The 57,671-nt window shown below is 63.1% G+C and carries 51 protein-coding genes and 2 pseudogenes (2 of these 53 only partly in view); 18 read left to right on the top strand and 35 right to left on the bottom strand.

Annotation, left to right across the window (positions count from 1 at the left end):
- Positions 1-661: the 3' portion of a helix-turn-helix domain-containing protein gene (locus CH266_RS02040; protein ID WP_094714651.1), read on the top strand. The gene continues 62 nt to the left of window position 1, outside the view; the window shows 661 of its 723 coding nt (coding positions 63-723); its start codon lies beyond the left edge, outside the window; it ends in the stop codon at positions 659-661.
- Positions 662-668: 7 nt separating this feature from the next.
- Here CH266_RS02040 and CH266_RS02035 read toward each other — a convergent pair whose 3' ends face one another.
- The 5 genes from CH266_RS02035 to CH266_RS02015 form a co-directional block, all read right to left on the bottom strand.
- A complete protein-coding gene (locus CH266_RS02035; protein ID WP_094714555.1) occupies positions 669-1,439 on the bottom strand; it encodes an SDR family NAD(P)-dependent oxidoreductase in 771 nt (256 codons plus the stop codon).
- 34 nt (positions 1,440-1,473) lie between these two features.
- Positions 1,474-2,448, bottom strand: a complete 975-nt coding sequence (locus CH266_RS02030) for a zinc-dependent alcohol dehydrogenase (protein WP_094714554.1) — start codon at positions 2,446-2,448, stop codon at positions 1,474-1,476.
- Positions 2,449-2,484: 36 nt separating this feature from the next.
- On the bottom strand, positions 2,485-4,995 hold the full coding sequence (locus CH266_RS02025) for an ATP-binding cassette domain-containing protein (protein WP_094714650.1): 2,511 nt from the start codon (positions 4,993-4,995) through the stop codon (positions 2,485-2,487).
- Positions 4,996-5,036: 41 nt separating this feature from the next.
- On the bottom strand, positions 5,037-6,122 hold the full coding sequence (locus tag CH266_RS02020; protein WP_032383751.1) for an ABC transporter substrate-binding protein: 1,086 nt from the start codon (positions 6,120-6,122) through the stop codon (positions 5,037-5,039).
- Between the two features lie 67 nt (positions 6,123-6,189).
- Complete coding sequence (locus CH266_RS02015; protein WP_032383752.1) at positions 6,190-7,275, bottom strand: ABC transporter permease; 1,086 nt, start codon at positions 7,273-7,275, stop codon at positions 6,190-6,192.
- Positions 7,276-7,657: 382 nt separating this feature from the next.
- Between CH266_RS02015 and CH266_RS02010 the strand changes: the two genes are divergently transcribed.
- The 3 genes from CH266_RS02010 to CH266_RS02000 are packed head-to-tail and all read left to right on the top strand — an operon-like array spanning position 7,658 to position 10,066.
- A complete protein-coding gene (locus tag CH266_RS02010; RefSeq protein WP_094714553.1) occupies positions 7,658-8,059 on the top strand; it encodes a nuclear transport factor 2 family protein in 402 nt (133 codons plus the stop codon).
- Between the two features lie 35 nt (positions 8,060-8,094).
- On the top strand, positions 8,095-9,165 hold the full coding sequence (locus CH266_RS02005; RefSeq protein ID WP_094714649.1) for a maleylacetate reductase: 1,071 nt from the start codon (positions 8,095-8,097) through the stop codon (positions 9,163-9,165).
- Between the two features lies 1 nt (position 9,166).
- A complete protein-coding gene (locus CH266_RS02000; RefSeq protein ID WP_094714552.1) occupies positions 9,167-10,066 on the top strand; it encodes an intradiol ring-cleavage dioxygenase in 900 nt (299 codons plus the stop codon).
- Positions 10,067-10,102: 36 nt separating this feature from the next.
- Here CH266_RS02000 and CH266_RS25725 read toward each other — a convergent pair whose 3' ends face one another.
- From CH266_RS25725 to CH266_RS01975, 6 genes and pseudogenes are all read right to left on the bottom strand, one after another.
- A complete protein-coding gene (locus CH266_RS25725) occupies positions 10,103-10,909 on the bottom strand; it encodes an ATP-binding protein (protein ID WP_255175820.1) in 807 nt (268 codons plus the stop codon).
- A gap of 66 nt (positions 10,910-10,975) precedes the next feature.
- Positions 10,976-11,347: pseudogene (locus CH266_RS25720) on the bottom strand (AAA family ATPase); the annotation flags it as partial.
- Positions 11,348-11,463: 116 nt separating this feature from the next.
- On the bottom strand, positions 11,464-12,567 hold the full coding sequence (locus CH266_RS01990) for an LLM class flavin-dependent oxidoreductase (protein ID WP_176456981.1): 1,104 nt from the start codon (positions 12,565-12,567) through the stop codon (positions 11,464-11,466).
- Positions 12,568-12,595: 28 nt separating this feature from the next.
- A complete protein-coding gene (locus CH266_RS01985) occupies positions 12,596-13,642 on the bottom strand; it encodes an ABC transporter substrate-binding protein (protein ID WP_094694247.1) in 1,047 nt (348 codons plus the stop codon).
- Positions 13,643-13,678: 36 nt separating this feature from the next.
- The gene (locus CH266_RS01980; protein ID WP_032406964.1) at positions 13,679-14,398 is read right to left on the bottom strand and encodes an ABC transporter ATP-binding protein; all 720 of its coding nucleotides are present in this window, start codon (positions 14,396-14,398) and stop codon (positions 13,679-13,681) included.
- 3 nt (positions 14,399-14,401) lie between these two features.
- Positions 14,402-15,136: an ABC transporter permease gene (locus CH266_RS01975; RefSeq protein ID WP_441347034.1), complete on the bottom strand. Its 735-nt coding sequence runs from the start codon at positions 15,134-15,136 to the stop codon at positions 14,402-14,404.
- Between the two features lie 241 nt (positions 15,137-15,377).
- Between CH266_RS01975 and CH266_RS01970 the strand changes: the two genes are divergently transcribed.
- Both CH266_RS01970 and CH266_RS01965 read left to right on the top strand, forming a co-directional pair.
- On the top strand, positions 15,378-15,908 hold the full coding sequence (locus CH266_RS01970; protein WP_094714549.1) for a GNAT family N-acetyltransferase: 531 nt from the start codon (positions 15,378-15,380) through the stop codon (positions 15,906-15,908).
- Positions 15,909-16,016: 108 nt separating this feature from the next.
- Positions 16,017-17,084 carry a ParB/Srx family N-terminal domain-containing protein gene (locus tag CH266_RS01965; RefSeq protein WP_094714548.1) on the top strand — a complete coding sequence of 356 codons (1,068 nt, stop codon included), beginning with the start codon at positions 16,017-16,019 and terminating at the stop codon, positions 17,082-17,084.
- 29 nt (positions 17,085-17,113) lie between these two features.
- Here CH266_RS01965 and CH266_RS01960 read toward each other — a convergent pair whose 3' ends face one another.
- The gene (locus tag CH266_RS01960) at positions 17,114-17,770 is read right to left on the bottom strand and encodes a DedA family protein (protein ID WP_027497825.1); all 657 of its coding nucleotides are present in this window, start codon (positions 17,768-17,770) and stop codon (positions 17,114-17,116) included.
- Between the two features lie 170 nt (positions 17,771-17,940).
- Here CH266_RS01960 and CH266_RS01955 point away from each other — a divergent pair, with 170 nt between their 5' ends.
- Both CH266_RS01955 and CH266_RS01950 read left to right on the top strand, forming a co-directional pair.
- Positions 17,941-19,161 (top strand): sensor histidine kinase, encoded by a 1,221-nt coding sequence (locus CH266_RS01955; protein WP_255175812.1) that lies wholly within the window; start codon positions 17,941-17,943, stop codon positions 19,159-19,161.
- Positions 19,152-19,796 (top strand): LuxR C-terminal-related transcriptional regulator, encoded by a 645-nt coding sequence (locus CH266_RS01950; protein WP_094714546.1) that lies wholly within the window; start codon positions 19,152-19,154, stop codon positions 19,794-19,796. Before CH266_RS01955 ends, CH266_RS01950 begins: the two co-directional genes overlap by 10 nt.
- Positions 19,797-19,805: 9 nt before the next feature.
- Here the strand turns inward: CH266_RS01950 and CH266_RS01945 are convergent, their stop codons facing one another.
- Genes CH266_RS01945 through CH266_RS01935 form a run of 3 tightly spaced genes read right to left on the bottom strand, consistent with a single transcriptional unit; the run spans position 19,806 to position 21,888 of the window.
- A complete protein-coding gene (locus tag CH266_RS01945; protein WP_094714545.1) occupies positions 19,806-20,462 on the bottom strand; it encodes a nitroreductase family protein in 657 nt (218 codons plus the stop codon).
- Positions 20,463-20,469: 7 nt separating this feature from the next.
- A complete protein-coding gene (locus CH266_RS01940; protein ID WP_094714544.1) occupies positions 20,470-21,456 on the bottom strand; it encodes an alpha/beta fold hydrolase in 987 nt (328 codons plus the stop codon).
- Positions 21,457-21,468: 12 nt separating this feature from the next.
- Complete coding sequence (locus CH266_RS01935) at positions 21,469-21,888, bottom strand: EVE domain-containing protein (protein WP_255175811.1); 420 nt, start codon at positions 21,886-21,888, stop codon at positions 21,469-21,471.
- A gap of 219 nt (positions 21,889-22,107) precedes the next feature.
- Between CH266_RS01935 and CH266_RS01930 the strand changes: the two genes are divergently transcribed.
- Positions 22,108-23,310, top strand: coding sequence for a vWA domain-containing protein (locus CH266_RS01930; RefSeq protein WP_094714543.1), 1,203 nt, complete (start codon positions 22,108-22,110; stop codon positions 23,308-23,310).
- 45 nt (positions 23,311-23,355) lie between these two features.
- On the opposite strand, the gene CH266_RS01925 is transcribed toward CH266_RS01930, so the two are convergent.
- A complete protein-coding gene (locus CH266_RS01925) occupies positions 23,356-23,994 on the bottom strand; it encodes an isochorismatase family protein (protein WP_094714542.1) in 639 nt (212 codons plus the stop codon).
- A gap of 122 nt (positions 23,995-24,116) precedes the next feature.
- On the opposite strand from CH266_RS01925, the gene CH266_RS01920 reads away from it, so the two are divergent.
- Positions 24,117-25,097, top strand: a complete 981-nt coding sequence (locus tag CH266_RS01920; RefSeq protein ID WP_027497833.1) for a GlxA family transcriptional regulator — start codon at positions 24,117-24,119, stop codon at positions 25,095-25,097.
- Positions 25,094-25,933, top strand: a complete 840-nt coding sequence (locus CH266_RS01915) for an adenylate/guanylate cyclase domain-containing protein (protein ID WP_176456979.1) — start codon at positions 25,094-25,096, stop codon at positions 25,931-25,933. Before CH266_RS01920 ends, CH266_RS01915 begins: the two co-directional genes overlap by 4 nt.
- Before the next feature lie 21 nt (positions 25,934-25,954).
- Here the strand turns inward: CH266_RS01915 and CH266_RS01910 are convergent, their stop codons facing one another.
- From CH266_RS01910 to CH266_RS01870, 10 genes and pseudogenes are all read right to left on the bottom strand, one after another.
- A complete protein-coding gene (locus tag CH266_RS01910) occupies positions 25,955-26,449 on the bottom strand; it encodes a hypothetical protein (protein ID WP_032384365.1) in 495 nt (164 codons plus the stop codon).
- On the bottom strand, positions 26,446-27,300 hold the full coding sequence (locus tag CH266_RS01905) for a ParA family protein (RefSeq protein ID WP_032383769.1): 855 nt from the start codon (positions 27,298-27,300) through the stop codon (positions 26,446-26,448). The genes CH266_RS01910 and CH266_RS01905 overlap by 4 nt, the downstream gene beginning before the upstream one ends.
- Positions 27,301-27,306: 6 nt before the next feature.
- A complete protein-coding gene (locus tag CH266_RS01900) occupies positions 27,307-30,261 on the bottom strand; it encodes a Z1 domain-containing protein (RefSeq protein WP_094714541.1) in 2,955 nt (984 codons plus the stop codon).
- Entirely contained in the window at positions 30,258-31,334 is a 1,077-nt protein-coding gene (locus tag CH266_RS01895; RefSeq protein ID WP_230591505.1) for an ATP-binding protein, read from the bottom strand. Before CH266_RS01895 ends, CH266_RS01900 begins: the two co-directional genes overlap by 4 nt.
- Positions 31,335-31,394: 60 nt before the next feature.
- Positions 31,395-31,775: pseudogene (locus tag CH266_RS25715) on the bottom strand (ATP-binding protein); the annotation flags it as partial.
- Positions 31,733-33,736 carry a hypothetical protein gene (locus CH266_RS01890; RefSeq protein ID WP_255175810.1) on the bottom strand — a complete coding sequence of 668 codons (2,004 nt, stop codon included), beginning with the start codon at positions 33,734-33,736 and terminating at the stop codon, positions 31,733-31,735. The pseudogene CH266_RS25715 and the gene CH266_RS01890, both read right to left, overlap by 43 nt.
- A gap of 224 nt (positions 33,737-33,960) precedes the next feature.
- Positions 33,961-35,559, bottom strand: a complete 1,599-nt coding sequence (locus tag CH266_RS01885) for a CocE/NonD family hydrolase (RefSeq protein WP_141214466.1) — start codon at positions 35,557-35,559, stop codon at positions 33,961-33,963.
- The gene (locus CH266_RS01880; RefSeq protein WP_032383772.1) at positions 35,556-35,870 is read right to left on the bottom strand and encodes an AtuA-related protein; all 315 of its coding nucleotides are present in this window, start codon (positions 35,868-35,870) and stop codon (positions 35,556-35,558) included. The genes CH266_RS01885 and CH266_RS01880 overlap by 4 nt, the downstream gene beginning before the upstream one ends.
- On the bottom strand, positions 35,867-37,219 hold the full coding sequence (locus CH266_RS01875; RefSeq protein WP_094714645.1) for an acyclic terpene utilization AtuA family protein: 1,353 nt from the start codon (positions 37,217-37,219) through the stop codon (positions 35,867-35,869). Before CH266_RS01875 ends, CH266_RS01880 begins: the two co-directional genes overlap by 4 nt.
- Complete coding sequence (locus tag CH266_RS01870; RefSeq protein WP_094714539.1) at positions 37,216-38,628, bottom strand: CitMHS family transporter; 1,413 nt, start codon at positions 38,626-38,628, stop codon at positions 37,216-37,218. The genes CH266_RS01875 and CH266_RS01870 overlap by 4 nt, the downstream gene beginning before the upstream one ends.
- 82 nt (positions 38,629-38,710) lie before the next feature.
- Here CH266_RS01870 and CH266_RS01865 point away from each other — a divergent pair, with 82 nt between their 5' ends.
- Positions 38,711-39,604: a LysR family transcriptional regulator gene (locus CH266_RS01865; protein WP_255175809.1), complete on the top strand. Its 894-nt coding sequence runs from the start codon at positions 38,711-38,713 to the stop codon at positions 39,602-39,604.
- A 213-nt stretch (positions 39,605-39,817) separates the two neighbouring features.
- Here CH266_RS01865 and CH266_RS01860 read toward each other — a convergent pair whose 3' ends face one another.
- Positions 39,818-42,055, bottom strand: a complete 2,238-nt coding sequence (locus CH266_RS01860; protein WP_032384796.1) for an NADP-dependent isocitrate dehydrogenase — start codon at positions 42,053-42,055, stop codon at positions 39,818-39,820.
- Between the two features lie 240 nt (positions 42,056-42,295).
- Here CH266_RS01860 and CH266_RS01855 point away from each other — a divergent pair, with 240 nt between their 5' ends.
- From CH266_RS01855 to CH266_RS01845, 3 genes are all read left to right on the top strand, one after another.
- Positions 42,296-43,672 carry an NAD-dependent succinate-semialdehyde dehydrogenase gene (locus tag CH266_RS01855; RefSeq protein ID WP_094714537.1) on the top strand — a complete coding sequence of 459 codons (1,377 nt, stop codon included), beginning with the start codon at positions 42,296-42,298 and terminating at the stop codon, positions 43,670-43,672.
- Between the two features lie 68 nt (positions 43,673-43,740).
- Positions 43,741-44,037 (top strand): antibiotic biosynthesis monooxygenase family protein, encoded by a 297-nt coding sequence (locus CH266_RS01850; RefSeq protein ID WP_027497837.1) that lies wholly within the window; start codon positions 43,741-43,743, stop codon positions 44,035-44,037.
- Between the two features lie 47 nt (positions 44,038-44,084).
- A complete protein-coding gene (locus CH266_RS01845) occupies positions 44,085-44,954 on the top strand; it encodes an alpha/beta fold hydrolase (RefSeq protein WP_094714536.1) in 870 nt (289 codons plus the stop codon).
- Here the strand turns inward: CH266_RS01845 and CH266_RS01840 are convergent.
- Positions 44,951-46,303: a cytochrome P450 gene (locus tag CH266_RS01840; RefSeq protein WP_094714535.1), complete on the bottom strand. Its 1,353-nt coding sequence runs from the start codon at positions 46,301-46,303 to the stop codon at positions 44,951-44,953. The genes CH266_RS01845 and CH266_RS01840 overlap by 4 nt on opposite strands.
- 85 nt (positions 46,304-46,388) lie before the next feature.
- On the opposite strand from CH266_RS01840, the gene CH266_RS01835 reads away from it, so the two are divergent.
- Positions 46,389-47,006: a TetR/AcrR family transcriptional regulator gene (locus CH266_RS01835; RefSeq protein ID WP_176456978.1), complete on the top strand. Its 618-nt coding sequence runs from the start codon at positions 46,389-46,391 to the stop codon at positions 47,004-47,006.
- Between the two features lie 75 nt (positions 47,007-47,081).
- On the opposite strand, the gene CH266_RS01830 is transcribed toward CH266_RS01835, so the two are convergent.
- The 6 genes from CH266_RS01830 to CH266_RS01805 all read right to left on the bottom strand — a co-directional run bounded on the left by CH266_RS01830 (position 47,082) and on the right by CH266_RS01805 (position 54,739).
- Positions 47,082-48,446: an acetamidase/formamidase family protein gene (locus CH266_RS01830; RefSeq protein WP_094714534.1), complete on the bottom strand. Its 1,365-nt coding sequence runs from the start codon at positions 48,444-48,446 to the stop codon at positions 47,082-47,084.
- 89 nt (positions 48,447-48,535) lie between these two features.
- Entirely contained in the window at positions 48,536-48,976 is a 441-nt protein-coding gene (locus CH266_RS01825; protein ID WP_094735460.1) for a hypothetical protein, read from the bottom strand.
- Positions 48,977-49,185: 209 nt separating this feature from the next.
- Complete coding sequence (locus tag CH266_RS01820) at positions 49,186-50,874, bottom strand: ABC transporter family substrate-binding protein (RefSeq protein ID WP_141214465.1); 1,689 nt, start codon at positions 50,872-50,874, stop codon at positions 49,186-49,188.
- Positions 50,875-50,911: 37 nt separating this feature from the next.
- Positions 50,912-52,813 carry a dipeptide ABC transporter ATP-binding protein gene (locus tag CH266_RS01815; RefSeq protein ID WP_094714531.1) on the bottom strand — a complete coding sequence of 634 codons (1,902 nt, stop codon included), beginning with the start codon at positions 52,811-52,813 and terminating at the stop codon, positions 50,912-50,914.
- Positions 52,806-53,726: an ABC transporter permease gene (locus CH266_RS01810; RefSeq protein WP_027497844.1), complete on the bottom strand. Its 921-nt coding sequence runs from the start codon at positions 53,724-53,726 to the stop codon at positions 52,806-52,808. The genes CH266_RS01815 and CH266_RS01810 overlap by 8 nt, the downstream gene beginning before the upstream one ends.
- A 32-nt stretch (positions 53,727-53,758) precedes the next feature.
- On the bottom strand, positions 53,759-54,739 hold the full coding sequence (locus CH266_RS01805) for an ABC transporter permease (protein WP_032407015.1): 981 nt from the start codon (positions 54,737-54,739) through the stop codon (positions 53,759-53,761).
- Between the two features lie 319 nt (positions 54,740-55,058).
- Here CH266_RS01805 and CH266_RS01800 point away from each other — a divergent pair, with 319 nt between their 5' ends.
- The gene (locus CH266_RS01800; protein WP_255175808.1) at positions 55,059-56,015 is read left to right on the top strand and encodes a hypothetical protein; all 957 of its coding nucleotides are present in this window, start codon (positions 55,059-55,061) and stop codon (positions 56,013-56,015) included.
- Positions 56,012-56,635 carry a hypothetical protein gene (locus CH266_RS01795; RefSeq protein ID WP_032369036.1) on the top strand — a complete coding sequence of 208 codons (624 nt, stop codon included), beginning with the start codon at positions 56,012-56,014 and terminating at the stop codon, positions 56,633-56,635. Before CH266_RS01800 ends, CH266_RS01795 begins: the two co-directional genes overlap by 4 nt.
- Here CH266_RS01795 and CH266_RS01790 read toward each other — a convergent pair.
- Positions 56,598-57,671, bottom strand: partial view of a DUF4185 domain-containing protein gene (locus CH266_RS01790; protein ID WP_176456977.1) — the 3' portion only. Its footprint extends 195 nt past the window's final position; only the last 1,074 of its 1,269 coding nucleotides appear in the window; the start codon falls outside the window, past its right edge; it ends in the stop codon at positions 56,598-56,600. The genes CH266_RS01795 and CH266_RS01790 overlap by 38 nt on opposite strands.

The raw sequence follows: 57,671 nt of genomic DNA, 5'->3' as shown, positions 1-57,671 counted from the left end.
GGGCTTGCGACTGCGCGGAGCGCGCGAGAAGGCGAACATGTCGTTGCGGGAGATGGCACGTCGAGTTCATCTGTCCCCCAGCTTCATCTCTCAGGTCGAGCTCGGACGGACGGCACCCTCGGTGGGCACGCTGTACGCCATGGTCACCGAGTTGGGTCTTTCGCTCGACTCTCTGATGGCCGAGGACGTAGCACCGCATGACCTCGAATCCCCGCGGCCTACACCGTCGACTCGGCCGAAGCTCGCGGACCGAACCGAGGTAGCCCACGCGAACGGCACTGCGCGAGCGTCCTCGGTTCAGCCGCTCCCGGAGGTGGGAGCGCTTCCCGGCCTGCAGCGGGCCGACGAACGACCCGAGTTGTATCTCGGGGGTGTGCGTTGGGAACGCCTGACGCCGGACGACGACCCGGACGTGGAGTTCCTCCGCGTCACCTACCCGGCTGGAACCGAATCCTGCCCCGCAGACAATCTGATGAACCACGGAGGCAAGGAGTACATCCACATCCTGTCCGGACGATTGGAGATTCAGGTGGCCTTCGCCCGGCAGGTGCTCGGCCCGGGTGACAGTCTCCATTTCGACTCGTCCATTCCGCATCGACTGAGCAATCCGCACGACGAGACCTGTGTCGCAATCTGGTTCGTGGTCGGTCGGCAGAAATGATGCGGTCTCACACCGCCGTGTAACCGCCGTCGACCACCAGCGCGGCACCGTGCACGAAGCGGGCCTCGTCACTGGCCAGGAACAGCACGGCGTTGGCGACGTCCTCCGGCTCACCGACGTGACCGATCGGATGCTTGGGTTCCATGATGTCGAGGTAGCCGCGCAGCCCGCCTTCGCTGCGTTCGGCCAGTTCACGCACGAACGGAGTCAGGATGGTGCCCGGGTGGACGGAGTTCACCCTGATGCCGTCGCGTCCGTACGTCACCGCGTCCTTCTTCGTCATGATCGTGACCGCGCCTTTGGCGGCGTGATACGGGGCCATCTCGTGCGATCCGACGAGTCCGTAGATCGACGAGATGTTGACGATGCTGCCGCCGCCGTTGGCCCGTAGGTGCCCGATCGCGTGCTTGGTGCAGAAGAAGACGCCCTTCACATCCACCGCGAAGACTGCATCCCATTCCGCTTCGGTGACCTCGTGGGTGGGCTTGTCGACACCCGAGATACCTGCGTTGTTGACGAGGATGTCGAGCTTCCCGAACTCCGCGGACACCTGCTCGAACACCGAGGACACCTCGGCTTCGTCACTGACATCCAATCGCCAGAACGCCGCCCGGCCGCCCTGTTCCTCGATCAGTCGGACGGTCTCCACTCCGTCCTTCTCGGAGACGTCGGTGACGGCGACAGCGGCTCCTTGCGCAGCGAACAGCGTTGCCATGGCACGGCCCATCCCCTTGCCGGATCCGGTGACGATGGCGACTTTGTCGGTCAGACGAGACATGAAAGGTCCTCGGTGTCGTATGGGTTTCGGGATTTCAGAGAGTTGCGTCGAAGGTGATGTGCACCTTGATGTTCTCGGCCGGCTTCTGTGCCTCGTCGAGAGCGGTCACGGCGTCGTCGGCCGCGATTTCACGGGTCACCAGTCCACCGAGATCGAGCCCGCTCCTGGCGATGAAACGCAGCGTCGCCGGCCACACGCCCGGCGAGCCGATCGCGCCACGGATGTCGAGTTCCTTGGATTGGATGAGCCCCAGTTTCGCCGGTGCCGATCGTCCGACGTCGATACCGATGTACACCACCCGGGCGCGATGTCCGGCGAGTTCGAGTGCACTGGCCATCACCTCGGGACGGCCCGTTGCCTCGACGACGACATCGGCACCTCGGCCGTTGCTCACCTTGCCGAGCAGCTCGTCCACCTCGTCCGGAGTGACCGCGTGTGCAGCACCGAGTTTCAGCGCCGCCTGCCGGCGGCCCTCGGAAGGTTCGACCACGATGGTCGTCGCCCCGAGCGCGGCGCCACCGGCAACCACCCCGAGCCCGATCGGTCCGGCTCCGAGCACGACGAGTACGTCGCTCGCGTTGACGTTTCCGGCGCGCATCAACCCGTAGTAACCGCAGCTGAACGGTTCGACGAGTGCGCCGCTGGTGAACGAGACCTCGTCGGGAAGCTTGTGCAGCCAGGCGGGTTTGACGACGAAGAACTCCGCCGCTGCGCCGCTGATGGAGAACCCGAAATGGTCCTCGCCGATGACGCATTCTCCGACGACACGGTCGCCCACCTGGAAGCCGTCGACGTCGGCACCCACCTTCGCCACCTCACCGGACCACTCGTGGCCGGGGATGATCGGGTACTCGAACGGGATGATGTAGCGGCCCTCGAGCAGTTCGATATCGGAATGGCAGACGCCGACCGACCGTGCGGCGATCAGAACCTCGTCTGCCGCTATCGCCGGGATATCGAGGTCGGCAACCTCGGCCTTGTTCTCTGCGACGAATCTGAGTGCTTTCACTGCTGTCTCCTCTGTGTGACGTGCTTGTGCGGACGGTCAGTGCGTGCGGGCCGAATTGCGCTGCTGCAGAGCGATGTACAGGACGGCGGCCACGATGACGATGGCGCCCTGCAGCCAGTACTGCCAGGCCGTATCGAGGCGCAGGAAGTTGGCCAGGGCCAGAATCACCTGCAGCAGAAGCGCTCCGAGCAGTACTGCGATCGGCGAACCGCTACCGCCGCGCAGCAGCGTTCCGGCCACGACGACCGCGGTGATGGCCGACAAGGTGAAACCGATCCCCTGGTTCGGGTCACCGACGCCGACCTGACCGACCAGCATGATGCCGCCCAGCATCGTCATCAACGAGCAGCCGATGTAGGCCGCGGTGACGGTGAGGCCGGTGCGGACGCCCATCTTTTCGGCGATGACGCTGTCCGATCCCGAAGCGCGAAGCGCTATTCCGGGCCGAGCGAAGCGCAGAACGGCACCGAGCGCGACGGCTGCGAGTACCGCGACCACGAAGGCCACGGGAACCGGGCCGACGCTGTAATTGATGACATCGAGAATGGCGAAGTCGACGTATCCGTCGATCTCGGGTCGGAGCAGCAGCGAGATTCCCTGAATACCGATGTAGGTCACCAGTGTCGCTGCCACAGCAGTGAAGCCCAGGCCGCGGATCAATCCGCCGTTGATTGCGCCGACGATGATCGCGGCGGCGACGGCCACCGCAACACCGGCCACCAGACTCCCCACCGACGCCCCGTCGAACCAGAAGAACGACATGATCACCAGCACCAGCCCGGTGAGAGGACCCACCGACAGATCGATGCCGCCGGTCATCACCACCAGCATCTGACCGAGCGCGATGAAACCGAGCGCCGTGGTGGTGAGCAGTACCGATACGAGGTTGGCTTCACCGAGGAATCGTGCGTTCTGCGTCGTGGCGATCAGGGACAGCAGCACGATGGCGCCGAGCAATGTGTACGCAGGCAATGATCGAGCGATTTTGCTCGGAGGCTTGTCCACCGCCCCGACTCCCGTTGCCGCCGCAGCACTTCGGTGTCCGGTGGCCGACACCATGGCCTGCATCATGTTGTGCTCGGTCACCGCGTCACCACTGAGGGACTCGACGACGGCACCGCGGGAGACGACCAGAACCCGGTCGCACAATCCCTCGAGTTCGACGGCGTCGGAGGACAGCACGACAATCGCCATACCGTCGTCCGCGGCCGCTCGTAGCTGCGAATAGATCTCGGCGCGGGCCCCGGCGTCGACGCCCTGCGTCGGCTCCTCGGCCAGAATGAGCGTGGGCTCGGACAGCAACGCTCGGGCCAGGACCACCTTCTGCTGGTTGCCTCCGGAGAGGTTCCCCACCGAGGTCTCGACGCTCGGTGCCTTGACGGTCAGGGCCTTGGCCATCGCCGTCGTGAGTCGACTTTCGCGGCTCTTGTCGATGATGCCGTTGGACACGAATCGCCCGAACGCGCCGAGGGCGGAATTCTCCCGGATCGAGAATTCCGGCAATACGCCTTCTCCTGCGCGATCGGCAGGCATGAACGCGATTCCGGCTCGGTGTGCGTCGGCGGACGACTTCAGCGTCAATCGATCACCGCCCAGCCGGACGGTTCCGGTGGATTCGGAGAGACCGGCCAGGGCACGGAGCAACGCGACCTGGCCGTTGCCCGCGACACCGGCGAGACCGACGATCTCGCCCGCACCGACCGTGAACGACATGTCCTCGAAATCGGAGCTCGACAGATTCTCGACGACGAGGCCTTCCGCACTCGGGCCGCTGCCCTTCGGCGGGAACACGGCCTCGACGTCGCGGCCTGCGATGAGCGTGATGATCTCGTCGTCGGTGAGGGACTGTGGATCGTAGGAGCCGCGCACCCGGCCGTCGCGAAGAATGGTCATCGTGTCCGCCAGTTCCCGGACCTCGGGAATGCGGTGGGTGATGTAGACGACCGCTACCCCGGCTGCAGCAAACCGACGAACCTGCTCGAAGAGCAGATCCACCTTGTCCTGCACCAACGGTGCCGTCGGCTCGTCGAGAATGAGCACCTTGGTGTCGATCGCGAGTGCCTTGGCGATCTCGATCAGTTGACGCTCGGCAATGGGGAGGTCGGCGCACCTGGTGTCCGGGTGGACCGTGCACCCCACCACCGCCAGCTTCTCGGTGACCCACGGCCCCATCTCGAACACCGAGGGGCGCAGATGGCGAGGAATGGCCAGAACGAGATTCTCGGCGACCGTCAGGTCCGGCAACAACGCGGGAGTCTGATGGACGATGGAGATGCCGAGTTCGAGAGCGTCGGCGGGTGTCAAGCCGGTCCGCTCGTCGCCCGCGACGACCACCGACCCCGACGTCGGACTCAGCGTTCCGGAGATGATCGACATCAGCGTCGACTTGCCCGCGCCGTTCTCACCCAGCAGCGCGTGCACCTGCCCCGGCCTGATGTCGATGTCGACACCGGCCAGTGCGGTCACCGGGCCGAACGTCATGCCGATTCCGCGGACCTGAAGGTACGGCTCGGCGAGAGTGACTGTGGACGTGGATCTCTCGTTCATCGAAGCTCCTGACAGCACTGGCTGCGGTGTGATCGGACGTGTCATTGCAGTACCTCTCCGATGCGCTGCGGATCGAGCGTGCTCGACAGGAGCGCGTCCTCGGGCAGATTCGGCTCACAGATCGGTGCGCTCGGTGCACCACTGATCGAGTCCTCGAAGGCAACCGGCACATCGACTTTCGACTCGGGTGCTACGCCTCCGGTGGCCTCGGCCACGACATGCTGGACGGCCAACCGGACCATGTAGGTCTGCGAGGTGACCGTGAACAGCTCGAACCCCGGATTGGCGTCCTTCAATTGCTCGTACTGGCAGGACAATCCGTTGGAATCCGCCGACGCGATCAGCGGAAGCGGCCGGCCGGCCTGCTGAAATGCCGTCATGATGCTGGTCGCGGCGAAGTCCGTCATGACCGCATCGATCTGCGGGAAGCGCGACAGCATCGTCGAGGTGGCCTGCTGGGTTTCCGCGGGCGTCCAGTTGGTGACGGTGAACGGCTGGTCGCCGATCAACTTGATACCCGGATGATCGGCCAGGACTGCCTGCATGCCTTCGTATTCCGCGAGATCCTGAGAGTTCGCGGGCGGTCCGCCGAGGAACAGAACGTTGCCCTCACCGTTGGGCAGCGACTTCACCAGCCACTCGGCATACAGGCGGCCGATCGCGCCGAAGTCCGCGGCCACGAAGGTGGTGTACTCCGACCCCTCGGAGCCACCGGGAGAAATTCGGTACGGAACGACGGCGACGCCGGCCTTGTACTCGTAGCGCAGGGCCGGAAGGACGGCCTTGCCCGAGTCGGGGAACACGAGCATTCCGTCGACGCCCTGAGCGCCGAGGCTCTTGATGTCGGCGATCGCCTTCTGCGTGTCACCCTGGGCATCGGTGGTGATGAAGTCCGTGACGGACGAGCACTTGGCGAGTTCGTCCTGCAGTTCGGCGAAGTTGGTTCGCTTCCAACTGTTTCCACCGCTGCCGTCAGCGAATCCGATGACGGCAGAGTTGGGGCCGCACCAGTCCGGCCGCGGCTCGCTGCTGGACACGGTCTCGAAGCCGCCCACCGAGCAGCCCGCGATCAGGGCGGCGACAGGCAACAGCGTCATCATCCGCAGGGTGTAGGTCTTGAGCTTCATCGATGGTGTCCTCGAGTCAAGGGAGAAGAACGAATGTCGTAGCGGGGCAAGTCCCGTGTGCCGGCGGTCATGACACCTCGACCGGCTTCCTGGGTTCCTCGACGGCAGCCGTGCGACGGGTGCGTCCGGGCCGGAAACCGCTGTGGAAGGCCACACCGAGGCCGAGCGCGAGAGCCTGGATGAGGATCTGCCAGCCGTACGCGAGTCCCAGAGTCGACGCCAAACGGTCGACCTGGGTGAAGAAGACTGCGGCGATCAACGAGGCGAGCACACTGCCCTTACCGCCGAGCAGCGATGTGCCACCGAGAACCACTGCGGCCACCGACGGCAGAAGGTAGGTGTTGCCCTCGCTGATTCCAGGAGTGTTGACGATGCCGGTCAACAACACGCCGGCGACGGCGTAGAGCACGGCGGCCACGGAATACGCGCTCAACGTGTAGCGCAGCGGTGCGATGCCTGCCGCCACGGCCACCCGCGGATTGGCACCGACGGCCTCGAAGATGCGTCCGGTCGGGGTGAGGCGTACGACGACCCCGACGATGATCGTCAGGACGACCGCGACGACGACGGTCACCGGGACTCCGAACACCGTCGATCCGATGACATCGGACAGTCCGGTCGGGGTACGACGTGCGGCGCCCTCGGAGACCGCCCAGGTCGCGCCGATGAGCAGTGCATTCATACCCAGAGTCGCGACGATCGGAGCAACATTCAATCGCGCGACGACGAAGCCCGAGACCGCTCCGGCCACTGCGGAGATGAGCAGTGCTGCGATCACGGCCATGACGATGGCACCGGTCGTACCGCTACTGGCGAGCTTGGTGACCACGACGACCGACAGTGAGAACACGCCCGGTACCGAAAGATCGATACCGCCCTGTTGCACGACCAGGGTCTGTCCGATCGCGACGACCGCGAGGATCGCCGCGAACGGCAACATCGCCGATATCGCGCCACTGCTGACGCTCTGCGGCGCGAGCAGGGCGCTGATCAGGAACAGAACTACGGTGGCAATTCCGATGGCGACAGCGCCTCGAGCTCGTCCGCTCAGAGCCGTCCCCACTACGCCTGCCGACGATCGTTCGCTTCCTGGAGTGGGCTCGACGCCCGTCGAGGGAGCCGGTCCTCCAACCGATTGACCATGTGATGTCACGAGAGTTCTCCGTTGATCGGGCGATGAGGGTGGTGGAGCCGGCGGCAGGTTCTGCAGCGAAAAAGTCAGCTGTGCGCGTCGCACGCGGCACATCGCGTCAGAATGTCCACCACTGCTGCATGAATGTCCTGTCCTGATTGAACTGTGCAGTGGGTCACTTTGTCAAGCAGCTCATGCGCTACGCCACTTTCAGGGGTGATAAGGGGTCTCTCAACTGCGGATACTGAAACTCGAACCATGCCCGCAAGTGGCCGCCGAGGCCATGCGAACGCTGATCGGGCGAAGTAGAGAGTGTTCTGTGACAGTTGACACTTGCCATTCAGCTCCCTACCGTCATCACTTACCGGCACACCTGCGGCCGCTCGACTTTCCAGGAGAATCCATGACACAGGCACAGGAACTCGATATCGACGCCATCAAGGCCACGATCTCCGAGCTCGAGAACAAGCGCTACGCGGCAATCGTCGACGGCAATCTCGACGCCTTCGTGAGCTGCTGCCACCCGAACCTCGTGTACACCCACTCCGACGGCAGCCGCGACACGATCGACTCGTACCTGAACAAGGTCACCTCGGGCTTCTACGTCTACCACCGCATCGATCACCCCACCGACGACATTCTCGTCTCGGGCGACACCGCAGTCGTCGTCGGCGAAATGAACGCGAGCATCACCGCCAACGGCAAAGAAAAAGAGCTGGTGAACAACTCGATTGCGGTGTGGGTCAAGGAGAACGACCAGTGGCTGCTGCTCGCCTACCAGCCAACTCCGCGCCCCGCGCACTGACGCGCACTCGACTCACCGACACACCGGAGGCACGGATGCTCGAATTCGAGCACGACACACTCGCACAACGCGTTCTGTTCGGAGCAGGTAAGGCCGCATCCAACCTCGCTGCCGAGGTCGGTCGACTCGGCGCGACGTCGGTCATGGTGATTGCAGGCCCCGCCGAAACCGAGCTGGCAACATCGGTGTGCAGCGAGATCGAGCCTCGCCTGATGTACTCCGAAGTGGTACAGCATGTTCCGATCGAGACAGCGGAGAAAGCACGCGCTGCAGCCCGCGAACACGAGGTGGATCTGCTCGTCTCCGTCGGCGGCGGTTCGACCACCGGTCTGGCGAAAGCCGTCGCCCTGACCAGTGGCATCCCCATCGTCGCCATTCCCACCACGTACGCGGGCTCGGAGGCCACGAATGTGTGGGGACTGACCGAGGCGTCGCGCAAGACCACCGGCGTCGACGCGCGAGTGCTCCCGACCACCGTGATCTACGACGTGCTCTCGCTGCTGACCCTTCCGGTGGAATTGAGTGTGGCGTCAGGACTCAACGCCCTGGCGCATTCCGTCGACTCGATGTGGGCTCCTCGGGCGGATCCGATCAATTCGACTCTCGCAGTAGAGGCCATCACTGCGCTGTCCAGCGGGCTTCGAGACATCAAGCGAAATTCCACCAGCCAATCCGGCCATGAGCAAACCCTTTACGGCGCTTACCTTTCCGCGGTCGCCTTCGCGTCCGCGGGGTCCGGATTGCATCACAAGATCTGCCATGTTCTCGGTGGCACGTACAACATGCCGCATGCCCAGACGCACGCAATCGTGCTGCCACACGTACTCGAGTACAACGCTCCGTACGCGCCCGCGGCCGAGCAGCGCATCGCGGCTGCTTTCGGGACCTCCACTGCGGTGGAGGGACTGTGGTCGCTCCGCACCGAACTCGAGGCACCGACCGCGCTGCGCGACTACGGTCTCGAGGAGTCCGATCTCGAGGAGGCCGTTGCGCTCGTTCTCGAAGCAGCTCCCGCCTCCAATCCGCGGCCCGTCACTGCTGAATCGCTCATGGTTTTGCTCCGTAATGCTTGGGCAGGAACGACTTCCGAGAACGAGGACCGCTGACATGGGTATCGGCAACCGCACCGACGTCTCCTCCGAGCAGAGCGGCCGAGAGCGTGCGCTGACCGACAAGGTCGTCGCCAGCTTCGCCGACACCCCCGATCCGCGACTGCGAGAACTCCTCACCGGGTTGACCGAGCATCTGCATGCGTTCATCCGAGAGGTGAGACTGACCGAGGACGAGTGGACCAAGGCCATCGAGTTCCTCACCGAGGTCGGTCACATCACCGATGACCGGCGTCAGGAATTCATCCTGCTGTCCGATGTCTTCGGTGCCTCGATGCAGACGGTGACCGTCAACAACGAAGCGATCGCAGGCGAGACGGAGTCGACGGTGTTCGGTCCGTTCTTCGTCGACGACGCCCCCGCCATCGAATCGGGCGGAGACATCTCCCAGGGCGCACCCGGCCAGGCATGTTGGGTCGAGGGGACGGTCACCGATATTGCAGGTGAACCCGTCGCGAATGCCCGGATCGAGGTGTGGGAGGCCGACGACGACGGCTTCTACGACGTCCAGTACTCCGACGGACGGGTCGCCGCTCGCGGTCACCTGTTCTCCGACGACGACGGGAAGTTCGCGTTCTGGGGCCTCACTCCGACCCCGTACCCGATTCCGTTCGACGGCCCCGTCGGACGGATGCTCGACGCCGCCGGACGCTCACCGATGCGCGCATCGCACCTGCACTTCATGGTCACCGCCGAGGGTAAACGGACACTGATCACCCACATCTTCGTGCGCGGCGACGAACTGCTCGATCGCGATTCGGTGTTCGGCGTCAAGGATTCGCTCATCAAGGACTTCGTGGAACAGCCTGCGGGCACCCCCACCCCCGACGGCCGAGAACTGGGCGAAAACACGTGGTCGAGGGTCGAATTCGATATCGTCCTCGCGCCGGAGCAGTAAAGGCCACGCCGACCCGGGGTAGCGATCGCGGCCCAGCTATGGCGCGAGCAAAGCCAACGGAATCACCGCGATACCGTCCTGCCGGCGGTAAGAGTGAGGACCTGTCGTCACTACGATCGCGTCCCTCATTCGACTGCCCACTGCGCTCCGAAGCCACTTCAGATGTCGGACATCGTGGTCCGTGATATCGGGCGAGACTTTCACCTCGATGCCGATGAACGATCCATCGCCTTGCTCGACGATCAGATCCACTTCGGCAGTCCTGCCACGGAAATGAAACAGCCTCGCCTCGTTCGCTTGCGCGTACACCTCGAGGCTTTGCGTTACGAACGACTCGAAAAGGTGCCCCAATCTGACGCCCGCCGAGCCGCCAGGCGTCAACAGGGACTCAGCTGTCACGCCGAGCAATCGAGCGCACAGGGCTGGGTCCACTAGATGGTGCTTAGGTGCCTTGGCCAGCTTCCCCAACGAATTATCCTGCGGCAACCATGCTTCTACGTCATGCAGCATGCGCAGGCGACTGAGCACATCGCGATAGTTGATCGATGTTTGACGGGTTGGCTTGTGGGTCGCACCCGGCGTTGCCGCATCCCTGATCGACTCCCAGGATGCTGTGGTCGATGTGGCTGCGGCGTATGCAGTCATCCAGGCACGAAGGGATTCCGGACGTCGAACCACGTGGCCTTGCTCCGGAAAGTCGTGTTCGATGATCGCGTGCAGGTAGCCGTCCAAAGCTGCGCGATTCGCGCGACCGGCGAGACGACGGATGCCAGGGAAGCCGGAAACCAGCACTTCTTCGATGTAATCGCCGAGCACGGTCTCGGTCGAACCCGAAATAGTCACCTGCCGGGGAGACAGCAAGTCCTTCAGGGATACAGCCGAATCCGACGGCCGACGTTCGGCGAAGCTCAGAGGCCACATTCGTACACGGACAATTCGGCCTGCACCGGAGTGGACGACAGCGTCGGAAGGCGGCGCGCTTCCCGTCAGCAGAAATTGCCCACCCGACGCATCGTTGTCCACGGCTCTGCGAACCAGATCCCATGACGGCGGGAATCGTTGCCATTCATCGATAAGCATGGGGCGCGCCGATCTCGCGAGCAGATCTGGGTCCGCAGAAATCAGCTGCCGATCCACCGCGTTGTCGAGTTCGAGAACCGACTTCGCACGGCGGGTGGCGGTAGCGGTCTTGCCTACGCCCTTCGCACCGTCGAGGTTGATCGCGGCTAGGTGAGGGAGGAGGTCGTCGAGCTCCTCGTCCACGATTCGCGGGACGTACATGGCACTGGACACGCAGCTATCATACAGATTTACCCTCGTCTATCATCCATTTTTCACACCATCTACTGGACAAATTTCCCAGTTGCGCAGACCCGGCGGGTTCGATCCCACGTGCTCTAGCGCGCGGGAACCGTGATTCCTCGTGCGTCGAGGATGGGGCGTACTCCCTCGGCGAAGTGGTACGCCTCCTCGAGGTGTGGGTAGCCCGACAGGATGAACTCGTCGAATCCGGCGTCGTGATACTCGCCGATCAGGTTGGCGACCTCCTCGTGTGAACCAACCAGCGCGGTGCCGGCACCGCCTCGAACGAGACCGACTCCGGCCCACAGGTTCGGGTAGATCTCGAGCGAATCCTTGCTGCCCCCGTGCAATGCGGCCATCCGACGCTGTCCCTCGGACTGCGAGGACGAGTGCAGCGCGTGTGCCGCAGACACCTGCTCCTCGGGAAGCTCGTCGAGCAGCTTTTGTGCGACGGCCCAGGCCTCTTCGGAGGTGTCGCGGCTGATGGTGTGCAGGCGAATGCCATAGGTGAGCTTGCGGCCCTCGTCGTCCGCGAGCGCCTGCACTTTCTCGATCTTGGCGCGGGCGTCGGCCGGAGGCTCACCCCACGTCAGGTACGTCTGGACGTGCTTGGCCGCAACAGCGAGTGCGGGATCGGACGAACCGCCGAACCAGAACTCGGGCAACGGGTCCGGTGCTTCGGACACGCGTGCATCGGCAACCTTGAAGAATTCGCCTTCGTGATCGACCGACGTCTCGGTCCAGATTCGGTGCACGAGTCCGAGAAATTCGTCGGTGCGGGCGTAGCGCCGATCGTGGTCGATCCAGTCCCCGAAACGACGCTGTTCGACGTCGTCGCCGCCGGTGACGATGTTGAACAGCACCCGACCTTCCGAGAACCGCTGCAGCGTCGCTGCCTGTTGCGCCGCCAACGTGGGCGGCGTGAGGCCGGGACGGAAGGCGACAAGGAACTTCAACCGTCGGGTGCTCTGCAATAGCGCGGCCGTAGTCAACCAGGCGTCCTCGCACCACGTTCCGGTCGGAGTCAACACTCCCTCGTAGCCGAGGCGGTCCGCGGCCTGAGCCACCTCCGTGAGGTACCGCAGCGACGGACGACGGAACCCGGCAGGTTCGACGATGTTGGCCGACGCGTGAGATGCGCCGACGATGGAGCGGCCGTCGCCTGCGGTGGGGAGGAACCAGAAGATGCGTGCGGTCACGAGTGAACTCCTACTACGTGGTGGGTGATCAGTTGGTGGGGGCGGTCGCGTCGGCGATGGCGGCGTTGTAACGCGTGTCGACGAAGTCCGCGAACGTGTTGCCGCCAGGGATGCTTCCGCTCTCGACGAACGCATCGAACAGTGCTTGCTCGGACTCGATCACAGTGTCGTCCAGAGCAATTGCGGGTCGCTGACTTCGTCCCTGTGCCAATTCACCCGCGGCCGGGTCGATGCCGACGGCCGTGGAGTACGCCGCCGCCCACTCTGCGGGGTGTGCGTCCGCCCATGCGGACGCCTTGGCCAGGCGAACTACGAAGTCCTGCAGGGCGGTGTTCTTCGCGGGATCGTCGAGCGCCTGCTGCGACGCGATGCCGAAGCCGTAACCGTTGGCCACGCCCTCCGCGGTGGTCAGCGTCTTCGAGCCGTTCTGCACCTGCGCGATGGCGGTGAACGGATCCCAGATCGCCCAAGCGTCGACCTCGCCGGAAGTGAATGCCGTCAGCGCATCGGCAGGCTGAAGGAACACGAGCTGAACGTCGTCGGTGGTCAAGCCGGCCTTCTGCAACTGCAGCAGCACGTGGCCGTGCGCGGAACTTCCCTTGCCCACTGCGATCTTCTTGCCGCGCAGGTCGGCGAACGACCCGAGAGTCGAATCCGGCGGCACGAGAATCTGATCGCCACTCGCGTCGTTGGTGTAGGCGGAGACGACCTTGATGCGTGCATTGGCTGCAACCCCGAAGACGGGGGGCGTGTTGCCGGTGACCGCGAAGTCGATCTGGCCGGCCGTTGCCGCCTCCACCTGAGGCGGGCCGGAAGTGAAGGTGGAGAACGCAACATCGTAGGGAGCGGAGTCCAGCTCACCCGATGCGCGCAGTAGGGCTTCGGTGCCACCCTTCTGGTCGCCGACATCGAGGGTGACTGTGGCCAGTTGGTCGTTCGAGACCAGTTCCGGGGCTTGGGTGTTGGTGGTATCGCTACCACGCGAGACGCAACCGGTGAGTCCGACGACCGTCAAGGACAGGGCAGTGAGCACACCGAGTGCGCGCAGAGATCGAGGACGAGCATGTGACGACATGTGTGAAAGATCCTTGTCAGGTGCCGAATTGGACGGTCAGTGAACTCCGAGAGCTCCGAGCAGATGGGTGCGAAGGCGGGAAAAGCCCGGCGTTCCGCGATCGCGGGGGCGGGGCAGATCGACGGTGACGGTGTCCGAGACTGCGCCGTTCTCGAGCACTACAACCCGATCGGCCAGCGCGATCGCCTCGTCGACATCGTGCGTGACCAGGAGGATGCCGAAGCGATGCCGTCCCCACAGGTCGAGCAGAAGTGACTGCATCGTCAGTCGTGTGAGTGCGTCGAGCGCGCCGAACGGTTCGTCGAGGAGCAGCAGTTCGGGCTCCCCCACCAAAGCCCGCGCCAGCGCAGCGCGCTGAGCTTGCCCACCGGACAATGTGAGTGGCCATGCGTCTCGCTTCTCGGCCAGCCCCACCTCGTCCAGGGTCGCGTCCGCAGCAGTCAATGCCTCGTTGCCGGTGACGCCTGCGGTGTTCAGACCGTAGGAGACGTTCTGACGAACAGACCGCCACGGGAACAGGCGTGGTTCCTGAAACGCGACCGCAGGATGCCCGGCGACGTGCCGCTCCCCTGTGTGGTCGGTCGACAGTCCGGCCAGGACACGCAGGATGGTCGACTTGCCGGAGCCGGATCGTCCGACCAGCGAGACGATTTCGCCGCGCTCGATGGACAGGTCGACACCCTTCAACACGTGACTGGATCCGTAGAACTTGTCGATGCCGTGCAGGGTGGCGACGGAGGTGGTCGTCGTAGTCATGGCTCACGCGTCCAATCGATAACGGAGGGCTCGCTTTTCGAGGATTCGGACGATTCCGTCGGTGCCGATTCCCATCAGTGCGTAGACGACGAGACCGAAGATGATGGTGTCGACCCGCAGGAAGTCCCGCGCGTTGTTGATGATGTAGCCGAGCCCCGATTCGGCGTTGATCTGCTCGGCCACGATCAACGACAGCCACGCGATGGCCAACGACTGCCGAAGTCCCACCAACAGCTGGGGCGCGATGCTCGGCAGAATGATGGTGGTGAATCGCTGTCGCCACGAGAAACCGAGGACAACTGCGGTGTCGAGAAAGTCGCGATCGATCTGGCGGATGGCCGAGAACGTGTTGAGGTACAACGGAAATGCCACTCCGAGAGCGACAAGCAGAATCTTGGGAGTCTCGCCGATTCCGAACCACAGGATGAACAGTGGGATCAACCCGAGGTGTGGGAGTGCACGCAGCATCTGCAGCGGTGGATCGACGGTTGCTTCGGCGAGTTTGGACAGTCCGACGAGCGCCCCGAGTGCCACCCCGATCAGCCCGCCCAGCAGGAGTCCTTGAACCACTCGCGTTCCGGAAATAGCCAGAGCGTCGGCCAATTCACCGTTGCGCAGCAATTGCAGACCCGCGTCGAAGATCAGTGACGGTGCGGGGAGAACACGTTCGGAGAGGACTCCGGCAGCACTGGCGATCTGCCACAGAACGAGGAGGACGATCGGCGACAAGGCACGCAGGACGGTCCATCGGTATCGCTGCCACAGTGGCGTTTTGGACGAGGCGGGCACCGGGTCGACCTTCGGTACGACGCTGTGCCGCGTGTCCACAGGTCCCGCGGGAGCGGCGTACGACGTCACGACCATGTTCACGTGCCTTCCACTTGATGACGATCAGCTTCGACTCACCACCTTTCGTTACGAGAGGGGTCCGGGCCAGGGTTCGAATCAGCGTGAATCTAGGTCGGGCAGAATCGGACATATGACAGTCGAGCCCATTCACACCGAACGCCTGACGCTGCGTCTCTACGAACCCGACGACGCAGACCGGATTCTCGCGTACTACAGCGATCCCGAGGTGTGCCGCTATCTCCTCCACGAAGCGTGGACGCACGCCGATGCTGTTGCGGCGGTGGGCAAACGGATGAAGCGATCCGGATTGCACACCCAGGCGCTCGCGATGGTCGTCGAACACGAGGGGACGGTGGTGGGCAATGTCGAGGCGTGGCTCGTTGACGGTTCGCCGGCACTCGTCGAACTCGGCTGGACGTTCTCCCCCGCCGTGGCGGGTCGTGGCTACGCCACCGAGGCGGTCGAAGCGTTGATCGAGCACGTGTTCTCGCTGCCGCAGATCCACCGAGTCACGGCGCAGATGGACGGACGCAACGACGCGTCGGCCAGGTTGGCCGCCCGGGTCGGAATGCGTCAGGAAGCGCACTTCCGCCAGAACTGGTGGTGCAAGGGCGAATGGACAGACACCCTCGTCTACGCGATGTTGCGCGAGGATCGCTGACGCACATCATGCGACGTTCACCTCCGCGTCGGTTCCCCGACGCCAGCCGGTGACCGCGGTGCGACAGTCTCGGAAAACTTCACTTTCCGAACTCTGGGAGTTTCACGAATGGCATCGCGTCGCAGAGCTGCTCTACTGGGCACGCTCGCTTTGATATCGATCGTCTCCACGTCGATGGGCGGCGTCGCCACTGCCGCCCCGGCACGGACGGCGTCGCCGCTGTGTCAGGTTGCGGACCTGCTCCCCAGTGGATCGTCCTCGGGCCTCGGCTACCAATGTGCCGAAGCCGGTGAGCTTCTCGATCTGCCGATCGGTGATGTCCGCGCGACGCAACCCTCACTCGGGTACGACGAGGTGTACTACAAGCTCGGTCGATACACACTTGGCAAGGACGAGATCAACAAGAAGTTCGACGACTGGTGCGAGGCCAACGGCCAGGAGAAGGCCGCGTCGGCGCTACCCGATGCGCGCCTGGACAATCCGTCGTCGTTCACCTGCACAGTGCCCGTCGGCCAGGAAACTCCCGACACCATCGCACCGATGAAGACCGTCGTCATCGGGCCGGGCGGTGTGCCGTACCTGACCGACGGACACCACACTCTGACCTCGTTCTTCGAAACGGCCGACGGTGGACCGAATCTGCATCTTCGTCTGCGAGTGGTCGCGAATCTCAGCAACCTGAGCCCTGCCGACTTCTGGGCTCGAATGAAAGCCGAGAAGTGGGTGTGGAACTACGACGTCGACGGCAACGAGGTTCCGGTTGAACAGCTTCCGTCAGGAGTCGGTCTCGCGAAGTTCCAGAACGACAAGTACCGCAGCCTGATGTACTTCGCCCGCGACATCGGCTTCACCCCCGGCACCATCCCCTTCCAGGAATTCTATTGGGGTGCATGGGTTCGCGACTCGGCGGAAGTCGACATCAGCGGCTGGGACAGCAAAAATCTCGCGAGCTACCTGAGCACCGTCGAGTCGGTCTCGCGCGCTCAGGTGGCGGCCCCGAAAGACACAGTCATCGACAGCGGCCGCACCGCAGCGGAACTCGGCGCACTGGCTTCCTGGAACGACGGCAAGGCTGCCGGTAAGGGCGAGTTCGGGAAACTCTCGGCACCGTACGCGAACGACAAGCCCGGCAAGCTGGCCTACGCATTGCAGTACAAGTCGGGACTGCCCCGATAAGTGCATGTCAGGTCGCCGGGCCGGCGTTGTCACAGACCGGCCTGGCGGCGAGACCGCAACCGCAGGGCCACGAAGACGACGAAGGCCATGGCGACCGTCATGACGACGATCTTCTGCAGGATTTCGGCATACGCGTCGACCAGGTGCCAGTTCTCGCCCAGCTGATATCCCGCGGTGACGAAAATGGTGTTCCAGATGAGACTCCCAATGGTCGTGAGTAGAAGGAACTTCGCCATTCCCATCCGCGCGATCCCGGCCGGCAGGGAGATGAAGCTACGAAACAGCGGGATCATGCGGCCGAGCAGAACTGACTTCGAGCCGTGCTTGGCGAACCATGCCTCCGAGCGGTCGAAGTCGCTGGCCTTGATCAGGGGAATTCGCGCTACCAATGCTCGTGTGCGCTCGCGTCCGATGAGCGCACCCACCGCGTAGACGATGACCGCGCCCAGTACCGAGCCGAGCGTCGTCCAGAAGAGCGCAGCACCGAAAGAGAACGCTCCCTGACTGGCCGAGAACCCGGCAAGTGGGAGAACGAGTTCGCTCGGGATCGGCGGGAACAGATTGTCTGCACCGACGACGACCGCTGCGCCGGGGCCGCCAAGGGCATCCATGACGCCGACCGCCCACCCGGCCAGTCCGTCGAGAGTGCGGGTTTCTGCTGCTGTAGCAATCGATATGTTGGACATGGCAATTCCCTTGTTCGTCTATGTTTCCGGTCGTGAAGGACACGGAAAACGCTACGAACTATGTGGATGCGGGACATCGAGGAAGACCGTCGCCTGCCGCGGGGCTATCTGCATGGAAGTGTGTGGTTTACCGCAGTATCAGCGGCCACTTGCTCGGTTACGCTGCTCGTGTGCTGGCCAACCGTGACGTCTACTCACCCGAGCAGGCTGATCGCGCGTCGATCGGCTCACTTCTACGGCGCTGGCTCACGGCACTTTCCGGAGTTCTGCTCGGAATCTTCACCGCGATCGCGGCTCTGTTGTTCTCCGTGGCGGCTTTACTCGCCCTAGCACTGGTGCGTCTCCTCGGCCGGTGGGGAGAACCAATACGGACGGCCGTAGATGAGACCGCATTGATCTTGTCCGACTTCGAGATCCGGCGGATCACACGCTTTCACGGCGCGTTCTCCACGGATGCGGCGGCCCCTCGTCGCTGCCGCTGGTATCTCGGAATTCGTTGGCCTATCGGGCTGCTCGGGCTCGGCGTGGTTCTCCTCCTGACGCTGTGTCTCGTCGTCGCCGCATCGATGGTCTCGGCATGGACTCTCAGCGGCGACTGGGGCTTGATCGAGGACTCGAACCGCGTCGACGGCGGACTCGTTGCTATGGCCGCACTACCCGGAATCCTCCTGATTTTCGTCGCGGCAGTCGGAGTGGCAGGGGTGGGATCTCTCGATCGTTGGTTCGCCATCCAGGTACTCGGCCGGCAGTCGGATCGGTTGCTGCACCAACGGATTGCCGAGCTGACGAGCACTCGCGATCATGTCGTGGACGCTATCGACGACGAACGCCGACGCATCGAGCGTGACCTGCACGACGGCGTGCAACAGCACCTGTTTGCTCTGGGAATGCTCGTCGGCCGGGCTCGCCGCGCTGAAGATCCCGACAAGGTGCACGAACTCCTCCGCCAAGCCCAGGTCGCCTCGCAGGGAGCGACGGACGAGCTGCGCGAGGTTGCCAACCGGGTGTATCCGATCGCACTCGACAAGGACGGCCTGCGCCCAGCTCTCGAGGCGCTGGCCGAGCGGTCCGGTGTGCCCGTTCGACTCTCGTACGAACTGACAGAGAGGTTGCGCCCCGCTGTGGAAACAGCCGTCTACTTCGTCATCTCGGAGGCGGTGACCAACGCAGCCAAGCATGCCTCCCCGAGATCGTTGGAGGTCGAGGTCACTCGGCAGAAGTTCGATCGCATACTGGCAACCATCACCGACGACGGGTCCGGTGGTGCCGATCCGTCCGGCACCGGATTGTCCGGACTGGCCCGCCGCGTCGCTGCCATGGATGGCACCCTCACCGTGGACAGCCCGGTCGGCGGCCCGACTGTTGTGACTGCGAGCATCCCATGCGCGTGATCGTCGCGGAGGACTCGACGTTGCTGCGTGAGGGCCTGGTCCGTCTGCTCGTCGACGAAGGCCATGACGTGGTCGCGTCCGTGGGCGACGCCGACGCGCTCCTGGCTGCCGTGGAACTGGCTCATCCCGACATCGTCGTCACCGATGTTCGGATGCCTCCAGGCCACAGCGACGAGGGTCTGCGAGCAGCACTGACGATTCGCGATCGATGGCCGGAGGTGGCAGTGCTCGTGCTCTCCCAGTACGTCGAAAACCGCTACGCGGCAGAGCTGATCAGTGGGCCGGGAGGCAAGGTCGGGTACCTGCTGAAGGACCGAGTCGCGCAGGTCGACGAGTTCCTGGACGCCCTCGACAGAGTTGCCGGCGGCGGGACTGCCTTCGACCCGGAGGTGGTGCGCCAGCTGTTGTCTCGCACCACCCGATCCAATCCCCTCGAACGACTGACGCCGCGCGAGCGCGATGTGCTCGAGCTGATGGCGCAAGGTCTCACGAACGCCAGAATCGCCGCTGATCTGTTCATTTCGGTGAGTTCGGTCGAGAAACACATCAACGCCGTGTTCGACAAACTCGGATTGGCGAACTCGACCGGTATGAGCCGACGCGTGATGGCGGTGGTGGCCTACCTGCGCACCTAGCCGGGCCGACTACCAGCGATCGACGTGCAGCACCGTCTCGATCGGATCCCTGGGCGCGACCTTGAAGGTCTCCCCCGTGTAGTAGGCAGTCGGAATCAGTGCGCCTTGATGGAAGCCTTCGGGAATACCGAGCAGTCCGGAAATCTCGGCTTCCTTCGCGAGATGAATTGTCGTCCACGCTGTTCCGAGACCACGTGCCCGTGCAGCCAGGGCGTAGTTCCACACCGCAGGCAGCAGCGAGCCCCACAGACCGGCCTGGTTGCCGGCCGGAAGCGTCTTGCCGGCCTTGATGCACGGAATCAGCAGCACGGGAACTTCACCCATGTGCTCGCCGAGCCAACCGGCACTGTCGCCGACGCGCTTCTGAACCGATGCGCGTTCGGGATCGTCCGCGAACAATGCTGACGCGGATTGCTTCGATGCCTGGTACTCGGCGAACAATTCGCCGTAGATCGCGCCGATGCGGGCACGAAGATCAGGATCGGTGACGACGATCCACTGCCACCCCTGCTTGTTCGACCCGGACGGGGCCTGCAGCGCGATCTCGAGACATTCCTTGATCAGCTCCATCGGCACCGGCCGCGTCAGGTCCAGACGCTTACGCACAGTTCGCGTGGTGGTCAGCAGCTCGTCGGGAGTCAGATCAACGATCGGGAAAGAAGTCACCCTTCGATCATGCACCATTCGGCCTCTGCAGGGCCCGGTCGGTCAATTCTTCGTTCGCAGCGTCCCAGCGCGCCGCCATGGACAGTCCCCCATGCCCGTCGCCCTCATCGATGACGAGTGTCGAACCGGGCCAACGTCGGTGTAGATGCCACGGCGTGACAGCCGGTCCGGAAACGTCCTTTCGGCCATGGATCAGGACGCCCGGAATGTCTCGCAGACCGTCGGCGCGATCGAGTAAGGGTGGATCGCAGAACCCGTCGTGCGACCAGTAGTGCGCGGCCAGCCGGACGAAGGCCAGTCGGAACCGGTCGTCGTCCCATCGCGGATTGCGCCGCACGCCATCGGTACCGATCGAGATGTGGACGTCCTCCCACAGCGCCCATTCTCGGGATGCATTGTCGCGCAACGTCAGATCGGTCGAATTGAACAGGCGGTTGTACGCGTCGACTATTCGGCCCTCGCCCCGGCGGTAGCCGACGCCCGACTGCTCGGCGAAGGTGGCGAACCGATCCCATGCTTCCGGGAAGACGGCGCCGACTCCCTCCGTAATCCAGTCGACCTCAGCCCTACGTGTCGTCGTGACAGCAACGAGCACCATGCCGAGAACCCTTGTCGGATGCGCGAGAGCGTAGGCAAGAGCAAGAGTGGATCCCCAGGACGCGCCGTTGACGATCCACGCCTCGACGCCGAGGTGCACACGCAGCGCTTCGATATCGGCGAGCAGATGTGCAGTGGTGTTGGTAGCCAACGACGTCGAGGGATCCGACGCGTGCGGGGTCGACCGTCCGCACCCGCGCTGCTCGAATCCGATTGCGCGAACACGGGACAGGTCGAAGTGGCGACGAAACTGACTGGTGTTCAGGGTCCCGCCCGGTCCGCCGTGCAGGTACACCGCCGGGACGCCGTCGGACGGACCCCATTGCTCCCAGTAGATCCGCTGACCGTCCCCGACATCCAGCATTCCGTGCTGTATCGGCTCGTTCTCCGGTGTCATAGCGCCATCACATCATTCGAGAGGCAGCATCTGTCGGATCACTGCCCACGCGGACGCGTCGACCCATGAGGGATTGGACTGCTGCGGCGACCGGAACACCTCGAGCGTCGACAATTCCGCAACGGCCTGCAGATCCGACGCGAGGATCGGCTGATCGAACAGCGTGATGTCCGTCGAGACCTTCCACTGGGGGCCGGGGACCGGGGTGCCGGTCAACCGACCCGCACCCCAGATCCCGCGTCGCGGGTGGCTGCTGACCCAGAACAACACCGGCTGCCCAGGTGCCATCAGACGAGTTCGATAGTTGTTCGCGACGCACCAATTCTCGTGCGCACGTCCGGCTTCGACCATCGGTGCGAGGTCGGTCTTGCGCGGATTGCACTTGATCACCCATGCGCCGAGCGTCTGCTCCGTTATCGCCCGTGCCGTCACACTCGCCATCGTAATGACAAACTGGGCGACAGCGTCGTTGCCCTGTGCAGGGACAATTACCAACCCACCTGGTGTGGATGGCAGCTCGTTGGGATCTCCCACTCGCCGGCGACGCCGGTCGGTCATCCATTTAGGCGGCGGCTCTCGCACCAGCTCGTACACCATTTCGTGCCGCCATTACTCTGGCCTCATGTGTTCCAGCGACACCGAAAGGACACCATGACGACCCTGACCCGAGGCGGGAATGCCCTGATCGAGGCACGAGCGTTCGAGGTCACCGTCGACGACGCCAACGGTGTCGACCTACTTGCGTTTCAAGTGAACACGGGTCGAAAAGTACGCAGCGACGACGACTTCGTGTTCTTCAATCAGCCATCGTCGCCCGAGGGCGCGGTTCGGCTGTCATCGACGCGTTCGTTGAGCATCGACCTGCGTCTCGTGCCTACCGACGTCGACGCCATCGTCGTCGCGGTTGCGTCGGACAGCGCACTGTCGACTCGCGCCGGAATGACCGTAAGGTCGAGCGACATCGTCAGTCCAGCATCGGGTTTGACGACGGAAACTGCAGCAGTTCTGGTCGAAATTTATCGCCGCGGCGGCGACTGGAAGGTGCGCAATGTGAGCGCCGGCTGGGACGCGGGCTTTGCCGATCTCGTCCGCGAACACGGGGTTGACGTCGAGGACACCGATACCCCGACAGTGCGTTCCGTAGCGGGCGAGGAAAAGCTCTCGATGGTCAAACGCGAGAAGCTCGATCTCCGCAAGAAACATGTACACAAGGTGTTGCTGACGAAAAATGCCGTGGGACTGCGGGCTCGGGTCATTCTTGTCATCGACAAAACCGGCAGCATGAGCAAGCAGTACTCGACGCGCGTAGTGCACAGAGTCGTCGAACGAATGGTTCCGGTTGCGACCCAGCTCGACGACGACGGCGAGCTCGAACCCTACCTCTACGGCTCGTGGTACGCGCAGCTGCCAGTCATCACCGTCGCAGGCACCGATTCCTGGGCTGACACCTACCTCCACCTGTACGGCCACCATGGCGGCATCGACTACTCGTCGATCGGCGGCACCAACGACGAACTGCCGATCATGAATCAGATCCTGTCCACGGTCGTCTCGCGTCAGCCCACGTTGGTGCTGTTCTTCACCGACGGTGGCTTCACCAAACGCGGGCCGATCGCGAGCTTCATGCGGACGGCGTCGAGCGCTCCCATCTTCTGGCAGTTCATCGGTGTCGGCAAAGCGAACTACGGCGTTCTCGAAAAGCTGGACACCATGGAAGGCCGGTTCATCGACAACGCCGGGTTCTTCGCGCTCGACGACATCGACAAAGTCTCCGACGCCGAGCTGTACGAACGAATTCTCAGCGAATTCCCGGGTTGGATACGTGCAGCTCGGGCGGCGAAGATAATCGACTGACGACGGACACCCGACCTGATGGAAATGAGACCGCCTGTCGTGGACTCAGGCGGTACCGACCGCGTCATTGCCTTGCGCAGCCGAGACCACCAGATTGTTTGCCGTGAGCCCGTTTCCGTTCTTGACCGCGTCGATCCACTGGTCTGTCGTCGCCACCGCTGCGAAATTGGACTGGTAAAGCACCATCAGCGCCTTGTGGAGTTGTTCGGCTGAGACTGTCCCCGCCTCGTTCGAAAGGTTGATCGCGCCAGTGGCGTCGGACAGGATCTCGACGGTCAGGTCCAGTGCTTCGGCGTCGGCACTGGTGGCGAGATCGCAGTTGTTGGTCATGTATCCGACGATCGTGACGGTGTCGACATTGTTGCCCTGCAACCACTTCGCCACGTCGGTGCCAGCGAAGACGCTGCTGTACTGCTTCTCGACTCGCTCGAAGGACGGCTGCACGACGGCCTGAATGTCGGGATGAAGCTCGTACGTCGCGGTTCCCTTGACAAAAGCAGGCGAGCCCTCGGGCATCTCGTGCTGCACGATGGCCACCGGAACATCCTGCGCCACAGCCGCTTCGATGGTACGAACGATGTTGGCCAGCGACTCGTCGCGAGGCGGGTACTGGATCTTCAGCACTCCCTCGAAGTACTCCTGCTGTACATCGATGACGATGAGGGCTCTACGCGGTGCAGTCATGAACGTTCTCCTTCAAGTGGCGTACTCGGTCAATACCCATACTTCGGCACCGACCTTGCGTTCACGAGTGGCACGGATGCATACTTTCGATGAAATTGCGCCAATTCGTCGATCGGAGATTCATGCGCATCGCGCTGTACGTGTTCGACGGCATCACCATGTTCCACCTCGCCGCGCCGTTGATGGTGTTCGGCGAGGTGACGCGCCTCGGGCTGGCCCCCGACTGGGAGACGCGAGTGTGGTCCGACGAGCCGGGGTCGATCCGCACCGAGGAGGGCTTCCCCGTCGGCGAGATCGAGGGCCCCGACATCGCCGATTGGGCCGACATCGTCATCGTGACGTCGTGGCCGGAGTCGTTGCCACACATCGGCGCTCACCTGTCCACAGCTCTTCGAGGCGCTCACAGACGGGGAGCCCAGATCGCGGGACTGTGTCTGGGGTCGTTTGCCGTCGCCGACACCGGACTGCTCGCGGGACGCCCTGCCGTCACCCATTGGTCCAAGATGACCGAACTGCGCGACCGCAATTCGCAACTAGGCCTCGACGAGTCCGTGCTCTACATCGACCACGGCGACGTCATGACCTCCGCGGGCACGGCATCGTCGATAGATTCCTGCCTGCACATCGTCCGCAAACACCTCGGCGCGGCAGCGGCTACGCGGGTGGCACGCAGCCTCGTCGTCGCACCCCATCGCGACGGCGGTCAGGCGCAATACATCGAACGGCCGGTCATCGAGGCGTCGGAGGACTCCGCGATCGCCGACGTCCAGAGTTGGGCGCTGGAACGACTGTCCGAGCCACTACCGATCGAGCGGCTCGCCGAGCGGGCACGTATGAGCCGGCGTAGCTTCATCCGGCAATTTCAGTATGCGACGGGAACCACGCCCGCGCGCTGGGTACTCGACCAGCGGCTCGACGCCGCCCGCAGCCAACTCGAAACGACCGGCCACAGCATCGAGACCATCGCTGCCTCGTGCGGATTCGGCAGCGCCGTCACCCTGCGTCAGAACTTCCACTCGGCGTTCGCCGTCACGCCGACGGCCTATCGGAAGCAGTTCGCGGTCGGTTGTGCAACCACGGACACCGCCGACAGGCGAGGATGAGCAACGTGATCCTGTGGATAGTTGCCGGAGTCGAGCTCGCCGCCATTATCGCGCTCGGTGTGGTTCTCATCGTGTCTCGACGAAAGTTGAAGCACACGCGCCGAGCACTCGACCGCGCTCTCGAATCGCAGCAACGCCGTAAGCGACGCGGCCTGGTGCCCTTCGCGATCAGAACCGCCTTCCACACCACGGACCTACTCATCAACAAGGGATTTGGCGCGACCGTCCGCAACTCCGTCGAAGACCTCGCGGGCTGGGCCAAGGTCGAACGCCCCGACCTGGCACGCATGACCGCCGACGGCGACATCGTGGTCATGTTCTCCGACATCGAAGGGTCCACCGCCCGCAACGAAGAACTGGGCGACCGCGGTTGGGTGAAACTGCTCGAGAAGCACAACAAGCTGATCCGCAAACACGTCGACGACCACGGCGGACATGTGGTCAAGAGCCAGGGCGACGGTTACATGATCGCCTTCTCCGACCCGGCTGAAGCCGTGCGCTGCGGGGTGGAAGTACAAGAAGCGCTGCAGAAGAACCCCGACCGCTGGGATCGCATCCGCGTCCGCATGGGCGTGCACGTCGGCAGCTCGGTGCGCCGAGGCGACGACCTGTTCGGGCTCAACGTCGCCATGGCGGCAAGAGTGGCGAACCAAGCCGAAGGCGGAGAAATCCTTGTCAGCGAGCCGGTGCGTGACGCCATCGCCAGGGCGGACGGCCTGACTCTGGGGACGCCCCGCGACGTCGAACTCAAGGGAATGAGCGGAAGCTTTCAGTTGTATCCGGTGGCGCTTCCCGCTCTTCCAACTGCAGCGCCCGGTGCCGCGGAGCTGGCCTGACCGACGGGGCCAGACGCAGCCTCAACGAAAGACGCTGCCCTTGGAGGCCAAAGCCTTGACCCGCGCGACTGTCCACGAGACGAGCGCCTCCGCTTTGCGCTTGCGACCCGTTTCCTTCCGGGTATCGATCTCCTGCTCCGCAATAATGTCGCGCAGTTGGTCGACCGTCAGCTCCAAGAGTTTGTCAGCAAGACCCTGCTCCCCAGACTCAGCGAAGACGACGAACGGGTCGAACACACCGGGCTGGCGGGTTACAGCTTTTCTTGTTGTCGCCTTACGCACTGGCCTCGCGGGTGCGAGCCGCGCAACCGTCTCGGCCCCCTCCGACGACGGAGCAACGGTGAACGCGGCCGTAAGCGCTTTGGCGAACCGAGGCGTTCGTCCCGCTTCCTCCGCCACCACCTGGAACAATCTGGTCAGCAGAGACGCTGCAGTAGCGTCCGCGCTCGCCAACTTTAGGAGCGCTCCGCCAAGTTCTTGAACCTCTACCCGTTGTTGGGCGTCGTCGCTCGTCATAGCTTCGCTTGTGCCTCCGTCATGATGTTCTTGGTAATCTCACGCAACTGGTCGAACTGGCCTTGGTTTCCGTATTTGACCTTCAAGGTGCCGTAATCACGGAACTCCGCCGACGCTGCGATCGAATTGGACTCGGCAAGATAAACCGGCAGCACATTCTGAATGCTCCTGTCGCGACGGAGATTACGGACCGTCGTCCGGTGGATAGCCGAGTTGGACTTGTACTTGGTGATCACCAAACCCAGTTCAAGGATCTTGCGCCCGAGCCCTTCGGCAAACTGTTCGATGAATGTCTGTATCTGAGGGATACCGTACGTGGAGAGCACATCCGGAATCGTCGGGATGATGTACGCGTCGGACATCGCCAACCCATTGAGGGTGATCGGGCCAACGTTGGGCGGACAGTCGATCAGAATGTAGTCGTAGTAGTCCTTCACCGGAGCGATTGCGTCGCCGAGGATGTCGACTCCGCTGGTTGCGCTGCCCTCGGACACCCGAAGCGCGCTCAATCGCTCCTGCAACGGAATCAGATCCAGCGAGGATGGAAGTAGGTCGACACCCGTCACTCGCTTCACCGCCGACACTCCCCGCTCGATACTGGAATGCAGGTCAAAGTTCGATGCGCCATCAAGAGCATCCTCGAACAGCGCAGCCAGCGTTCGCTTTTCGTTGTTCAGAGCGAACCAGCGCTCTTCACTGATCATCATGGTAGTCAGGTTGATTTGAGAATCCAGGTCGATCAGGAGCACCCGCTGCCCGAACTCCAGTGACATGAACTCCGCGACGGCCGCGGTCACCGTAGTCTTGCCGACACCACCCTTGAGGCTGATGGTCGAGATTACTTTCGCCATTGCGGACTACTGCACTTTCTTGTTCGAGTGACGGTCGATTCCATCGACGATGGCTGCTCCCCCGGCCTGCCGAACCGAGAAGCCGACTCGCGGATTCGGATCGGCGGCGAACGGCAAGGCGTACGAGAACAACGTGGCCAGGTCTCCCGGGTCAATCGTTCCGCTCTCAGCTCGCTTCATGTTCTTCGTTCCCAATTCTGGGTCATTTGCGAACACCAAAATCAGACCCCCGCGCGTCCTCTTCCGAAGTTTCGCCGCTCGAGGGCCGCCATCTTTGCTTCGATTCCCTGCGATGTGCTCAATGGCGTCACGTTCCCGCACAGCAGTTCCCGTGAATCCTGTGCGATAGTCCTCATCGAGGCGTTTGCGGTGTACGACGGGCAACGGCTCCCCCCATCCCGCGACCGGCAACGGATCACGGGTCTTGGGCTTCGGAAGGAGAATCGCGAAGTCCTCCAAGGTCTTCTCGTCGATCGCCTTCTTCATCGCCGCCAAGTGTGGGTCGAACGACCAGTTTTCGTCCCAGACGAACCGACTGACTACGTCCAAAACCAACTGAGCAGGCACGACTCCGAACCGCGCGTCGAACGTCCTGCGCTTGTCCTGGCTTCCGGTCATCTCGAAGGTATCCCCGTCCGTAAGCTTTGCGAGGAGCGGCTTCACTGCGTCGAAGTGCAGCTTGTTCCACTGCCCATCACCACGCGGTCGCTGCATCGTGAAGCTGAACGACTCACCACCCGCGCCGCGATAGGTTTGGACGGCGTTGAACATCTTCTTCGAATCGGTCGGTTTGAGCCACGGCAGCTGCTGGAACACCATCGGCGGGACATCGCGTGGGGTGACCATCGGCTCACCTTTGGCGTTGATTCCCTTGTACCGCCGGAGCTCTGCACGGAACTCTTCCTCGTCGCGCACGATAGCTTCAAAGGCTCGGTACATGTCGTATCCCGCTCCGGCCGGCCCCTGGACGTTCCGCCCGATAAACAGTCGCACCAGGTCCTTGTACCCCGCGCGAAAGCCAAACCATCGGCCGGTCTGCATCAACGTGTCGGCCTTGTCGGTGCGCCGGGTGTAGTAGGTCGTGGTGAGACCTGCGACGGTGAATCCGCGACTCAACTTCGTCCCACCGACAAGGATCTTCCATACGCTGCGCGCATCGAAGTCCAGTACTTCTTGCTCGTGCTCGTCGGGAACCTCCCCGTTGACCACGATGACCGGGCTGACACCTTCGGAGATTCGATCGTAGGCATCGCCGATGAACTCGTGCAGATCGTCGAAGGATTCTGGAACCGCGTCCTCGGATCGTGCTCTCGCCTTGCACACCGGGCCGAAGTCCTCGGTCCACAGAGCGCGCAACCGTGCACGCGACTTGGGCTGGCTATATGCCGCCTTCTTCCAGAGATCGCGAACGTCGGTCGCCATCGCCTTGTGTGTCGCAGTCTTGACAGACTCGTGCACCAGCATGGTGTGATGACGGAAGGGCTTGCTTCCCTGCGCCTCTCGATAGAGTTTGATGGCCCCGGCAAGAACAAACGAGTCCAATGCACTCAACAGTTCCTCGTTGCGCTCGTCATCCGAGCCAGCGCTCAGACCACGAACGAAGGCACGTTCGTTCGAGTTCGCGGGTGTTTTCTCCTCGTCGGTGAACTCGTCGTGGTCGTCATGAAAGTCCGAGCCGCCCATATACCCGGCGGGTCGGTCGAGACTGATGATGAAGTCGGTCGGGAAGATGTTGATGCTGTCGTCGGGGTCGACGAAAACGTTCGCGAACGGTGTTGCGGTATAACCGATGTACTGTGCACGCGGCAGAATCGTCAGCAACTCGGCGATGCGATCGTTGATGGCCGTCCGTTCGATCTTCTCGGATTCGGACACCGGTGGCTTGACCGTGTTCACCGACGCTTGATCGGCCTCATCGTCGATGATCAGAGTGGGGATGTCGTTCAGTGCTTTCGGGAATTTGTTCAGGTCTGCGACGAGCTTCTTCAGTACCGTCGAGTTCTTCTTGACCACCGCGATGCGGACATTAGCCCCCCACAGATTCGCCATATCATTAAGCGGCACAGCGTGATCGTTCTTTTCGAACTCCAGCGCGCCGATGCCCTTACCGAGCGACAAGTAGTCCTTGGTCAAGCCGGTCAATCTTCGCACGGCAGGAACCGAGTTCGACGTAGTGGGGTCCACGGCATGCGTGACAAATCGTCCCGCCTGCCAATCCGGGTCGCCGAGGTAGTCGGGGTCGGACCCGATGTTCTGTCGGCCGATCAGCTGCAAATCCAGACGTCGCTGGGTCTGGCTGCGGAGCAGTTCGATGGTGCCGGTCAATACGATGATCAGCCGATACCCGGCGTCGATCGACTTAGCGAGGACCCCGGTGAAGTTTGCGGTCTTGCCGCTTTGCACATAACCGACGACAAGCCCTTTGGACTGGTAGGGCTCGGACCTGGTCGGATCGGCAAGTCGTTGTACCACTTGTGTTGTAGCAATATCGAGGCCGGTGATCGCGTCATCACTCCAGCCTTCAACTGCCAGAACTCCCCGGTAGGAATGCCAGTAGAACTCATGGGCCTTTCGTCGACGCGGCGTGTACCACGGACCCCATGGTTGCGGGGCCGCGATGACCGACGGTTGATCAGCACGAGGGTAGTGGTCGTCGAGGTACCGGTGGGCTTCTTCGGGTATCCCCAACAGCGTGTACGTCAGAGCTCGCCGCTCGACCGACCCTGGCTCGGTTCCATCGGTCCACGATGCCGAGGATTCAGCGTCCCACTGACCAAAGCTCGTTCTCGCCGCAGAACGAACCTCAGACGCGTTCTCGTCGACCAGGACGTCGACGATGACGTCGATCTCTATGCCTGATGGAAACCGCCGCACCAGGTGCGCGTTGACGGGGTGCACGAGCGGCACGGGAGGGTAGTCGCCGAACTGTCGAGCAATCGCCTCGACCAGATCCATACTCATCTCGAGTCCCCTGTCTGTTGAATGCGCCGTGCAGTCACGGCCGCGACGAGGACGTCCTGCCAGGCCTGCATCTGTTCGATCTGCTTGTGACTGTGCCGGGTTCCCTGGAACATCTGCTGCGTGAGCAGATACAGAAGAGCCTTGATCAAGGGCGCATCGGTGTTGTCGTAGCTGCGGCGGCCGAGCAGCTCTTTTCGGAAACGTCCGTTGATCCATAAGGCGCGAGATTGGAGATCGACCTCGAAGAACTTGTCTCGGGCCAACACTCGCCACGCAATACGAACGGGGTCGCCATCATCGAAGGTGAAAGCGTCGCTGAAGGCGTCGAGTAGGTCCTCGGGGAAACCTGCTTCCGGAGCAACCACACTGACCGGGCGCGATTGGCGACTGCGGGCAGTCGTCACGGTGTGCACAGCCTGATCGAAATATCCGACGGTGGCCAAGATCCCCTTGAGCGCCGCAGCTGCACTGGCGTCGAGAGTCACCCCGAACTTCTCCGGGTTGATGGTGATGTGGCGCATCAGCGCATCGTCGAGATCGACCGACACCCGCGCCAGCCCGTAATCCGCTCGGGGACGAACCAATCCGTTCCACCCACCAACCTGCAACAACCGACCGGCACGATAGAAGTAGAATCCCTGCCGGTCTCTGCCTGGTGCCCCATACAGTCGAAATTCAGCAGATGAACTACGCGCCGGCCAGATGTGAAGGGTGGCCTCTGCCGACGATCCCGGCACGTCGATGCTGCTTCGCAGCGGAAAGGTCGGGTCACCCGAGATGGGGTAATCGAACGGATCTATCGCTTTGACCTTCCGCAATGCACCTGTTTGGTTGTCATCGAGGTCGAACACGTCGACGGTGATGGCCAATTCGTCACCGAGTAAGCGATGAAACACAATTCCCAGATGATCTCGAATATCGCCGATCGCTTGTTCAAGCCACCCGGTTCGTTCCTCTTCGTCGGCCGAACGCGAGAACGTCGTGATGCCCTGCCACTCGACGATAGTGCCGGCACGGAGAGGGAAACGTGGCCGCGCCTCGGACATCTCCAGGGCGGCGCGCGCACCTTTCATGATCGAGACGGAGTGCGGGTCTTTCCGGTCGATAGCCCTCCCCTGCGGCTCCGACCCCTCCGAACGAGACCAGACGACCAGAGCGCTCGCTTGGCTCAGCGAGGCCGCTTTCATTCCGACACCGAAGTGTCCGAGGTCGGCTGAATCGTACTGTCGTCTACTGCCATAGGTCATTGCAGTGTCGATAGTCGCGGAGTCCATACCCGCTCCGTCATCAATGACTCTCAGCCCCGTCACCAGCGTCCCGCGCTGTAGGAACCGTACAAGAACGTGTTTCGCCCCTGCATCGATACTGTTGTCGATCAAATCGGCAACAGCGGTGACAAGTGTGTGGTGCAGCCCGATCGAAGTCGCGAGAGAAGCATCCGGCGACGCGTCGATCGTTGCGATCACGTCGCTCACTCTCGATCTCCCAGCGCCACGTCGTTGCCCGAGACCCATGCACTCTCGAGAAGCACCGTCACTTCGTCGTCGCTTCCTGTTTCATAGGCTGACAACAACCGCCTGGGGCGCGTCTCGCCCGGTAACCCGATCGCGTCAGCCAGCACTCTGACGAGGTTCTTCTCCGAGATGGACATAGGGTCGCTGTGACCGATCATCCCGAGAACTCGCCGCAGCGGCCCAGCATCGTCGGGGATCGATGCTGCCGGCAGCACGTCGAAGCGACGATCGACTCCGAAGTCAAGGAATACCGAGTCTCCAACATTGACAGCAAGTTCCGCGAGAAAGCGGCGGATTGTTCCGCAGGTCGGTTGCGAACCGGACCATCGAATCATTTGTTCACCGAGGCGACTCGAAAGCTCCACAACGTCACCGCGCCTGCAACCGACCGCAGCAGCGACGCCAGCAGGCAGCGCAAATCCCGAACCTCGTAAGTGGTCACGAGAGACCACAATTCGGTATCGCCAGCCGAGCCCGACACGGTAGAGCCGACGCGTGTGATCCGGCGACTTGACCCCAGACCGCTTCCGCCTAACCGCCCCCGTGGAATCTGCTACGAACTGCGGCACCTCGTGCGCTGCACGACCCTCGACCTCGATGTCGGCGGTGGACCACTCCGCCAGGTGCCATTCCAACTCGTGATCTCTTTCGACGCGAGAGTCCGCCGCCAACGCACGGGAGATGGATTCGACGCCACGACCCGGATCGACAAGTTCTCGGAGAATCTCCGACGACAGCGACTCACCCATGGCCTCCAGCGCTCCGACCGCATGATCGGCAAGCTTGGCAGTACGGGTCAGCGCACGTCCAGCGACCAACGGGACCTCACACCAACGAAGCCACTCCTCCAACTCATGACCCGTCATCGCCACGGCTGCCGTGACATCAGCTAGGTCGACGACACCGTTGACCGACTCGTGATCTTCGAGCAGTGACAGCGTGCGCCGCTTCGCCGCATCGACATCCGGCGCAGCAGCCCAGCCGTCGGTGACCTCGAAGTAGTCATCCAGACGATCGAGCACGAGCCAGAGTGGTACGCCGAGAGCCGGCACCGCCTTCGCAATACCTGGGTGCAGCTTCAACAGACGGTCCAAGGAGGCAACCGGTTGAATCTCGACTCGCAAGCTCGCCAACAAGTTTCCTACTGCAGTCCCATAACCGCACGCGGAAGTGAAGCGTGACTTGATGTCCGACTCGATGGTGCTGGTTCGCGCTTTACTGACATGCAAACGCACGCTCATTTCACCGAGCGACTTGGGCGCGACCGCCATCAGCCGCTGGTGCAATACCAAGCTCTCCCGCTCGTTGAGCTGCTCGACGAGGTTCTCGATTTCGTCGATGGGATCGCCTACCGTGCCGTCCGGGAGATCAAGCGCAGTCAACGCTGCAATCCGCGCGGCAACGTCTTGAATCGGTTCCGGTGAGTCGTCATCGATGGTCACAGTCACCAGCGGTTGGCGACTCCGGCCTCGAATTCGATGCCACTGAGCCAACTCGTGCAGATCGTCGAGCAACTGACTGATCACGGGTGGTGCCGAGATCACGTCGTCCTCTGAGACCCGCAAACCCGGGTCAGTGAGAACTGCACACCCGAGAACGGCGGCGACCAATTCGCGCGCCGTCCCGTCATGTGTGCCGCTTATCGCGAAGAAGTCCTGAACGGTCAACGGCAAGAACCCGTCGATGGTCGTGGATTTTGTAAGCCTCCCGGCCAGGGTGGCAGCTCTGGTGTCCAGACAGAGGGCCGATACCGAGAGGCCTGGCTTCAACGTGGGAAACGCATCGGATAGAACGATGCTCTTGTGCCCAGTGACGAACAGGTCAGCCAGCTCACTCAGCAGCTTCTCCAGGTCGCCGCCTGATGCGGTCTCCCTCGGCGAATCCTCCAGCCACCATTCGTCACGACCCAGTCGCTCCAAACGTGCGGCGCGGTCGGATACATAACCGTCGAGCCATGGCAAGACATCGACCCAGGTTAAGTCGGTGATGTCGTCTAGCCGGGACGAATTCACCCCCACCATTGGCCCACGATGCCTCTCTTGCCCCTACCTGAAACAGAACGAATGGTTCACAATAGGCCACCTCACCCAAACTCGTCCCGTCAAGTAACTCTTCGGTCCGGCAGCGGACACATATGGCGCTGCCGCGCGGCTTGGTATTTCGCCCTTCGACACTTGATCACCTGTCAACGCACCGATGCGGAGGGGAGCACCGGCACGGTCAGGGTTGAACCGCCGGCTCCGGTGCGGACGCTGACATCTCCTGCCGCGGCGTCGTCGGTGATGTCGGGGTAATCGTCACTGCGAACCTGGACCTGCAGCCGGTGTCCGGCCGGCAACCGGAAGTGTGTCGGCCACGCACGTACGTCCAATTCGTACTCCTGCCCGGGTATTACAGGCTCGGGCGAAACGGATCCGTTGCGATGGCTCGCCTTGAGCCAACCCTGAGTGATTCGCTCCACGGTGCCGTCCGGCGCGACATCGTCGACGATCACCGCAAGGTTGCCGTCGGACGCGGTGAAGGTCGCCGAGACCTGCGCCGTCGGGGACCCTGCGATCACCACATCAGCGGGCAGCGGGGTGGTCGAGAAGACCACCGCCGCTGCGGCAGCATCGGTATGGTCCTCAGGCACGCTGTACGCCCGGCTGCCCTGCTCGGTCGATACCGGGCTCAGGCCACCATCGGTCCCCATCGCCAACGTCAACTCGGTGGATTCGGCAGGCGGCCACTGACCGAATTCCTGCCAGCCACGTTCGACGGGCACCGAGGAGATCTCGTAGGAATTGATCCGCTTCGCGGGCAGAGGTGCAGAGCCGTCCTCGCGAAGCCACTTGTCCCACCAGGCCAGGTACGCGCCTGTACCGATATCGGCGTTTTGGCCCGCCGGCATGCCGTGTTTCCACGGCCCGGCAACGACCCATGTCAGATTTGGGTGCGCACTGTAGTTCTGCATCATCGGGTCTCGGTAGCGGTCGTACCATCCCCCGACCTGCAACATGGGGACGTCGATGTTCTGCCACTTCGCTTTGACGCTGCGGTCGATCCAGTACTGGTCGTACAGCGGATGCTCGTCGTACGGACCTTCGGTAGCCGGGGCTGTACTTGCTTGCCACGTGCGGATGGTGTCGGATCGGATTCCACCGCGGTAGATGGTGTTCTCGTACCAGTCACTGAATGCATCGACCGGGATGACGGCAGCCAGATGCGGTGGATTGTTGGCCGCGGCCAGCATCGATGTATGACCGCCGTAGCTGACACCGGATTGTCCGACCTTGTCCGTCGACCATGGTTGCGCTGCAGCCCATTCGACGAGATCGTAGTTGTCCTGCTGTTCCTGCGGGCCGAACGGATCCAGTACACCTTCGGAATCCCCGGATCCCCGGACGTTGCACAGCAGAATGTTGTACCCACGTTCGACCAAATACGCAGAGTCCGTCGCCAACTGGTCGAGGCCGTCGTAGGCGTTGAAGTCGTAGACGATGGTCGGAAACTTCCCTGCGACCGGCACGTTGCCGTCATCGCCGGGTCGGTTCACATTGCAGGCAAGGGTGGCACCGTCGCGCATCGGAACCTCCATGCGCTCCGAGGTGACCGTGTAATCGGCCGCACGTCCGTAGGTGAAGAACGGGTCTGTCGGTGATTCTCGAGGTACCGCTGCAGCAGTACCGGCTGCCTGTCCGACGAGGATTGCGGCAAGAGTGAGGGCCAGGGGTACGCGGGTGATACGGATGTCGATCTCCATCCATCGGGCGGCCCGGCCGCGAGAGTCGGGAAGCAGGGTCAAAGGGATTCGGGCACAGGCATACTCAGCAGGTGGTAGCTCAGACACTTGCCATGTCCGTCGAGCACCGGGCTTCCGGTCACTCCCCCGCCGAGCACGCCGGGTAGCTCGAATACCAACCCGGAGACCAACGGCATCTCGGTGCGGCGCACGTCTCCGGTGATCAACGGTGCGAAGTGCGTGGCAACGGCATCGACAGTCAGTTCGCGGGACAGTAACTCGTAGTGTTCGTCGGTCCGCGGGAAGACAGCGAGAATAAGGGTGTCGCCCTTGTCCCCGGTTCGTACGTCGGCGAAATCGTCGACAGTCCTCATACCGTCACCTCCGTGATGTGTACGGCGGTCGTCACCTGGGCACGTGGAATCAGACACGATCTGATGGCGAGCACCTCGGTGCTGCTGCTGCGCGCACCGCCGCCACCGGCCGGGCCGTTGGTGTACAGACTTTCGACTTCCCACCCCACGAGTGCCGCGGTCTCCGCGTCGGGCACCTTCGCGGTCACGCGCAGTCGCACTTCGGGGACATCGGTCGGGGCCAAAAGTCCGCGGAATGCAGCGCCCGCGCCGATGTACTCGATACCCACGTTCTCCGCTAAAATACCGTGTACCTCCCACAGTCGTTGCTGCACAATCGCTCCCGCGAGCTGCGCGCGTTGCAGGGCGCGTGGCCCGGCGTAGCTGATCTGCCCTTCCCCGAGCCAACCGCCGCGGAATCCGAGGGTCACCTTCAACTCCTCTGGCCGTGTGCCGCCCGTCGCCCCGCACACCGCCACCCGGTCAGGCCCGACTGTCTGGAACGCAACTCCGGTGAAATCGGCGGTCACGTCCGGCGTCAAGTATCTGGCGGGATCGCCTACCTCGTAGAGCAGCTGCTCGGCGCACGTTCGCCGCGTCAGCTCCCCGCCGGTGCCGTCGACTTTGCCGAATTCGGCTGTGCCGTCGGCCCGTACGTCCCCGAACGGAAAACCCAGATTTGCCAGACCCTGCACAGGCTTGGTGACCGGGTCGGCAAAGTAGCCACCGGTCAGTTGGCCCGCGCATTCGAGTAGATGCCCGACGGCCGTCCCAGCACCGAGCGTCTCCCAATCCTGCCCCGCCCAACCGAACTCGTGCATCAGCGGCGCGAGATACAGCGCTGGATCGGCAAGACGGCCGGTGACGATCACGTCGGCACCGACGTCGAGTGCGGGCAGTACCGCGTCGGCCCCGATATAGGCGTTGGCCGACACCAGTTCCTCGGAATGCTCCGACAGCGGGCGGCCGGTCTCCCACACCACCGGATCGATGCGACGTACCGCGTCGAGCACGTCGTCGCCGGTGACAGCAGCGATGCGCACCGAACGCGAGCACACCTGCTCCGCCACCTGCGCGACGACCGCGGCTGCCGCAACAGGATTCGCGGCTCCGGAGTTGGTGACGACGGTGATGCCCTGCTCAGTGGTCGAGCCGAGTACTGCGCGCATGCGCGCTGCCAGGAGCGGGTCGTAGCCCGTCGTGGGATCGAGCAATCTTCGGGCCTGCCCGGTCGCAACCGTCCGCTCTCCGAGGCACTCGAAGATCAGATAGTCGAGCTCGCCTCGCTCGGCCAAGATCTGCGCGGGGTCGATGCGATCGCCGGCAAACCCCGCACCGGCACCCAATCGGACAGTTTCGCGGGCCCTCATGAGACCCACACCGGGATGACGCCCGTCGCGAAAGCGACTCCGAGCATGCCGAGGCTGACGAGCCACGCCCACCCCAGGGTATGACGGATGTGCCTGCCGATATCGACCTTGGCCAATCCGACGAGAAGGTAGAACGCGCCCGTCATCGGACTGATCGGGAAGCCGACGGTCTCCTCACCGATGATCGATGCCTGAGCGAGATGGATTGCGCTGATGCCGAATTGGTCGCCGACCTCGATGAGTACCGGCAGCACACCGAAGTAGTACGCGTCCGGGCCGAAGATCAGACTCATCGGTACCGCGAACACCCCGACGATGAGCGGAAGTGCTGGTGCCATCCAGTCCGGAATCACGTTGGCGGCGCTGACGGCCATCGATTCGATCATGCCGCTGCCGTCGAGCACACCGAGCAGAACACCGGCGGCGAGCAGCGTGCCCACCATCAGCATCGCGCCGACTGCATGCGCTTCGATACGGGCGGACTGTGCCTTCATGCCCGGGTAATTGATCAGGAGCGCAACGATGGTCGCGATGATGAAGCAGGTCTCCGGAGGCGCGACGGCCGCGATCAGTGCGGCAAGTGTCGCGACGACGAGAACGACGTTGACCCAGAACAGCTTCGGACGTAGCAGGCTGGGCTCGTCAGGCCTGTCGGGCTCTTCTGGGGTCTCGTCACCGCCCGACCCGACTGAGGCCGGCTCGTTGGTTCCGCCGCTAGCGGGTACGGGGATTCGCTGCCCGACGCGTGCCGTCGATTCCTCCACCTCGGCCTTGACATCACCTGCTGCGACCTTCGCCAACCGCGTCCGCTCTCGGCGTCCGAGGTAGTACGCGATGGCCAACGCGAACACCACACCAGCGATCTGCGCGGGAATCAGCGGCACCCACAGCTCGTTGGCGTCGACGCCCAATGTTGCTGCCGCTCGCGCCGTCGGGCCGCCCCAGGGAACGAGGTTCATCACGCCCGCACCCAGTCCGACACACGTGGCCAGCACCAGCCGGCTCATCCCGAGGCGCTCGTAGATCGGCAGCATCGCGGGAACGGCGATGAGGAACGTGACCGCGCCTGCCCCGTCGAGATGGGCGACCAACGCGAGAGCCGTCGTAGCCACGGCGACAGTCGGCGGTGCGCTGCCTGCCCACTTCACGATGCGCGCGATGAGGGGATCGAACAGACCTGCGTCGCGCATGATCCCGAAGAAGACGATCGCGAACAGGAACATGGCTGCGACGCCGACGACCCCGCCGAGCCCATCCTTGACGAACCCTGCCACCTCGGACGGCGAGTTGCCGGCCAGGAACGCCGCGGCGAGTGGGACACCCGCAAGCGCAACGATGGCCGCGACACGTTGGGTGAACAACAGCAGCAGGATGATGGCAATCGTCCCGAAGCCGAGCAGTGACAGCATGTGATCTCCTTCATCGAATATGACGAGTGTTGTGGAGATCACTTACGCAGTCCAACATCAGTTGGGTATAGATTCATGCGTCGTGGGCATAAACATCGGCATCGCGCATCTGCGCGCGGTTGTCGCACTGGCAGATCTTCAGAGCTTCACGTCCGCTGCCGCGGCACTGGGCGTGTCTCAGCCCAACCTCAGCCGTACCGTCGCTGAAGCCGAGCGACGCCTGGGCGTCCGACTGTTCGTACGCACAACCCGAAGTGTCGATCCGACGGGTGACGGGCTCGAAGTGGCCGCATATGGGCGTCGAATACTGCTGGAGTTCGACGACGGACTCGAACAGATCGCACGATTCGTTTCCGGAGAACGCGGCACCGTCACGATCGCATGCCTACCGTCGATCGCGGCGATATTCCTGCCCCCGTACATCGTGGAGTTTCGGCGCAACCATCCCGACGTCTCGGTACACGTCAAAGACGGCCTGCGTGACGGCGTCGTAGCATCGGTTCGAGACGGCTCGGTCGATTTCGCAGTGGTCGCCGCGTCGGGTCGGGCAAACGACCTGGAACGCACGACGATCAGCACCGACGCATTCGTCTGCGCCCTACCCACCAATCACCCTCTTGCGCAACGAACTTCGTTGTCGTGGACCGACCTGGCCGGCGAGTCGTTCATCTCGTTCGGCCCCGAATCCAGCATCGAGTCACATGTGCGGCTCGCGCTGGAAAGCGCGGGAGTCGACGTCGGGCCATCGGTTCAGGCACACAACGTCGCTGCGGTGGCCGGACTGACCGCCGCGGGACTGGGCGTCACAGTTGTCCCCGAACTGGTGGTACCGATGATGTCGTTCGCAAACCTGGTCTACATGCCGATCGAGCCAACGATCCACAGGACCATCTCCGTCGTCCAGTTGCCCGGACGACGCCAAAGTGCAAGCTGTTCGGCGTTTCTCAGCGTTCTGGTGCCGCCCCAGACGGGATGAATGGGCCATTCAGTACGTCTGAGCGCGTGAAAGTCACATTGATCCGTCGCGGGCGTGCAATCCCAACCAAGGGGCGGACTGTAGACCGCGGACGGTTGACGGCTACCGGAGCCCGAGAGTTGTTGCACCTCAACGAATGAATGGCCCCTTCACAACGTCTGAGCGCGTGAATGGGCCATTCATTTCAAAGGGGGGTGAAGCAGGCAGAAAGAACTACTGCTTCGCAGACTCCAGTGCCTCGTTGAACGTCGAGGACGGACGCATCACTGCGGCGGTGGCTTCGGGGTCCGGGTAGTAGTAACCACCGATGTCGACCGGGTTGCCCTGTACCGCGTTGAGCTCGCCGACGATTTTCTCTTCGTTCTCCGAGAGGGTCTTCGCCAGAGCTGCGAAGTGCTTGGCCAGCTCGGTGTCCTCGGTCTGCTCGGCGAGTTCCTGCGCCCAGTAGAGGGCGAGGTAGAACTGGCTGCCACGGTTGTCGAGTTCACCGGTCGAGCGCGACGGGCCCTTGCTGTTCTCGAGCAGCTTGCCGGTGGCCGAGTCGAGTGCGTTGGCGAGGATGGTCGCCTTGACGTCACCGGTCTTGGTTCCCAGGTCCTCGAGGCTGACTGCGAGAGCCAGGAATTCACCCAGCGAATCCCAGCGAAGGTGGTTCTCCTCGATGAGCTGCTTGACGTGCTTGGGGGCCGAGCCGCCCGCACCCGTCTCGTACAGTCCACCGCCGGCCATCAGCGGAACGATGGAGAGCATCTTGGCGCTGGTGCCGAGTTCGAGGATCGGGAACAGGTCGGTGAGGTAGTCACGCAGGATGTTGCCGGTCGCGGAGATGGTGTCGAGCCCGCGGATGAGACGTTCCATCGTGTAGCGGATCGCACGTACCTGCGACATGATCTGAATGTCGAGGCCCTCTGTCTCGTGATCCTTCAGGTACTTGCGCACCTTGCCGATCAGCTCGTTCTCATGCGGGCGGTACGGGTCGAGCCAGAAGACGACCGGCATTCCGGACTCACGGGTGCGGCGCACTGCCAACGCAACCCAGTCGCGAATCGGCGCATCCTTGACGATGCACAGACGCCAGATGTCACCCTCTTCGACGTCCTGCGTCAGCAGAACCTCGCCCGTCGCCAGGTCGGTGATGTTCGCGACGCCACCGGCAGGGACCTCGAACGTCTTGTCGTGCGAGCCGTACTCCTCGGCCTTCTGCGCCATCAGGCCGACGTTGGGAACGGTGCCCATCGTCGTCGGATCGAACTGACCGTTGGTCTTACAGAAGTTGATCATTTCCTGGTAGATGCGGAAGAAGGTCGACTCCGGGCTGACTGCCTTGGTGTCCTTCGGCCGACCGTCCGCGCCCCACATCTTGCCGCCGCTGCGGATCATCGCAGGCATCGACGCGTCGACGATGACGTCGCTGGGCGAATGGAAGTTCGAGATTCCGCGTGCGGAGTCGACCATCGCCAGCTCCGGACGAGTCTCGTGGCACTTGTGCAGGTCGTCGATGATCTCCTCGCGCTGCGCGCTGGGGAGGGCTTCGATCTTGCTGTAGAGGTCCGAGAGGCCGTTGTTGACGTTGACGCCGAGCTCCTCGAACAGGTCGCCGTGCTTGGCGAACGCGTCCTTGTAGAAGACCTTGACGGCGTGACCGAAGACGATGGGGTGCGAGACCCGCATCATCGTGGCCTTGACGTGCAGGGAGAACATGATGCCCGTCTTGTAGGCGTCCTCCATCTGCTCCTCGTAGAACTCGATGAGCGCCTTCTTGCTCATGAACATGCTGTCGATGACGTCGCCGTCGGTGAGCGACACCTTCTCCTTGAGGACGATGGTCTCGCCGCCCTCGGTCAGCAGCTCCATCTTGACCTCGCGGTCGCCTTCGACGGTCATCGACTTCTCGCCGTGGTAGAAGTCGCCGTGGCGCATGTGCGCGACGTGGGTGCGCGACGCCGGCGACCATTCACCCATGCTGTGCGGGTGCTTGCGCGCGAATTCCTTGACGGCCTTGGGTGCGCGGCGATCCGAATTACCCTCGCGCAGAACGGGGTTGACCGCGCTGCCGAGGCACTTGGTGTAGCGGTCGCGGATTTCGCGCTCTTCGTCGGTCTTCGGGTTCCCGGGGAAGTCGGGGATCGCGTAGCCCTTGTCCTGCAGTTCCTTGATCGCGGTCAGCAACTGCGGAACGGAGGCACTGATGTTGGGAAGCTTGATGATATTGGTGTCGGGCAGCTGCGTCAGCTTGCCCAGCTCGGCGAGGTTGTCGGTCACTCGCTGGTCTTCGTTGAGGTAATCGGGGAACTCGGCGAGGATGCGGTTCGCAACCGAGATGTCACTGGACTCGACGTCGATGCCGGCCGCGCTGGCGAAAGAACGTATGACCGGCAGAAACGCGTGAGTCGCCAGCATCGGCGCCTCATCGGTCAGGGTATAGATGATGGTCGGCTTCTTCGCTGTCATGTTTCGCCTTTGCCTCAGTTTCGACGTCGTCTTTTGGATGCGTTCGTCCTCAACTTTAATCTTCGTTCTCGCCGCTGTGGGGGGCAGTGGGGTATCACTCCATCTGCGCATCCAAGTTACCGACCAGTAGGGCGCTCAATGGATTTCGAGACCGTGTCCCGTCCCGCCTCTGACCACCGTCGGGCCATCCGATTTGCCCGATTAGGAACAACATCGGCCCCGCCGTCCGTTGAACCGAGCATGACGACCTACAAGACTGTCAATCCAGCCGACGGCACAACCGTCAAGGAATTCGAAACTCTCGACACGGCCGGCATCGAGCGCGCCCTCGCGGACGCGCACGCTGGTTTCCAGACGTGGCGCAAGACCTCACCCGAGCATCGCGCAGAGATCCTGCACAAGGTCGCCGACCTCTATGTCGAGCGCGCCGACGAACTGGCCCGCACCATCTCGCTCGAGATGGGCAAGCCGCTCACCGAATCCCAGGGCGAGGTGGAGCTGTCGTCCAACATCTACCGCTACTACGCAGACAACGGCCCCGCGCTGCTCGAGGACGAGAAGCTCGACGTGCCCGGCGCGGAAATCAGTGTGCTGCAACGCAAACCGGTGGGCGCACTCGTCGGCGTCATGCCGTGGAACTTCCCGTACTACCAGGTAGCCCGATTTGCCGGCCCGAACCTGATGGTGGGCAACACGATTCTGCTCAAGCATGCACCGAACTGCCCGCAATCGGCATTGCTGATGGAAGAGATCTTCCGGCAGGCCGGGTTGCCCGAAGACGCGTACATCAACATCTTCGCGACCAACGAGCAGATCGCCGACATGATCGCCGACGCTCGCGTCCAGGGCGTCTCCCTCACCGGAAGTGAGCGGGCCGGAACGTCCGTCGCCGAGACGGCGGGGCGCAACCTCAAGAAGGTCGTGCTCGAGCTCGGCGGTTCGGACGTGTTCATCCTGCTCGACTCAGCAGACATGGACGCCACCGTCGAATCCGCAACCCGTGCGCGCCTGTCCAACGCAGGCCAGGCCTGTAATGCCGCCAAGCGCATACTCGTCGCCGAAGACGTCTACGACGAGTTCGTCGCCAAGCTCGTCACCTCCTTCGAGGCTGTGCAGACCGGCGATCCGCTGGATGCCAACACCACCCTCGGTCCCCTGTCGTCGCAGACCGCTGCCGACACGTTGATCGAGCAGATCGACGACGCGGTGTCCAAGGGCGCGACACTGCTCACCGGTGGCAAGAGGATCGACGGACCGGGTGCGTACGTGCAGCCGACCCTGCTGACCGACGTCACGCCGGACATGCGGGCCTACACCGAGGAACTGTTCGGCCCCGCAGGCGTCATCTACAGGGTCCAGAATGCAGACGAGGCAATCGAATTGGCGAACTCCTCCCCCTACGGACTGAGCGGGTCGGTGTGGAGCGCAGACCTCGACAAGGCCCGGGACGTAGCAGAACGCCTCGAGGTGGGCATGGCCTTCGTCAACGAACACGGCACCACACTGCCCGGCCTGCCGTTCGGCGGCGTGAAGCGCTCCGGCGTCGGCCGCGAGCTGGGGCCGTGGGGCATGGACGAATTCGTGAACAAGAAGCTCGTCCGAGTCTCCGCAAAGTAGCCGTACTCGCCGATGCTCCCCAGGCAGTTGCCCGGGGAGCATCGCGCTGCTGCGGTCATACTGTCTCGATGATCGTCGAACACGCCCTGCTGCATGTCATCCCCCACCGAACCGACGAGTTCGAAACCGCGTTCGCCGACGCGAAATCGATCATCGCGTCGATGCCGGGGTTCGTGAATCTGACCCTCTCGCAGGGCATCGAGCAACCGAACACCTACCTGCTGTTGGTGGAGTGGGAACGACTCGAAGACCACACCGACGGCTTTCGTGGTTCCGACGAGTATCAGCAGTGGAAGGCGCTACTGCATCACTTCTACGATCCGTTCCCCGTCGTCGAGCATTTTGCTCCGATGTACGAGGCGTAAGAGTTAGGTTCGTGTCTCGACCCTCTCGCCGCACCAAGGAGATTTTCGTGGCCAACGCTTCGTCGTTCGTATCCAAGCAGGACGACCTCGAGATCAGCACCTATACCTGGTCTACGTCCGCCGATCCTGCTCGCGGTGTCGTACAGATCGCACACGGGCTCGCCGAGCACGGCAGTCGTTACGCACGCTTCGCTGCCGCCCTGAATGACGCTGGCTTCCACGTCGTCGCGTCGGATCACCGCGGCCATGGCCAGTCGATCGTCGACACCCCCGGCGATTTCGGGGCCGCCGCGTTTGCAGGCCTGTGGGCAGACATCGAGCAACTGGGCGAATCACTGCTCACCGAGTACCCCGACCTGCCTCTGTTCTTGTTCGCTCATTCCATGGGATCCTTTGCCACCCAGCATGTTCTGATCGAGCGATCGGATCTGTACGAGGGCGTGGTGCTGTCGGGTTCGACGACACTCGACGTACTCGCCGCAGGAATGGCCGACGCCCCGGCGGGCGACCTGAGCGTGTTCAACGCCGCCTTCGAGCACCGCACCGGCTACGAATGGCTCTCGCGTGACGAGGCAGAGGTGGACGCCTACGTGGCAGATCCGCTGTGCGGCTTCGACCTTCCGGCGTCGACGGTCCCCGCTTTGTTCGGCGAGGCCGAGAAGCTCGCCGATCCGCACAACCTGGAGCAGATTCGCTCTGATCTCCCCCTGCTCATCACGTCGGGAACGGACGACCCACTCGCCGGCGGTGGGCAGTTGATCGAGACGCTGGCCGCCCGCTACCGCGAGGCGGGAATGAGCGATGTGACCGTCACCCTGTACCCCGGTGCCCGCCACGAAATCCTCAACGAGACCAACCGTGACGAGGTCACAGCCGACATCATCGGTTGGCTCACCGACCGCGCCGGATCGGTCTAACGCCGTCTCAGCTGCACGGGCTGCCCGTCCTCCGGGAAGGGCAGCGACGTGAAATTCAGCGGTGCAACGTAATCGGGGTCGACCGTCCAGTCGAATCGCAGCAACAGGTGATGCATGATCGTCTTGATCTCGGCCCCGGCGAAGAACATGCCGATGCATTTGTGGACGCCGCCGCCGAACGGCTCCCACGCATAGCGGTGCACCTTGTCCTCGCGGCGATCGGCGGCGAACCGTCCGGGATCGAATTGCTCGGGGTTGGGCCAGTACTGCTCCATGTGATGCGTGAAGTGCGGCGCGACAGAGGCATACGTTCCCGCGGGGACGAATTTGCCTTGCACCTCTGTGTCCTTCACGGCGCGGCGGGCCACTACCGGTGTGGGCGAGACCAGGCGCAAGCACTCCTTCATCACCAGATCGACGTTGGTCAGCTCGTCGAGTTGCGCGAACGAGGGAGCATCGGTGCCCAGCGCCTCGCATTCGGCCCGGCACGTGTCCTGCCACTCCGGATGCTGGCCGAGGTACTGCATCATCGTCGACAGCGTGATCGTCGACGTGTCGTGCGCAGCCATGAGCAGAAAGATCATGTGGTCGATCACTTCGTCGTCGGAGAAATGCTCTCCGTCGTCACCCTCGATGTGGCACAACACCGAGAAGAGGTCGTCGGTCTCGGTGGCTCGACGGGCCGGGAGGTAGCGGCGGAAGAACTGGTCGAGCACCGCTCGGCCGTCCAGACCCCGCTTCCACCGCGTGCCCGGAACGCGGTAGCGCACGATCGACGTGGCAGCCTGCACGCAGGCGATGAAACTCGCATTGAGCTCAGCGATGTCGGCGTCCGTCGTTCCCTCCGCACCTCCCATGAAGATGCTCGTCGCGACGTCCAGCGTCAGTGCTTTCAGCGCCGGATAGACCTGGAAGTCGCGGCCCGGCTGCCACGCGTCCAAACCCGTTGCTGTAACTGGATTCAACGCTGCGACGGACTTGGTCAGCCGGTCCCGAGTGAAGGCCTGCTGCATGATTCGTCGATGACGTAGATGCTCTTCGGAGTCGAGCAGCATCAGCCCGCCGTGGAAGAACGGCCCGATCAACAGCGACCACCCGTCACCGTTGGCGAACGCCTTGTCCGCATTCTGCAGCACTTGCTGACACGCATCGGGGCCGAGAACGGTGATCCACTTCTGTCCGGCCATCGTCATCCACGAGACCTCGCCGTACTTGTCCCACCGACTACCGAGCAGCTTCAGAGGGTCGCGAATGTACTCGAGTGTGTGCCCGACGACGGGAAGACCGCCGTCGCCGAACACCGGTTGGAGAGCTGAATCTGCGGGTGGAGCAGCCAGAGCACGTGCCATTGTCGACCTCCGTCAATCTGACATGACGTCATGTCAGATGAGATGTAGTCTGCGTCACAGTCACGGTCTCTGTCAAGATCTACCCATGCCCCCTACGACGCGTCGCTACAACGGCATGAGCGCCGACGACCGCGCGGCCGACCGCCGAGCGAGATTGCTCGACGCCGGCCTCGAGGTATTCGCGGCAGCCGGAGCGAAGGGTGCGACCATGACCGCGATCTGCGCACACGCCAAGTTGACCGAGCGCTACTTCTACCAAAACTTCAGCAGCAGAGACGACTTGCTCGAGCAGGTCGTGGAATCGGTGTCCGCCGAGATACGAACGGCAGCGCTGGATGCACTGCACTCCCCCGCCCGGACCGTCGACGAGAAGGTACACAATGCGGTGACCGCGTTCGTCGGCGTCCTGACCGAGGACCGTCGCAAGGGCCGGGTTGCGATGATCGAATCGCTCGCCGTCGACTCCCTCCGCGAATACCGACGAAAGTCCCTGCGCGGCTTCGCTCATCTGGTGGCCGAACAGTCGCGCGAACTCTACGGCGAGAAGGCCTGGCCGCAACCACAGTCCGAGATCAACGGTCTGCTCTTCATCGGTGGACTTGCCGAACTCGTGATCGCCTGGCTGAACGACGAAATCGACATCGCACCTGCAGACATCGTCGACGCCGCAACACGTCACTTCATCGCAACCGCGCACCGCTGAGGTGCGCTACGCGCAGTGGCGTGTTTATGTGCCCGCAGAGGCACTTACACGCACCACTGCGCCGCAGGCGCACTACTACCGGTCGAAGTGTGCCTTCGAGATCTGTCCGTGCACGCCGACGGTCTTGTCGACCACCTGCGAGACAGTGAAGTTCGCGGCAGCGGAGAGGTACGCATACGCCGTCGCTCGGTCCATGCCGAGGTCCGTCTCCAAGAAGTCCAGAGCGTTGACGACCGCGCGACGCATCGCCGCGTTCAGGTCCGAACTCTGGCCGCCGACTGCCCCGTCCGGATCTGACAGGCCGATCGGAATCCACGAGTCCTCGTTCTCGGCAAAGGGATACGAGTACGCGACAGACGGCGCGTCACCGCTGCCCGCCTTGCAGACCGTAAGGCGGAAGGTGCCGCGCAGAGACCCCTCCATCGCAGTGAGGGCCACCTCACCGTCACCCATCGCCATGTGCGGATCGCCGACGTAGAACAACGCGCCCTCCGCGAACACGGGAAGGTAGAACGTCGAGCCGACGCCGAGCAGACCGACGTCGATGTTGCCGCCGCCGAGCGTCGGGGGAATCGAGTTGGCATTCGGGGATGTCAGACCTGGGTCGCTGGCGAACGCCACGCCCATCATGCCCATGAACGGGCGCAGCGGAAAGCGCACGGCCGCATCGCCGTACCGCATCACGCCCTGTCCGTCCTCGACGGCCGTGAACGTGGATACATTGCCGTACCGCGTCGGGGCACCCGATTTCCTGCCGTCGCTTCCGATCGGCGGCATGACTTCATCAAGGCTGATGCCCGCCGGTGCCTCGCCGGACGCCGTAACTGCAAGCGCGCCCTTGCCGTGCCTGCTCGACACCACGCCGTACGGCACCCGCGGCACAGCCTCGAGTGTCTCGATCTTGAGAACGTCTCCGCGCTGAGCGCCCTCCACGAACACCGGACCGGTCACGACGTGCGGTCCGTCGACGTCGAAGTTGCGTACCGTCCGGTCGTATCCGCCGGCAATATCGATGGCGTCCTGGAGGACGTCGGACTCCGAAACGCCTTTGCCGCCGAAGAATTCGACGGGATCGCGGCCCTGGTCCTCGAGAATGCCCTCGTGGCTGAGCGCATCGATGGTGACAGTCTCGCCGGACTTCATCTGCAGTACCGACTCCGATTCGACGGTCGGGACGTAACCCCACAGAACCTTGTCGACCTCCGAGCTCAGGTAGTGGTCTCCCGAGATGTCGCCCGATCCTGGGTTGAGAATGGCACCCGCGGGCGCTACCGGAGCCGACGAACTTGTTGACGCCGTAGTGGTCGAGGACGTCGAACACGCTGCTGTAGTTGCCAAACCAGCCCCTGCGCTCATCGCTGCCACCGCCCGAATGAAGCCGCGTCGACCGATTCCTTTGCTGATCGTTTCCGCTGCGTGCTCTGCCATCGACTGCGCCATGCTGCCTCCTGAATTGTCCGAATCCCGAACGTAGATCAGGGGTGTTTCTCAGTAGTTACGAACGCGCGTCACGCGAATTGCTCAGCGACTCAACTGGGGTCGCTGCCGGCGATCGCCGACCACCAGATCGCGGTGATAGCTGCCAACAGACTCACTGCCAGAAATTGTGCAAAGCCCCCACCGTCGACGATCAACCACAGCAGCCCGATGAACGGGCCGGCCACTGCTGCGGGGGCGTCGAGCATGAGCCGACGACGCAGCGAACCGAATCTGGCGCTGCGCGTGCGGAGATCGGACTCGTTGAGGCGCGGGGCATCGAGAGGTGCTCCCGGCGGTAAGGTCGACCGACGCCGACCGGACGGCAACGCAACGATCCCCGGTTCGACGACGAAGGCGCGGCGTCCGAGAAACGACCTACCGACCTTCGCTTTGGCGTCGGGGACCAATCCGAGAAGACCGGTGTGGAAGTAGACGGGGTACCAGGCCCGCCCGCCGTTCTCGTGGACTTCCAGGTACCCACGCGAGCGCATGCGGTGTTGAAACCGAACACGACGCAAAGCGATTCGGTTCCCAGAGCGTGCTGCGGATCGTTCGGCCAACAAGGCCGAGCCCACCGACCAACCCGTCCAGATAAGCACGACGAGCGCAACCACCAGGCCGAGCGGGGTGACGACAGCGGTCGATGCCGCGACAACCAGCGTGATTGCCGCGACACCGACCGGATATCCGAGCCCGTTGTCTATTTCAGGAACCCGACCTTCGACATGTCGATGTCGCCGAATCCTGGAGCACCGAAGTTGGCGAGATTGGACTTCGTCGCGTACGTCGAAGGGCGCTGGAACATCGTCAGGCTGTGGCCCTCGGCCCAGATCGCCTTGTCCGCCTCGTTGTAGTCGGCGATACGTGCTTCGTCGTCGAGCTCGCCCGCAGCCTTGTCGAGTAGTCCGTTGATCTCCTCGGACCCGACCTGGCCGTAGTTCTGCAGCGTGCTGCCGGGCGTCAGGCGGAAGATGCCGTCAGCGCTGGACGTGTACGGCGTTCCCTCCCAGGTGAAGTGGGTGACGTCGAAAGCACCGACCAAGATGTACTTCTCGAAGAAGTCGTCCGACGGCACCGCATCGATGATGAGGTTGGCACCGACAGCCTTGAGGTTCTGCTGGATGATCTGCGCTTCCTGCGTCGCATTCGGGGTATCGGCCGGAATGACGTCGTGCAGATCGAGCTGTTGGCCGTCCTTGGACCGGAAGTCTCCGTTCATCGTCCAACCTGCGGCATCGAGCTCGGACTTCGCCTTCTCGGGATCGAACGTGATGTCTCCGTTGTTGGCCTGGTAACCCTTCTGGCCATCGACGTAAATGTGACTGTTCAGCACCGTCGGGTTGGAGGTGATCTGGCCCAGCTGGGAGGTAGCCAGGTAATCGCGGTCGATCGACTTCATCAGAGCCAGCCGTACCGCCTTGTCCGACGTGATGCGTCCGGGCGCGCCGTTGAAATCGAAGTGGCGGTACTGCGGACCCAGGCTCTGCCGCAAGTCGATGTTCGGGATACCCCGGGCGACCTTGAATGCGTCAGCGCTGCTGCCCAGTTCGTAGTAATCGATCTCGCCACTCTGCAACGCGCCGACGGAGGCTGTCGAATCGAGCGGCAGGAACGTGATGGTGTCGAGCACTGCGGGATTTTCGCCCCACCAATCGGGATTGCGCTCCGCAACAATGCGCTTGCCACCGGGCTCGATGGTCCGGATACGGAACGGTCCTGCGGTGGCCGGCATCGCGCTGACCGAGCCGGTGTTGAATGCCTCCACCGTGTTGACCGATTCCGCTGGCATCAGCGGCACGAACAGCGAGCGCCAGTCTGCGAATTTTTCTGCAAACGTCAGGACTACCTGCTGATCGTTCTCGCCGCGCACGACGGATTCGACCTTGTCGTAACCGGCCGTGCTCGACGCCTCGTAGGCCGGGTCCTTACCGCTGTTCGACGTCCACGTCGCCACGAGGTCGGTGTAGTCCAGTGGTCGGCCGGTGCTCCACTTGGCCTTGGGATTGATGTTGTACGTGATGACCTGCTTGCCGTCGACCTCCGACTCGGCGATGTCGGTGAAGAAGTCCGTGTCCACCGTCAGACTCGCGTCGGCTGCGGCGGTGAACGACCTCGGCATCAGCGCGGCGTAGAACCGCGAGGTATCGACCGTGGTGCCGTCGATTTGGTAGTAGTTGTAGTTGGCTGTCACCTGCGTGAGCGGGAAGTTCATGTTTCCGCCCTGCTGCAGATCGCTGATCGGATGCGGATTGATCTGCGCTCCGCTCTCGAAGGACGCGGGCGCATCGGGGTTGGGCCCGGTATCGCCGGAGCTGCACCCCGCCACCAGTCCCACAGTGGTCACGGCCACCGCGATCGGGACCAGTGCCCGAAATAGCTTGGCTCTCATCAATTCACCTTTCTCAGTGTGCACGTAACCTGCAGGGTCAGATGGCGTCGGCCAGTGCTGCGGCCTCGGTGATTCGGGCTCGTTGGAGCACGGGATCGGGGATGGGGATGGCTTTGAGTAGCGCCCGTGTGTACGGGTCCTTCGGTGCGTCGAAGATCTGCTCCGTCGGACCCTTCTCGACGAACACTCCGTTGCGCATCACCGCTACTTCGTCGGCGAGGTGACGCACCACCGAAAGATCGTGCGAGACGAACAGATACGCCAGACCGAGCTCCTCCTGCAGATCCTGCAGCAGGTTGAGCACACCCGCCTGGATCGACACGTCGAGAGCAGACACGGGCTCGTCGAGCACCAGGATCGACGGCTTCAGCGCCAAAGCCCGTGCAATGCCGACTCGTTGGCGCTGCCCGCCGGAGAACTGGGTGGGATACCGATCCGCGAGCTCGGGACGCATTCCGACGGTGTCCATCAGTTCTCGAACTCGGCGGGTTCGCTCGTCGACCGGGACGCCGTTGATCTTCAGCGGCTCGGCGATGATCTCCCCCACCGGCATGCGCGGGTCGAGCGAGCCCATCGGATCCTGGAACACGATTTGGATGTGGGCGCGCAACTTTCGTTGCTCGGCGCGGCTCAGGCTGTAGGGCTCGACGCCGTTGATCTTGATCGAACCCTGCTGCGGCTTCGCGAATTCCATGATCTCGAGGAGAGTCGTGGACTTTCCGCACCCGGACTCACCGACGATCGCCAGTGTGGACCCCGCATGCACATCGAAGCTGATGCCCTGCACCGCAGGCACTTCCCCAGCCCGACGCCGCAGCACGGAACCCTTGAACATCGGGTAGCTCTTGTGCAGGTCGGTCACCGACAGCACCGGAGCGTCCTTGGACACCGTCAACACGAGCTCCGCGGGGGCCTCCGACCGTGGGGCACCCTCGAACTCGGCCTCCACCGACTCGGCCGTCGCCGCGTCGACGCGGATGCACGCCGCCCTGTGATTCGGTGCCACCTGAACCAACGGCGGTTCGCCTTCGTCGCAGGCCTCCGTGTGCAACGGACACCGGGGCCCGAACGGGCAGCCCGTCGGGAGATTCACCAGGGCGGGCGGCGTGCCCTCGATAGGCACCAGCCGCTCCTGCGCGGGACGATCCGGGCGAGGCACAGATCCGAGCAAGCCGACGGTGTAGGGCATCGACGGGTGTGCGTACAACTCGTCGGCCGGAGCTGTCTCGACAGCGCGCCCGGCGTACATGACCATGGCCCGGTCGGCAACGCCGGCAACGACTCCCAGGTCGTGGGTGATGAACACGACGCCTGCGCCGGTGACGTCGCGGGCCGTGCGCAGCAGATCCAGGATCTGGGCTTGGATCGTCACGTCGAGGGCCGTGGTCGGCTCGTCGGCGATGATGAGATCGGGATCGTTCGCGATGGCCATAGCGATGACGACGCGTTGGCGCATCCCTCCGGAGAACTCGTGCGGGTAGGACTTCGCCCGTGTTCTCGGATCGCCGATGCCGACCAGATCGAGCAGTTCCAGGGTGCGGTCGTGGACCTTCGCCTTGCTCAGCGACGGGTTGTGCACAGAGATCGCTTCGGCAATCTGGTCGCCGATGCGGTAGATGGGCGTCAACGCCGTCAGCGGATCCTGCGAGATCATGGCCACCGAACGCCCACGCTCACGGGACATTTCACGATCCGACAAACCGAGCAACTGTCGCCCGTTCAGCTCGATGGATCCGGTGACACGTGCGGACTCCGGGAGCAAACCCATGACCGCGAGGGACGACACCGACTTGCCCGAGCCGGACTCGCCGACGATGGCCATGACCTCGCCCTTGTCGACCTGGTAGTCCAAGCCTCGCACTGCGGTGACGCGCCCCTCCTCGCTGGGAAAGCTGACCTCGAGTCCGCTGACCTTCAACACCGGCACTGTCTCAGCCACGTGCCTGTCCCCTCGTCGAATTCGGATCGAATGCGTCGCGCAGGCCGTCGCCGACGAAGTTCGTCGCCAGCACGATCAAAACCAGTGCGCCACAGCAGAACGCGAACAGCCACGGATATGTCAACGCGGACGACGTACCGTCTGCGATCAACGTGCCGAGCGAGACGTCGGGTCGCTGGACACCGAAGCCGAAGTAGCTCAGCGATGCCTCCCCGATGATGGCGATACCCACATTGAGCGTGACGTCGACGATGAGGATGGAGGCCATCGACGGCAGCACGTGCTTACCGATCACGCTGCTCGGTGTTGCGCCCATGTACTTTGCGGCGCGGATGAATTCGCGTTCACGTAGAGACCGCGTCATCGCGCGAATGATGCGTGAGGTGATCATCCACGCGAAGGCCGCGAGCAGCAGCACCAGGATGAAGAAGCTCTTGTCGCGGAACAACGGAGAGCAGATAGCGATCACCAGGAAGCTGGGTACGACGAGCAATACATCGGCGACCCACATCAGCGCGCGGTCGGTCCAACCGCCGAAGTACCCCGCCACCGCGCCGACGACGCCGGCAAGCACCGTGGAAATGAGCGCGACGAGCATGCCGATGATCAGCGACTTCTGCAGACCGCGCAGCGTCTGAGCCAGAACATCCTGGCCGATCTGATTGGTGCCGAACCAGTGTCGTGTGGTCGGCGGCGAGTTGAGCGCGTACGCGTCGAGTTCCTCGTAGGTGAACGGGATGAAATGCGGGAGCACGAACGCGCCGACGAACATCGCGAGAAGGACCACGATGCCCACCAGCGCCGGCCGGTTACGCAGGAACCGGCGCAGCACCAACCGCCGACGGGTGATCGGGGCAGACGAGTCGATCGGGCCCTCGACCGCAGCGATCTCGGGAACCACAGGTGTCGCCATCGCCGGTCCTTTCCTCTACTCGAAGTGGTGGGTCAGTCCGCGTAGCGAACGCGCGGATCCAAAGCAGCAGTGAAGATATCGGTCAACATTCCGGAAACCAGGACCGACAGCGCAGTGAAGAGCGAGACCGCGAGCGTGATGTTGATGTCCTGACTGGTGATGCCGTAGATCAGCCAGTCACCCATGCCGTACCAGCCGAACACGCGCTCGGTGAACGTCGCGCCGGTGATCACCGCACCCATACCGAATGCGAACAGCGTGGCCATAGGGATCAACGCAGTACGGAAGCCGTGCTTGAAGATTGCGCGACCGCGCGTGAGCCCCTTGCCGCGGGCAGTACGGATGTAGTCCATGTTCAGCTCGTCGAGCATCGAACTGCGCATGTACCGGCTGTAACCGCCGATGGTGAACAACATCAGCACGACGGTCGGCAACAACAAATGTTGTGCGCGGTCGAGTATTTCGTTCATCAGACCGGGGGCGAGCGTCGTGGACGTCTCACCGGTGTACTGGAAGAACTGACTGCCGGTGCTCTGATTGACCTGCACAGCAAGGTACTTGAGCACCGGGGCCAAAACCAGGATCGGGGTGCTGATGAGAATGAACGTCACGACCGTCGCGACGTGATCGAAAATCTTGTACTGCCGGACGGCGCCGTACGCACCGACGAGTGTTCCCAGTACCGCGCCGAGGACGGTGCCGAGCACGACCAACCGCAGCGAGACCAGGATGCGTCGCCACAGTTCGTCGTTGACCGAGCCCGCAGCAATGGTCTGACCGAAGTCACCGTGAAGAACGGCCCACAGCCATTTCAGATACCGCAATACCGGATTGTCGTCGAGGTGCAGTGCCGCACGCTTGGCGTCGAGTACAGCATCCGACGGCGGCGGGTTGCGGCTGAGCAGATTCGACAGTGGATCGAACGTGAGCGAGGCCAGCAAGTACGTGAGAAACGTCGCGATGATCAGCAGGACGACGTAATTCAGCAACCTGCGTGCAAGATAACCGCCCACGCGCAACCACCTTCCATCAAGCACCACGGCCGTGCCCGACGGCACTGCTCTCGGCATTGTTCACACCGCTTGTTTCCTGCGTGTTTCGTTAGCGGTGGAAACGGACAATCCTCAAGATAGCACCAAGAATTCGTTTTTCGACGACGGTTGCGAAACTCTTACCGACACTTCGGACAATGCGGAATCATCGGTCGCAGAACGAGTCTGACGACCTGGCTGTCGTAGGGTCGCCTAATTCATCGGCTCACCGAACGCATTCGCGACAATGCGGACAGGAGACGAATAGGCGGTGCTCGCACGCGTCGGTAGATTCAGTGCCATGCCGACAGACTCCACACCCGACGGATTCGCTCTCGAACGCTTCGACATGACCGATTCCGGGGCCATTGCCACGATCTTCGCCGCCAAGGACTACCGAAACGGACTCTACGTTCTGCATTTCGCAGACAACGCGGCCTTCGTGGGCTACTCCGAATCACTCGCGGCCCGAGTGAATGCCGACCGCGGGATATGGCCCGACATCGAGGCCCTCGAGGTTGCACCCGGTGCCGCAGATCATCTGAAGCAGCTCACCGATCTCGTGTCCCAGCTCCACCCACTGCGACAACGCCCGTCGGAGCCCACCGTGATCGGCGAAGCTCCGGGAATGAAGGCGGCACTGCCCAAAGAACGAGCCAAGCGCACGACGCTCCTCGACGCGGCCGTGGGACGCAGTCGTCGCCAGTTCTGGGAACTGTCCGACCACATCGCGTACCCCGCCATCCGCAGCATCGTGGCCGACTACATCAACTCGTCGATCCCCGACCCAGCCAACACCGCGAAATACCTGTGGCAGACAGCCGCTCTGTCCGACGTACAGGACGACACCGGTCCGCGACGATTGCTGACGCTGACGTGCGGCGGCTTCGAGACCCTGCGAGTCGACGAAATCGTGCACGACGACGACACGATCGAGCTCGACCTGCGCATCAACACCAACGTTCCGCGCGACCGGACAGACGAGCAACTCAAGGTCTCCAACGAAACCGTCAGCGCCGGACGGGGACCGTACCGAGACGAACGGGTGTGGTCGTGGTCGATCGACCTCGGCGCGTTGCTGGAAGAAGACGTGGATGTCGATCTCGGTATCGACGACGACACGTTCGACGATCTCGCCTACGGCCTCAACGCGCGGCTCATGCGGTCCGGAAACTCAACGGGCGCAGCGGCACACAACAACGATCTCGCGGCCGACCTACTCGCCGAGGCATACCGGCAGCTGTTCGAGGCCGAGTGACCGACCGCCTCTGGTACGTCGCATACGGCTCGAACCTGTTGCGAGAGAGGTTCTCCGTCTACCTGACGGGCTCCGAGGACGGCTCGGAGTTCGGGGCACATCCACCGGCACCCTCGACGGCAGCGGTCGAGGCGGAACGCTGGTTGTGGATCGATCACGCCCTCTACTTCGCAGGCGTGTCCCGACGGTGGACCGGGGCGTCGGCCTTCGTGTCGCTGAACACCGATCCCGCGTATCCGTCGCTGGTACACGGATACCTGATCGACAGTGTGCAGTTGGCGCACGTCGCCTCGGTGGAGAACGTGGTCGATTCCGTCGATATCTCGGCTGTGGAATCACTGAGCATCGGCGAGTGGGCCACACTCGACATCGACCGCCGAGGTGAAGCCTACCGAGGGAAATACGATGCGCTGCTACGGCTTCCGGAAATCGACGGACTGCCCGCGTTCACACTGACGAGTTCGATCGTGCGAGAGCACGGCGAACCGTCGAGCAAGTATCTCTCGACGATCCGGCGTGGACTGCTGTCCGCAGGAGTCGACATGGACGCCGACGCCTACCTCGACGCTGCCGCCGGACGCGTCACTTCAACGCGTCGAGGTTCGTCTTCAGAAGCATGACGTTGTAATCGGACCACCGAGAAGCCGTGAAGTACAGGTCTTTTCCGCTCGACATCGGGTGAATGAACGGCGCGTAGATGCCGCCTGCCGTCTGGTTGGCGTCGAGAATCGTCCTCGGTTCGCTCCACGGCCCCTCCGGGTTTTCCGCCGTGCGCGCCACCAGCGTCCGGTTGTTCTCGTTGCCGTACATCATGACGTACCGGCCGAGGTAGTCGTTCCACGCCACCGACATCTCGCTGACCGGGCCCTTCACTACGGCGACGGTATCGCCGACGTTCTTGGACCATTGCTTGGCCGGATCGGCATCTTGCGTCGAATACTCGTACGCGTCGAGATTCTCGATCTGATCGGGCGCGACTCGGGAGACGAACGCGTCGCCGAATCGTCCGTTGGGAGTACCGAACTGGTACAGGTATTGACCGTCTTGTCCCAGAACATAAGCGCTCTGCTGGAACTTGCCCTGACTTTCGTGGACGTTGGTGAAGCCCGGGATCGTGACACCCTTGTTGACGCGGATCGTCTTGGGATCCGTCGTCCAATTCTGGCCGTTGTCGATCGATTTGGCCGTCGCCGAGTAGTTCGTGATCCAGCGACCGGGTGTGCCCCAGCTCTGCACCGACATGTAGTTGATGTACTGGGTGTTGCCGATCGCGATAGCCGCCGTGGGGATGGTCGTGTCCTCGACGCTCGGTAGCTTCGCGCTCGAGATGATCTCGGCGGCGTAACGCGGATTGTTCGCTCTGACAACCGCACCCGAGGTGGTGTTCGCGGGGTCGGCCGGACCGATCGTGATGCCCTGCGACAGGTTCGTCGACGCCTTGTCCGAGCGGAAGAGTGCATTGCTGCGCCACTGGGCATTGCCGGAGGAGCAATCACCGAACGTGTCACCGAACGCCATCAAGATCTGGCCCGCACCGTTGTCCCAGGTGATACCGAGGTCGGTTCCGGACATCGCCAGGTTGTCGTAGGTGTCGTTCACGCTCTGCGGACCGGTGACCCAGGCGATGCTCTGGGTGTTCCCGGTGATGCGCGGCAG

The organism is Rhodococcus sp. 06-1474-1B (genome assembly GCF_002258885.1).
GTDB classification, from domain to species: Bacteria; Actinomycetota; Actinomycetes; order Mycobacteriales; family Mycobacteriaceae; genus Rhodococcoides; species Rhodococcoides fascians.
Note: the sequence above shows the minus strand (reverse complement) of the source record. Positions and strands in the feature narration are given on the sequence as shown.

What these genes read in the sequence shown, in the direction of transcription:
- CH266_RS01985 (WP_094694247.1), bottom strand. Translation starts at nt 13,642, where the DNA reads ATGTCGTCACATGCTCGTCCTCGATCTCTGCGCGCACTCGGTGTGCTC.
- CH266_RS01940 (WP_094714544.1), bottom strand. Translation starts at nt 21,456, where the DNA reads ATGACACCGGAGAACGAGCCGATACAGCACGGAATGCTGGATGTCGGG.
- CH266_RS01850 (WP_027497837.1), top strand. Translation starts at nt 43,741, where the DNA reads ATGATCGTCGAACACGCCCTGCTGCATGTCATCCCCCACCGAACCGAC.
- CH266_RS01915 (WP_176456979.1), top strand. Translation starts at nt 25,094, where the DNA reads ATGAGCAACGTGATCCTGTGGATAGTTGCCGGAGTCGAGCTCGCCGCC.
- CH266_RS01900 (WP_094714541.1), bottom strand. Translation starts at nt 30,261, where the DNA reads ATGAGTATGGATCTGGTCGAGGCGATTGCTCGACAGTTCGGCGACTAC.
- CH266_RS01840 (WP_094714535.1), bottom strand. Translation starts at nt 46,303, where the DNA reads ATGGCACGTGCTCTGGCTGCTCCACCCGCAGATTCAGCTCTCCAACCG.
- CH266_RS01950 (WP_094714546.1), top strand. Translation starts at nt 19,152, where the DNA reads ATGCGCGTGATCGTCGCGGAGGACTCGACGTTGCTGCGTGAGGGCCTG.
- CH266_RS01980 (WP_032406964.1), bottom strand. Translation starts at nt 14,398, where the DNA reads ATGACTACGACGACCACCTCCGTCGCCACCCTGCACGGCATCGACAAG.
- CH266_RS02035 (WP_094714555.1), bottom strand. Translation starts at nt 1,439, where the DNA reads ATGTCTCGTCTGACCGACAAAGTCGCCATCGTCACCGGATCCGGCAAG.
- CH266_RS01910 (WP_032384365.1), bottom strand. Translation starts at nt 26,449, where the DNA reads ATGACGAGCGACGACGCCCAACAACGGGTAGAGGTTCAAGAACTTGGC.
- CH266_RS02025 (WP_094714650.1), bottom strand. Translation starts at nt 4,995, where the DNA reads ATGAACGAGAGATCCACGTCCACAGTCACTCTCGCCGAGCCGTACCTT.
- CH266_RS01960 (WP_027497825.1), bottom strand. Translation starts at nt 17,770, where the DNA reads ATGTCCAACATATCGATTGCTACAGCAGCAGAAACCCGCACTCTCGAC.
- CH266_RS01930 (WP_094714543.1), top strand. Translation starts at nt 22,108, where the DNA reads ATGACGACCCTGACCCGAGGCGGGAATGCCCTGATCGAGGCACGAGCG.
- CH266_RS01965 (WP_094714548.1), top strand. Translation starts at nt 16,017, where the DNA reads ATGGCATCGCGTCGCAGAGCTGCTCTACTGGGCACGCTCGCTTTGATA.
- CH266_RS01895 (WP_230591505.1), bottom strand. Translation starts at nt 31,334, where the DNA reads ATGAAAGGTGCGCGCGCCGCCCTGGAGATGTCCGAGGCGCGGCCACGT.
- CH266_RS01835 (WP_176456978.1), top strand. Translation starts at nt 46,389, where the DNA reads ATGCCCCCTACGACGCGTCGCTACAACGGCATGAGCGCCGACGACCGC.
- CH266_RS01825 (WP_094735460.1), bottom strand. Translation starts at nt 48,976, where the DNA reads ATGCGCTCGCGTGGGTACCTGGAAGTCCACGAGAACGGCGGGCGGGCC.
- CH266_RS01970 (WP_094714549.1), top strand. Translation starts at nt 15,378, where the DNA reads ATGACAGTCGAGCCCATTCACACCGAACGCCTGACGCTGCGTCTCTAC.
- CH266_RS01800 (WP_255175808.1), top strand. Translation starts at nt 55,059, where the DNA reads ATGCCGACAGACTCCACACCCGACGGATTCGCTCTCGAACGCTTCGAC.
- CH266_RS01905 (WP_032383769.1), bottom strand. Translation starts at nt 27,300, where the DNA reads ATGGCGAAAGTAATCTCGACCATCAGCCTCAAGGGTGGTGTCGGCAAG.
- CH266_RS01810 (WP_027497844.1), bottom strand. Translation starts at nt 53,726, where the DNA reads ATGGCGACACCTGTGGTTCCCGAGATCGCTGCGGTCGAGGGCCCGATC.
- CH266_RS02020 (WP_032383751.1), bottom strand. Translation starts at nt 6,122, where the DNA reads ATGAAGCTCAAGACCTACACCCTGCGGATGATGACGCTGTTGCCTGTC.
- CH266_RS01875 (WP_094714645.1), bottom strand. Translation starts at nt 37,219, where the DNA reads ATGAGGGCCCGCGAAACTGTCCGATTGGGTGCCGGTGCGGGGTTTGCC.
- CH266_RS02000 (WP_094714552.1), top strand. Translation starts at nt 9,167, where the DNA reads ATGGGTATCGGCAACCGCACCGACGTCTCCTCCGAGCAGAGCGGCCGA.
- CH266_RS01820 (WP_141214465.1), bottom strand. Translation starts at nt 50,874, where the DNA reads ATGAGAGCCAAGCTATTTCGGGCACTGGTCCCGATCGCGGTGGCCGTG.
- CH266_RS01880 (WP_032383772.1), bottom strand. Translation starts at nt 35,870, where the DNA reads ATGAGGACTGTCGACGATTTCGCCGACGTACGAACCGGGGACAAGGGC.
- CH266_RS01830 (WP_094714534.1), bottom strand. Translation starts at nt 48,446, where the DNA reads ATGGCGCAGTCGATGGCAGAGCACGCAGCGGAAACGATCAGCAAAGGA.
- CH266_RS01855 (WP_094714537.1), top strand. Translation starts at nt 42,296, where the DNA reads ATGACGACCTACAAGACTGTCAATCCAGCCGACGGCACAACCGTCAAG.
- CH266_RS02005 (WP_094714649.1), top strand. Translation starts at nt 8,095, where the DNA reads ATGCTCGAATTCGAGCACGACACACTCGCACAACGCGTTCTGTTCGGA.
- CH266_RS01860 (WP_032384796.1), bottom strand. Translation starts at nt 42,055, where the DNA reads ATGACAGCGAAGAAGCCGACCATCATCTATACCCTGACCGATGAGGCG.
- CH266_RS01920 (WP_027497833.1), top strand. Translation starts at nt 24,117, where the DNA reads ATGCGCATCGCGCTGTACGTGTTCGACGGCATCACCATGTTCCACCTC.
- CH266_RS01925 (WP_094714542.1), bottom strand. Translation starts at nt 23,994, where the DNA reads ATGACTGCACCGCGTAGAGCCCTCATCGTCATCGATGTACAGCAGGAG.
- CH266_RS02010 (WP_094714553.1), top strand. Translation starts at nt 7,658, where the DNA reads ATGACACAGGCACAGGAACTCGATATCGACGCCATCAAGGCCACGATC.
- CH266_RS01870 (WP_094714539.1), bottom strand. Translation starts at nt 38,628, where the DNA reads ATGCTGTCACTGCTCGGCTTCGGGACGATTGCCATCATCCTGCTGCTG.